48 protein-coding genes (1 of these 48 running past the window's edge) are annotated in these 57300 nt (G+C 66.5%); 25 read left to right on the plus strand and 23 right to left on the minus strand.

The genetic code is table 11. The features are described from left to right. The 3 genes in view from MNR01_RS01290 to MNR01_RS01300 are tightly spaced (at most 59 nt apart) and all read left to right on the plus strand, a layout consistent with a single transcriptional unit that may run on beyond the window. A protein-coding gene (locus MNR01_RS01290) for an MFS transporter (protein ID WP_241919193.1) crosses the window boundary here: on the plus strand, positions 1-543 show its 3' portion. Its footprint begins 783 nt before the window's first position; only the last 543 of its 1326 coding nucleotides appear in the window; its start codon lies off the left edge, out of view; the stop codon is at positions 541-543. Continuing rightward, positions 540-1205 (plus strand): DsbA family oxidoreductase, encoded by a 666-nt coding sequence (locus MNR01_RS01295; RefSeq protein WP_241919194.1) that lies wholly within the window; start codon positions 540-542, stop codon positions 1203-1205. The genes MNR01_RS01290 and MNR01_RS01295 overlap by 4 nt, the downstream gene beginning before the upstream one ends. A 59-nt stretch (positions 1206-1264) precedes the next feature. Then, positions 1265-1831: an alpha/beta hydrolase gene (locus MNR01_RS01300; RefSeq protein ID WP_241919195.1), complete on the plus strand. Its 567-nt coding sequence runs from the start codon at positions 1265-1267 to the stop codon at positions 1829-1831. A 90-nt stretch (positions 1832-1921) separates the two neighbouring features. Here MNR01_RS01300 and MNR01_RS01305 read toward each other — a convergent pair whose 3' ends face one another. From MNR01_RS01305 to MNR01_RS01335, 7 genes are all read right to left on the minus strand, one after another. Further along, entirely contained in the window at positions 1922-3562 is a 1641-nt protein-coding gene (locus MNR01_RS01305) for a 3-(methylthio)propionyl-CoA ligase (protein ID WP_241919196.1), read from the minus strand. Position 3563: 1 nt separating this feature from the next. Further along, positions 3564-5972 (minus strand): MMPL family transporter, encoded by a 2409-nt coding sequence (locus MNR01_RS01310; RefSeq protein ID WP_241919197.1) that lies wholly within the window; start codon positions 5970-5972, stop codon positions 3564-3566. A 26-nt stretch (positions 5973-5998) separates the two neighbouring features. Next, the gene (locus MNR01_RS01315) at positions 5999-7081 is read right to left on the minus strand and encodes a YCF48-related protein (RefSeq protein WP_241919198.1); all 1083 of its coding nucleotides are present in this window, start codon (positions 7079-7081) and stop codon (positions 5999-6001) included. An 85-nt stretch (positions 7082-7166) separates the two neighbouring features. After that, positions 7167-8525 carry a DUF1329 domain-containing protein gene (locus MNR01_RS01320; protein WP_241919199.1) on the minus strand — a complete coding sequence of 453 codons (1359 nt, stop codon included), beginning with the start codon at positions 8523-8525 and terminating at the stop codon, positions 7167-7169. 31 nt (positions 8526-8556) lie between these two features. After that, the gene (locus tag MNR01_RS01325) at positions 8557-10422 is read right to left on the minus strand and encodes a DUF1302 domain-containing protein (protein ID WP_241919200.1); all 1866 of its coding nucleotides are present in this window, start codon (positions 10420-10422) and stop codon (positions 8557-8559) included. 338 nt (positions 10423-10760) lie between these two features. Then, a complete protein-coding gene (locus tag MNR01_RS01330; protein WP_241919201.1) occupies positions 10761-11570 on the minus strand; it encodes an isocitrate lyase/phosphoenolpyruvate mutase family protein in 810 nt (269 codons plus the stop codon). Between the two features lie 62 nt (positions 11571-11632). Continuing rightward, positions 11633-12580: a M28 family metallopeptidase gene (locus MNR01_RS01335; RefSeq protein ID WP_241919202.1), complete on the minus strand. Its 948-nt coding sequence runs from the start codon at positions 12578-12580 to the stop codon at positions 11633-11635. Positions 12581-12720: 140 nt separating this feature from the next. Between MNR01_RS01335 and MNR01_RS01340 the strand changes: the two genes are divergently transcribed. Beyond that, positions 12721-13368 (plus strand): response regulator, encoded by a 648-nt coding sequence (locus MNR01_RS01340; RefSeq protein ID WP_241919203.1) that lies wholly within the window; start codon positions 12721-12723, stop codon positions 13366-13368. Between the two features lie 125 nt (positions 13369-13493). Here MNR01_RS01340 and MNR01_RS01345 read toward each other — a convergent pair whose 3' ends face one another. Then, on the minus strand, positions 13494-16658 hold the full coding sequence (locus tag MNR01_RS01345; RefSeq protein WP_241920688.1) for an Rne/Rng family ribonuclease: 3165 nt from the start codon (positions 16656-16658) through the stop codon (positions 13494-13496). Positions 16659-17096: 438 nt separating this feature from the next. On the opposite strand from MNR01_RS01345, the gene MNR01_RS01350 reads away from it, so the two are divergent. After that, positions 17097-18092, plus strand: coding sequence for an RluA family pseudouridine synthase (locus MNR01_RS01350; protein WP_241919204.1), 996 nt, complete (start codon positions 17097-17099; stop codon positions 18090-18092). Positions 18093-18146: 54 nt separating this feature from the next. Here MNR01_RS01350 and MNR01_RS01355 read toward each other — a convergent pair whose 3' ends face one another. After that, positions 18147-18587: an energy transducer TonB gene (locus tag MNR01_RS01355; protein ID WP_241919205.1), complete on the minus strand. Its 441-nt coding sequence runs from the start codon at positions 18585-18587 to the stop codon at positions 18147-18149. 48 nt (positions 18588-18635) lie between these two features. Beyond that, on the minus strand, positions 18636-18977 hold the full coding sequence (locus MNR01_RS01360) for a 4a-hydroxytetrahydrobiopterin dehydratase (RefSeq protein ID WP_241919206.1): 342 nt from the start codon (positions 18975-18977) through the stop codon (positions 18636-18638). Between the two features lie 108 nt (positions 18978-19085). Here MNR01_RS01360 and MNR01_RS01365 point away from each other — a divergent pair, with 108 nt between their 5' ends. Then, complete coding sequence (locus MNR01_RS01365; protein WP_241919207.1) at positions 19086-19682, plus strand: NfuA family Fe-S biogenesis protein; 597 nt, start codon at positions 19086-19088, stop codon at positions 19680-19682. A 19-nt stretch (positions 19683-19701) separates the two neighbouring features. After that, positions 19702-21507: a hypothetical protein gene (locus MNR01_RS01370; RefSeq protein ID WP_241920703.1), complete on the plus strand. Its 1806-nt coding sequence runs from the start codon at positions 19702-19704 to the stop codon at positions 21505-21507. A gap of 152 nt (positions 21508-21659) precedes the next feature. Here the strand turns inward: MNR01_RS01370 and MNR01_RS01375 are convergent, their stop codons facing one another. Beyond that, complete coding sequence (locus tag MNR01_RS01375; protein WP_241919208.1) at positions 21660-22109, minus strand: cytochrome c; 450 nt, start codon at positions 22107-22109, stop codon at positions 21660-21662. Positions 22110-22120: 11 nt separating this feature from the next. Beyond that, a complete protein-coding gene (locus MNR01_RS01380; RefSeq protein ID WP_241920689.1) occupies positions 22121-22489 on the minus strand; it encodes a cytochrome c in 369 nt (122 codons plus the stop codon). Between the two features lie 312 nt (positions 22490-22801). Here MNR01_RS01380 and MNR01_RS01385 point away from each other — a divergent pair, with 312 nt between their 5' ends. The 9 genes from MNR01_RS01385 to MNR01_RS01430 all read left to right on the plus strand — a co-directional run bounded on the left by MNR01_RS01385 (position 22802) and on the right by MNR01_RS01430 (position 37530). Further along, positions 22802-23938: an efflux RND transporter periplasmic adaptor subunit gene (locus MNR01_RS01385; RefSeq protein WP_241919209.1), complete on the plus strand. Its 1137-nt coding sequence runs from the start codon at positions 22802-22804 to the stop codon at positions 23936-23938. A gap of 18 nt (positions 23939-23956) precedes the next feature. Next, positions 23957-27427: an efflux RND transporter permease subunit gene (locus MNR01_RS01390; RefSeq protein ID WP_241919210.1), complete on the plus strand. Its 3471-nt coding sequence runs from the start codon at positions 23957-23959 to the stop codon at positions 27425-27427. Between the two features lie 13 nt (positions 27428-27440). Next, the gene (locus MNR01_RS01395; protein WP_241919211.1) at positions 27441-30548 is read left to right on the plus strand and encodes an efflux RND transporter permease subunit; all 3108 of its coding nucleotides are present in this window, start codon (positions 27441-27443) and stop codon (positions 30546-30548) included. A 192-nt stretch (positions 30549-30740) separates the two neighbouring features. Further along, positions 30741-31283 carry a GspH/FimT family pseudopilin gene (locus MNR01_RS01400; RefSeq protein ID WP_241919212.1) on the plus strand — a complete coding sequence of 181 codons (543 nt, stop codon included), beginning with the start codon at positions 30741-30743 and terminating at the stop codon, positions 31281-31283. Then, positions 31264-31779 carry a type IV pilus modification protein PilV gene (gene pilV / locus MNR01_RS01405; protein ID WP_256451855.1) on the plus strand — a complete coding sequence of 172 codons (516 nt, stop codon included), beginning with the start codon at positions 31264-31266 and terminating at the stop codon, positions 31777-31779. Before MNR01_RS01400 ends, pilV begins: the two co-directional genes overlap by 20 nt. After that, the gene (locus MNR01_RS01410; RefSeq protein ID WP_241919214.1) at positions 31776-32774 is read left to right on the plus strand and encodes a prepilin-type N-terminal cleavage/methylation domain-containing protein; all 999 of its coding nucleotides are present in this window, start codon (positions 31776-31778) and stop codon (positions 32772-32774) included. Before pilV ends, MNR01_RS01410 begins: the two co-directional genes overlap by 4 nt. A gap of 50 nt (positions 32775-32824) precedes the next feature. Next, the gene (locus MNR01_RS01415; RefSeq protein ID WP_256451856.1) at positions 32825-33370 is read left to right on the plus strand and encodes a PilX N-terminal domain-containing pilus assembly protein; all 546 of its coding nucleotides are present in this window, start codon (positions 32825-32827) and stop codon (positions 33368-33370) included. 48 nt (positions 33371-33418) lie between these two features. Beyond that, complete coding sequence (locus MNR01_RS01420; protein ID WP_241919215.1) at positions 33419-37063, plus strand: PilC/PilY family type IV pilus protein; 3645 nt, start codon at positions 33419-33421, stop codon at positions 37061-37063. 5 nt (positions 37064-37068) lie between these two features. Next, a complete protein-coding gene (locus MNR01_RS01430; RefSeq protein WP_305852246.1) occupies positions 37069-37530 on the plus strand; it encodes a type IV pilin protein in 462 nt (153 codons plus the stop codon). 72 nt (positions 37531-37602) lie between these two features. Here MNR01_RS01430 and MNR01_RS01435 read toward each other — a convergent pair whose 3' ends face one another. From MNR01_RS01435 to ykgO, 8 genes are all read right to left on the minus strand, one after another. Next, positions 37603-38823, minus strand: a complete 1221-nt coding sequence (locus tag MNR01_RS01435) for a TraB/GumN family protein (RefSeq protein ID WP_241919216.1) — start codon at positions 38821-38823, stop codon at positions 37603-37605. Between the two features lie 202 nt (positions 38824-39025). Further along, positions 39026-39907, minus strand: coding sequence for an alpha/beta hydrolase (locus tag MNR01_RS01440; RefSeq protein WP_241919217.1), 882 nt, complete (start codon positions 39905-39907; stop codon positions 39026-39028). 65 nt (positions 39908-39972) lie between these two features. After that, positions 39973-40584, minus strand: a complete 612-nt coding sequence (locus MNR01_RS01445; protein WP_241919218.1) for a TetR/AcrR family transcriptional regulator — start codon at positions 40582-40584, stop codon at positions 39973-39975. 75 nt (positions 40585-40659) lie between these two features. After that, entirely contained in the window at positions 40660-41184 is a 525-nt protein-coding gene (locus MNR01_RS01450) for a GNAT family N-acetyltransferase (protein ID WP_256451884.1), read from the minus strand. Positions 41185-41207: 23 nt separating this feature from the next. After that, positions 41208-42095, minus strand: coding sequence for a carbon-nitrogen hydrolase (locus MNR01_RS01455; protein WP_241919220.1), 888 nt, complete (start codon positions 42093-42095; stop codon positions 41208-41210). Between the two features lie 103 nt (positions 42096-42198). Then, entirely contained in the window at positions 42199-43233 is a 1035-nt protein-coding gene (locus MNR01_RS01460) for an agmatine deiminase family protein (RefSeq protein WP_241919221.1), read from the minus strand. Between the two features lie 4 nt (positions 43234-43237). Beyond that, positions 43238-43573, minus strand: coding sequence for a hypothetical protein (locus MNR01_RS01465; RefSeq protein WP_200605342.1), 336 nt, complete (start codon positions 43571-43573; stop codon positions 43238-43240). A gap of 193 nt (positions 43574-43766) precedes the next feature. Then, the gene (gene ykgO / locus MNR01_RS01470) at positions 43767-43892 is read right to left on the minus strand and encodes a type B 50S ribosomal protein L36 (protein ID WP_010342887.1); all 126 of its coding nucleotides are present in this window, start codon (positions 43890-43892) and stop codon (positions 43767-43769) included. A gap of 175 nt (positions 43893-44067) precedes the next feature. On the opposite strand from ykgO, the gene cmk reads away from it, so the two are divergent. The 9 genes from cmk to MNR01_RS01515 all read left to right on the plus strand — a co-directional run bounded on the left by cmk (position 44068) and on the right by MNR01_RS01515 (position 52823). Further along, positions 44068-44754, plus strand: a complete 687-nt coding sequence (cmk, locus tag MNR01_RS01475; RefSeq protein WP_241919222.1) for a (d)CMP kinase — start codon at positions 44068-44070, stop codon at positions 44752-44754. A gap of 213 nt (positions 44755-44967) precedes the next feature. Next, positions 44968-46656: a 30S ribosomal protein S1 gene (rpsA, locus tag MNR01_RS01480; RefSeq protein ID WP_241919223.1), complete on the plus strand. Its 1689-nt coding sequence runs from the start codon at positions 44968-44970 to the stop codon at positions 46654-46656. 116 nt (positions 46657-46772) lie between these two features. Then, on the plus strand, positions 46773-47075 hold the full coding sequence (locus MNR01_RS01485; RefSeq protein WP_158731172.1) for an integration host factor subunit beta: 303 nt from the start codon (positions 46773-46775) through the stop codon (positions 47073-47075). A 96-nt stretch (positions 47076-47171) separates the two neighbouring features. Further along, a complete protein-coding gene (locus MNR01_RS01490) occupies positions 47172-47444 on the plus strand; it encodes a LapA family protein (RefSeq protein WP_241919224.1) in 273 nt (90 codons plus the stop codon). 3 nt (positions 47445-47447) lie between these two features. After that, the gene (gene lapB, locus MNR01_RS01495) at positions 47448-48626 is read left to right on the plus strand and encodes a lipopolysaccharide assembly protein LapB (protein WP_241919225.1); all 1179 of its coding nucleotides are present in this window, start codon (positions 47448-47450) and stop codon (positions 48624-48626) included. A gap of 3 nt (positions 48627-48629) precedes the next feature. Further along, entirely contained in the window at positions 48630-49610 is a 981-nt protein-coding gene (locus MNR01_RS01500; RefSeq protein WP_241919226.1) for a glycosyltransferase family 4 protein, read from the plus strand. A 31-nt stretch (positions 49611-49641) separates the two neighbouring features. Next, a complete protein-coding gene (locus MNR01_RS01505; RefSeq protein WP_241919227.1) occupies positions 49642-51552 on the plus strand; it encodes a nucleoside-diphosphate sugar epimerase/dehydratase in 1911 nt (636 codons plus the stop codon). Then, positions 51552-52451 (plus strand): UTP--glucose-1-phosphate uridylyltransferase GalU, encoded by a 900-nt coding sequence (gene galU / locus MNR01_RS01510; RefSeq protein WP_241919228.1) that lies wholly within the window; start codon positions 51552-51554, stop codon positions 52449-52451. The genes MNR01_RS01505 and galU overlap by 1 nt, the downstream gene beginning before the upstream one ends. A gap of 30 nt (positions 52452-52481) precedes the next feature. Further along, entirely contained in the window at positions 52482-52823 is a 342-nt protein-coding gene (locus tag MNR01_RS01515; protein WP_241919229.1) for a tRNA-binding protein, read from the plus strand. Between the two features lie 70 nt (positions 52824-52893). Here MNR01_RS01515 and MNR01_RS01520 read toward each other — a convergent pair whose 3' ends face one another. The 3 genes from MNR01_RS01520 to MNR01_RS01530 are packed head-to-tail and all read right to left on the minus strand — an operon-like array spanning position 52894 to position 57180. Further along, positions 52894-54102, minus strand: a complete 1209-nt coding sequence (locus MNR01_RS01520; RefSeq protein WP_241919230.1) for an acetyl-CoA C-acyltransferase — start codon at positions 54100-54102, stop codon at positions 52894-52896. 26 nt (positions 54103-54128) lie between these two features. Next, positions 54129-56504, minus strand: coding sequence for a 3-hydroxyacyl-CoA dehydrogenase/enoyl-CoA hydratase family protein (locus MNR01_RS01525; RefSeq protein WP_241919231.1), 2376 nt, complete (start codon positions 56502-56504; stop codon positions 54129-54131). Between the two features lie 43 nt (positions 56505-56547). Then, complete coding sequence (locus MNR01_RS01530; RefSeq protein ID WP_241919232.1) at positions 56548-57180, minus strand: TetR family transcriptional regulator; 633 nt, start codon at positions 57178-57180, stop codon at positions 56548-56550. Positions 57181-57300: the final 120 nt, after the last annotated feature.

Below are 57300 nucleotides of genomic sequence, written 5' to 3' on the forward strand. Positions count from 1 at the left end.
CGCTACTACGCGATGGCGACCGACGTAGCCGGCGGCGTATCGGCCATCATCGTGCTGGTCAGCGGCATCGGCATGATCGCCTGCGGCATGCTCAGCGATCGCATGTGCCGCAACGCGCCGGAACACAAGTTCAACCTGGCCATTGCCTACAGCCTCGGCAGCTGCGTGCTGTTGTCGCTGGCATTCGCGCTGCCGCACGGTACGCCGCAACTGGTCATGATCGCCCTGGGCATGATGCTGGCGGCCGGCACCAGCGGACCGGCCGGAGCAATGGTCGCCAATCTCACGCCGCTGCCGATCCATGGCACCGCATTCGCGACGCTGACGCTGGCCAACAATCTGCTGGGCCTGGCCGCGGGGCCGCTGGTGACAGGTCTGCTCGCCGATGCACTGGGCCTGGCCAAGGCATTCCAGCTGGTGCCGCTGATCAGCGTGGCCGCTGCCGCCGTGTTCTATTTCGCCAAGCGCCACTACCTGACCGACGTCGAGCACGTGGGAATCCACGCGCGCAGCTACGCTGCCGGGATGCAGGCGCAGACGTGAGCACCGGCGACAAGCTGACGATCGACATCCACTTCGACCTGATCTGCCCCTGGTGCTTCATCGGCAAGCACCAGTTCACGATGGCGCGGGGCAAGTTCATCGGGTTGTTCCCCGCGACCGTTGTGGAAACGGTGTGGCATCCGGTGCAATTGCTGCCCGACGTTCCGGAGCCGGGGCTGCCGTTTGCCGGATTCTACGAACGGCGCCTGGGCTCGGCCGAGGCGGTCCGGCAACGGCAGAAGCAGGTTGCACAGGCGGCCAGTAGCGTGGGTCTCGACCTCGACCTGTCGGCCATCGAACGCATGCCCAACACCGCCCGGGCACACCATCTGCTGAGGCGCGTCGCCACGCTGGGCGAGCTGGCGCTGTACGAGGCATTGCTCGATCGATTGTTCGCCGCGTACTTCCAGCGTGGCGAGGATATCGGCGATGCGGCGACGTTGCGGATGCTGGCAGCGGAAGTCGGCGTGCCATCGCAGGTCGTCGACGTGGCGCAGGCCGACGCTGGCAGCGTTCCGGCCACCTCTGCCGTCGAGGGAGTGCCGAACTTCGTGTTCAACGGGCGCCTGTCCCTTTCCGGTGCGCGCGATGCCGCGATCCTGCTGATGGCCATGAGCAAGTCCGTGCAGGTGCTAGCCGGGAACAGCGGCGCGGGATCGTGACCGAAAGCAACAGGGCTACCACCATTCGCCGGGCGTGAGCGCGGCCCGAGGACTCTGCGATGACCATCCAATGCCCCGTGCTTATCGTTCCAGGCCTGCGCGAGCACGTGCCCGAACACTGGCAGACGCTGCTCGCTGCCGGATTGCCGAAAGTGAGTACGGTGCCGCCGCTGGAGCAGGACAAGCTCAGTTGCGCTGCGCGCGTGGAAGCATTGGATCGTGCGCTGGCTGCGATCGATGGCCCGGTGATCCTCGTCGCCCACAGTGCCGGGGTGATGATGGTGGCGCACTGGGCGCTGTCGTCGAAGTCGCATCGCCCGATCAAGGGCGCGTTGCTGGCCACGCCTGCTGACGTGGAGATCCCGTTCCCGGTCGGCTATCCGACGCTGGACACCCTGCGCGAGCACGCCTGGCTGCCGATTCCGCGAGATCGGCTAGGCTTCCCGAGCCTGCTCGCGGCCAGCCGGAACGATCCGCTGTGCGCCTACTCGCGTGCACAGTCGCTTGCCCGCGACTGGGGCAGCGAGCTGGTGGACCTCGGCCAGGTGGGCCACCTGAATCCCGCCGCGGGCTTCGGCAAGTGGCCGCAGGCATTGGAGCTGATAGCCCGGCTCGACGCCATGTAACGAGTAGCCCGGGTAAGCGAAGCGCACCCGGGTCTGGCGCGTGCCACCCCGGGTGCGCTTCACTTACCCGGGCTACGTGTCACGCGATGATCAGGCTTCTTCCGGAAAGCGGTAGTCGCGGAACTGCTCGCGCAGCGCCGCCTTGTGCAGTTTTCCGGTCGCGGTATGCGGCAGCTGCGGTACGAACAGCACGTCGTCGGGGAGCCACCATTTGGCGACCCGGTCCTCGAGGTAGCGCAGCACGGTCTCGCGCTCCATCGTCTGCCCAGGTTTGACGACGACCAGCATCAACGGGCGCTCCTGCCACTTCGGGTGGGCGATGCCGATCACAGCCGCCTCGGCGATGGTGAGATGCCCCATCGCGGCGTTCTCCAGCGCAATGGAAGAGATCCACTCGCCGCCGGATTTGATCACGTCCTTGGCGCGGTCGGTGATCTGCATGTAGCCATCGGCGTCGATGGTCGCAACGTCACCGGTGTCGAAGTAGCCTTCGTCGTCCAGGATCGATCCGCCTTCGTCGCGGTAGTAGGCGCCAGCGACCCACGGGCCGCGAATCTTCAGATGACCGGCTGCCTTGCCGTCATGCGGAAGGCGACGGCCCTCCTCGTCGGTCAGCTTGAGGCTGACGCCAAACACCGGGCGACCCTGCTTGGCCTGCACTTGCAGGCGCTCTTCCAGCGGCAGCGAAGCGTGCTTTGGCAAGAGATTGCAGACCGTGCCGACCGGCGAGGTCTCTGTCATGCCCCAGGCATGGACCACGAACGCGCCGAAGTCGCGTTCGAAGGCCTCGGCCATCGCCCGCGGCGCCGCGGCACCGCCGATCACGACACGGCGAAGGGCCAGCTCCGCGGACGGCTTCAGGCCTTCGGCCGCGGCATGCTGCAGCAGCATCATCCAGACCGTGGGAACGCCCAGTGCGAGTGTTACCCGCTCGTCGCGAAGCAACTGGTAAACGCTTGCACCGTCGAGGGCGGGGCCGGGCAGGACCAGCTTGGCGCCGCTCATGGCGCCGGCGTAGGGCATGCTCCAGGCGTTGACATGGAACATCGGCACGACCAGCAATGCTGTTTCGTCCCGCGAAACGGCCAGGCTGTCGACGGTGCAGGCGCCGTAGGCGTGCAGCACGGTGGAGCGGTGCGAGTACAGCACGCCCTTGGGCATGCCGGTCGTGCCCGAGGTGTAGCAAAGCGAAGCGGCGGCACCCTCATCCAGGTCCGGCCAGTCGTAGTCGCCGGTCTCGGCCGCGAGCAGTTCCTCGTAGCATCGCAGGCCGGGAATGGCGCATTCGGGCATGTGCGCGCGGTCGGTCATCACCACGAAGTGGCGAACGCTCGCCAGCTTCGGCAGCAGCTTCTCCACCAGTGGAACAAAGCTCAGATCGAAGAACAGGACCGTGTCTTCGGCGTGGTTGATGATGTATTCGAGCTGCTCGGGGAACAGGCGCGGGTTGGCGGTATGCAGCACCGCCCCCATGCCGGACACGCCGAAGTACAACTCCATGTGGCGGTAGCCGTTCCACGCCAGTGTGCCGACACGGTCGCCTCGTTGCACGCCCAGGGCGGTCAATGCGCTGGCCGCCTGTCGTGCGCGCCGATGGATGTCGCGGTAGGTGCAGCGGTGCACCGGGCCTTCGACCGTGCGAGAGACCACTTCGGCATCCGGGTGGCAGGCCACCGCGTGCTCGATCAGGGACGACACCAGCAGTTTGTGGTCCTGCATCAATCCCAACATGTCATGCCTCCACTTTGCGCAGCAGGAAGTGCGAGAGCGCGGGAATGAGGACCAGTGCGCCGATCATGTTCCACAGGAACATGAAGGTCAGCAGGATGCCCATGTCGGCCTGGAACTTGATCGGGGAGAACGCCCAGGTGATGACGCCTGCGGCCAGGGTGATGCCCACCAGGGCGACGACCTTGCCGGTGAACATCACCGCATGCCGGTAGGCAGCGGCGAGCGGCACGCCGGCCCGCTGCTGGCCCAGCTGCACGCTCAGCAGGTACAGCGCGTAGTCGACGCCGATGCCGGCACCGAGCGCAATCACCGGAAGCGTGGCGACCTTGACGCCGATGCCCAGTCCAACCATCAGCGCTTCGCACAGGATCGACGTCAGGATCAGAGGCAGGACCGCAACGACCACCGCGCGCCAGCTGCGGAAGGCCACGAAGCACAGCAGTGCGACCGCGCCATAGACGTACAGCAGCATCGAGCGGCTGGCGCTGCTGACCACTTCGTTGGTCGCGGCCTCGATGCCCGCCGAACCGGCGGCCAGCTTGAAGGTCACGTCGCGATCGTTGTGGCGCGCGGCGAAGTCCTCGGCGATGGCGGCCACGCGCTTGAGCGAGTCGGCCTTGTGGTCGGCCAGGTAGGCGATCACCGGCAGGACCGTGCACTCGGTGTTGAACAGGTCCGGATTGAGCACCGTGGCCTGCTGGCCGGAGTAGTTGATCACGTCCTGGTTGCGATTGAGGGTCAGCCACTTCGGGTTGCCTTCAAACGAACCGGCGGTGATGTTGCGCACCGCATCGGCCAGCGACACGGTGGTCTGCACCGCGGGGTCCTGCTGCAGCGCCCAGCCCAGGCGGTCGGCCTGGATCAGCGTCTTGTAGTTGAGGCAGGCGTCCTTGGGCGTCTTGACGATCACCGCGAACAGGTCGCTCGACAGCGCGTAGTTGGCGGTGATGAAGGCGTTGTCCTGGTTGTATCGCGAGTCCTTGCGCAGCTCGGGCGCGCCCGGGTCGAGGTCACCGACCTGCAGGCCGCGGCTGATCCACAGGCCGCCGGCGGCGAGCAGCACCGCACAGGTGATCGCACCGATGGCCCAGCGCCGCTCTGTGAACCGGTCGAGGACGTTCCAGAAGGCTCCGAAGCCACGACCGCGTGCTTCCTCGTCCTCTTCGCGCAGGCTGCGCTTGGCCGCTGCCGGGCTGACGCCGACATAGGACAGCAGCACCGGCAGCAGGATCAGGTTGGTGAACACCAGCACGCCGACGCCGATGCTGGCGGTCAGTGCCAGTTCCTTGATCACCGGAATGTCGATGGTCATGAGCACCGCAAAACCGACCACGTCGGCAAGCAGCGCGGTCAGACCGGCCAGGAACAGGCGGCGAAAGGTGTAGCGTGCGGCGATCAGGCGATGGGTGCCGCGGCCCACGTCCTGCATGATGCCGTTCATCTTCTGCGCACCATGGCTGACGCCGATGGCGAAGATCAGGAAGGGCACGAGCACGGAGAACGGGTCCAGCTCGAAGCCGAGCAGGCGCACCAGGCCCAGCTGCCAGATCACCGCGACCACCGAGCAGGAGACCACCAGCACGGTGCTGCGCACGCAGCGGGTGTACAGGAAGATGATCAGCGCGGCGATCAGGGCGGCGCCGAGGAAGAAGCTGGCGACCTTCACCAGGCCTTCGATCAGGTCGCCGGCCAGCTTGGCAAAGCCAATCACGTGGATCTTGACCTTTCCGTGCCCGGCGGCCTCGTACTTGGCGCGCACACGCTGCTCGAGCTGCTGCGAGAACGCGTGGTAGTCCAGGCGCTCGCCGGTCTCCGAGTTTCGCTCGAGCAGGGGCACGAACACCATGGTCGAACGGAAGTCGTTGGCGACCAGGTTGCCGACGATGTTGGCGCGGCGGATGTTGAGCTTGAGCGCATCCACCGATGCGGGCGTGCCGTCGTAGTTGTCGGGCATCACCGGCCCGCCGACGAATCCTTCCTCATTGACCTCGCTCCAGCGCACGGCCGGGGTCCAGATCGACTTCATCCAGGCCCGGTCGACGTCCTGCATCAGGAACACTTCGTCGTTGACCTGCTTGAGGACTTCCAGGTAGCCGGGATCGAAGATGTCACCGTGGGTGTTCTCGACCACCACGCGTACCGAGTTGCCCAGGCCGCGCAGGCTGCCGCGGCTCTCCAGGTAATTCTTGATGTAGGCGTGGCCGTGCGGAATCATCTTCTCGAAGCCGGCGTTGATCGCCAGCTTCGTTGCCTGGAAACCCAGCAGCACCGTCAGCAGTGCGCAGGCGACGACGATCAGGAGCCGATGGTTGAAGATGGCGCGCTCGAAGAATTGTCCCGAGCGATGGTCGAAGCCCTCGATCGAGTGGACGACCGGCATGTCGTCGGGCAGCGTGTCTAGCTTGTTCAAACGCATATCCTCACGGACAAATCGGTTTACAGTTCAGGGCGCACGACGCGCACGCCACGAAGTCCGGTCAGGACGACGGCATCGCCGGATACGGCCAGGCCGGTGCAGGGCATGGCACCCTTCAGTTCGAGACGGCGGAAGTGCGCGCCGTCGTCCCCACTCACCAGCACGTCACCGGCCATTGAGCACAGCAGCAGGCGTCCGTCGGGCATGACCTGGCCGGCGGTGATCGACGCGGTCGTGCCGGTTTCCACCGTTTCCCAGCTCTGGCCGCCGTCGAGTGAGCGATAGGCGGTGCCCTTCAGGCCGTAGGCGAGGACGAGCCCGGGCCGGGTGAGCAGGCCGAAATAGCTGCCTTCGTACGGGGTCTGCAACGCGTTGAAGCGGGACGTCGCCGGATCGAAGCGCAGCGCCAGTCCCAGTTCACCGACGATGTACAGGCCGTCGCTGCTGCCGCGGATGCCGTACAGGTGGTAGAAGCGGTCGTTCTGCGTGTGGTCGACCCAGGGCTCCCAGGTCTTGCCACCGTCGGTGGTATGGAAGATCAGGTTGTAGGCGCCGACGACGAAGCCTTCGTTGGCGTTGGCGAACCAGACATCCAGGAACGGACGGCTCGGGCCTTCCGTCGCTGCACGCTCGGACTCGGCCTTGAGTGCCTCGAGCAGGGTCACGTCGGTGGTCGCGGGCAGTTGCCGCACGTGCTCGAGCATCAGCGCATTGGCGCGACGGCCATCGAGCTGGACGGTCCAGGAAGCGCCGCCGTCGGCGGTGTGCAGTACCACGCCTTCGTGGCCGACGGCCCAGCCCTGCTTTGCATCGACGAAGTGCAGGGCGGTCAGGTCGGCGCTGACCGGGACCTTGGCCTGGTGCCAGGACGCGCCCAGGTTGTCGGAGTAGACGATGTGGCCGCGTGCACCTGCGGCGACCAGGCGCTTGCCGGCCACGGCGCTGGCTTGCAGCACGCGTTGCGTGGCCAGCGCGCTGGTCGTGGCGGGTTGATCGAGCACATCCGTGAATGTGGTGCGGCCGGGGGCCGATGAAGCAACGGATGCGACGAGCAGCGTCGCCAGTCCGGCCATGGCGGCGTGCCTGAGGCGAAGGTGATTCATGAAGTGATTTCGTTCAGCGACGGGGCTTGGAAGAGCAGACCTCCGGCGGCAGCAGGCCGCCGCCGGAGATCGTGTCCGTCATGACTCAGCGGACGCCGGCACCGGCCAGTGCGTCGGGCGACCACTGGTTGACCGGGAGCGGGTTGGTGTAGCGGATGCCGTCGTACGGACCCATCAGGAAGCTGATGTTGTAGACGCCCGAGGTCAGGTCGTAGAACACCTGGGTTTCGGCGTTGGGCGTCTTGGTGTCGTAACTGGGCGACATGTGCGCGAACGAAGCGCGGTACAAACGGCCATTGGCGTCGTACTGGTCGGCGGCCAGCGCGGTCCAGCTGTCCTCATCGAGGTAGAAGGTGCGCTTGGCGTAGATGTGGCGCTTGCCCTGCTTCAGCGTTGCTTCCACTACCCACACGCGATGCAGTTCCCAACGCACCAGGTCGGGATTGACGAACTGCGGCGTGGTCACCTCGGCAGCCTTCTTGTGGTAAGTCAGCCGGTAGTTGTTGTACGGAACCAGCATTTCCTTCTTGCCGACCAGCTTGAAATCGTAGCGGTCCATCGAACCGTTGAAGATCCAGGCATCGTCGTAGGTCGCCGAGCCGGCGGTGCCGGGGTTGGGGGTGTCATAGGAGATGTCCGGTGCGAGCTTCACGCGGCGCTGGCCGGGCAGGTACAGCCAGGCGCGGCGCGGACGCTTGAACGGATTGACCACGTCGACCGCCATCAGCGCTTCGCCAGCGCGGCGCGCCGGTGCGTTGTAGAAGATCTTGGTGCGGAAGTAGACATCGGTCTCTTCCGCCGGCTTCGCCGCCGCCGGGTCGTAGTAGGGATACTCGACGAACAGCCTGCCGCTGGTGGCCAGCGCCGGCGTGCCGGAAGCGTCGACGTTCCAGTTGTCGTACTTGAAGTTGCTGGCCACGCCGACGTAGCGCAGCAGGTGGTTCCACATCGCCTCGTAGCCGCTCTTGGGAATCGGGAACGGATAGCCGCCGATGGCGCCGGAGATGCCCAGTCCACCGTCCTTGGTGCTGGCGCGGGTGGCGTTCGCGGCGGTGTTGTCGAGCACGCGATCGGGCAGCGCCACGGTGCGGTGGGTCGGGTACACGTCGATGCGGTAGTTCGGGTACTTCTTCAGCAACGCGCGCGCACCGACGGTCAGCTGGCCTTCGTACTGCGCCATGTTCTTGGCGGTGATGGTCAGGCGCGGCTTTTCAGCGGCGAATGGATCGGTACGGATCGAAGTGCCGGCCTTGAAGCTGGCCGGTGCCGTGGTCAGTCCACCGGTGTAGGCCGGAATGGTGCCATCGGCATTGGCGCCAGTCTCGGCGCCGACGCGGGTCAGGCGCGTGCCGAGCTGCTTGGCCTCGTCCGCGGTCACAGCCGCCTGGGCGTTGCCGAGTACGGCCAGCAGTGCGCCGGCCAGGAGGGTTTGGGCGAATTTCATGGTGTGTTCCTCTGCAAATGTCTGGAGTGCTTCAGAGCGTGGTCTTGAAGGTGAAGACCACGAAGCCGCGATCCGTCAGCAGCGAGTTGGCGCCACCGTATGAGGTGATGGCGTTGGCGGAGTTGGTGGTGGCGCCACCGAGGAAGTCGACGTACTTCAGGTCGAAGCGGTACTTGGAATGAAGATCGACGGCCACGCCGACGGAATAGCTGCCGGCTCCTTCGTTGCCACCCAGCAGCACGGCGGAGTTGCCGCTGATGCCCTGCGAGTAGCTGATCGGCACCGACAGGTCGGCACCCGGGAAGACCTGGTACTTGGTCGGCGTGAAGTTGACCGCCAGGCCGTAGAAGTCCTTGGTCACCTTGTCTTCCGGCGTGACCGGCGTGCCGCCGGGACCGATGACGGTGTAGTTGCTGCGACCCTTGAAGACGGCAGCGCCTTCCTTGACGTCGCTCCAATGGTTCCAGGTCAGTTCGACGATCAGGTTCGCCGCATCCCAGATCGGCGTGTCGGCGAAGCTGGCGAAGCCGTTGAGCACGCCGTGCCAGGTGGAACCGCGCGCGCCGCCGGTTTCGCCTTCGGTGGGCGCGGCGAACAGGCTGCCCGGCGGCAGCGAGGCTGCCAGCGGTGCCAGCGATGCCGGCAGCACGCTGACGGTGTCGCTGAGCAACGGCATGTTCTCGCGGTAGTTCAGGTCGGCACCGACGCTGACGCCCCACAGGTTCTTCGACAGGCTCAGGCCGTAGATCTTGATGTCGTCGGCGTAGGCGGCGGCATAGCGGCCGATGGTGCCGCCGAGCACTTCCGGTACGGTTGCCGCCGACGGATTGATGTAGCAGGTGGTCGCGTTCAACGGCACCAGGCCCAGTGCGCGGCACAGCGCCGCCGGCGTGCCCGGACGTACCGCCGGGGTGGCGTTGCCCTGCGGCAGGACGTCGGCCGTTTCGCGGTAGTAGGCGCCGAGCGTGCCGTCGAGCCACTGCGGGCTCCAGCGCGCGGACAAACCGAAGTCGCCATGCTTGTCCGGCTCGCTGTCCTCGCCACGCACCAGGCGGTTAACGCCCAGCGGATTGGCGGCGGACACCGGTGCGGCACTGAAGATGAAGGACTCGCCGCCGCGCAGCAGGTGGTCGTTGAAGCCGAGGAAGGCGCCGGATTCGGGGATGCGCGCCTGCTCCCAGTCGAAGAAGTACTGACCGGCGAGGGACAGCTCGGGAGTGACCTGGATCTGCGCCGAGATCGCTTCGCGCGGCAGGAACAGCTCCTTGGCTTCGGTGCCCGGGACCGAGAACAGCTTGCCCAGGTCCAGTGCCGACTGGCCGTAGCTCAGGCTGTGCACCGGGCTGAGCATCGCCTCGCCCCAGAACACCGTGTGGCGGCCGAGCTTGACGTTGACCGGCATCGAGCCCAGGTCGAACTTGCCGAACACGAACGCGTCGAGGACTTCGCCCGACGGGCCGTGGAAGTAGCGGTCGGTTTCGTCGCTCAGGCCGATGGCGGCACGGCCGTCGCGCATGTGGTTGGACGAGGCGAGGTTGGTGTTGTCGATGTTCTCGTAGGCCAGGTCGTACCAGCCGGCGGCGCTGACGCGGAAGCCGAGGCGGTCCTGGTAGACGAAGTCCAGCTCGCTCAGCAGGTCGAAGCGCTCCGACACCATGCCGGTGTCGAAATTGCGGTCGCCGTCGTCGTAGTTGGGGCTGTTGAGGATCTTGGCATCCTGGTTCTCGACACGATTGGCCAGGTTGACGCGAATGGTGTTGTCCCAGCGCAGGACGATGTCCGGATTGCCGGTGTTGATCTCTACTGCGCCGGCGCTGCCGGCAGCCGCCAGCGTGGCCATGATCATGGCGCTGAGCAGGCGCCTGGGCGCCTTCGATACTGCCTTCGTTGCGTTCATTGACTTCACTGCACCCCGCCCCCGTGGTTGTGTTCGAAAGTCCTTCGGGCCGTCCGTTCTTTCGCGGCGGCAACCGAATGGAGCGATCGACTATAGGGAGGCAGTGGGGTGCAAATTTTTACAAACGGCGTCAGCGACTTGTCATTTCATGACAAGGCCGCCGGAGCGTTTTCATGAACAGCGACCGCGCGCAGCCGCGCATGCTGGCGCTCGCGCGAAGTGCAATTCCGGCTTGAATCCGGGGAGATATTCGACACTGACGGTCCGGGGCGGGGCCCCGGAAACACCCGGTTCAGTTGCGGAAATTGAACATCCGCGCGCGCCCGGCGCGGTGCCGGTCAGCGATCGGCAAACAGGCCGTTGATGGCCCCGTAACCCATCGCCTCGGGCGATGCCGGGCTGCGACCGCTGCGCAGGAACTCCTGCGCGCCCGCACGCGTATGCGCGAACGCCTCTTCGGAGAGGTTGGACCCGGCACTGAGCCGACGCACGCCCAGCGACTCCAGCCCGGCCGTGTCGGGCAGGTTGGGGCGCAGCATCACGTTCAACGGCACGCCGGCCCCGGTGGCGATCTCACCGATCTCGTCGGCTTGCGTCAGGCCCGGCACGAACAGGCCATCGGCACCAGCTGCCCGGTACTGCGCGGCGCGGGCCAGGGTGGGCGCGACGCGCTGGCCGGCGGGTGCCAGTCCCCGCAGGTAGACATCGGTGCGTGCGTTGACGTAGACATCCAGCCCGCGCTGAGCGCATTCGCGCTTGATCCGCTCGATCTTGGCGCAGAGCAGCTCCGGGGCGCCGGCGCCGTCCTCGAGGTTGATGCCGACCACGCCGATGCTCGCCAATTGCACGACATTGGCCGCCACGACCGCCGGATCATCGGAGTAACCACCCTCGACATCGACGCTGAGCGGAATCGCGATTACGCGCGCGATCGCGGTTGCAGTCGCGACCAGCTGCGCAATCGGCAACTGGTCGCCGTCGGCATACCCGTTTGCCCAGGCAACGCCGGCACTGGTGGTGGCGATCGCCTTGGCCCCGAGGCTCTCGATCAGCCGCGCACTGCCGGCATCCCAGGCATTGGGCAACAACAGCAGTCCGCCTGCATGAAGTTGACGGAACTGCGTTACGTACCGGGCGTTGCTCGACATGGAGGCCTCACGATGGGATGGGGGCGAAAGCGTTGGATCAGCGTGGCATGGACGGCTGGCGATTACTGGCCGTTTGCGGACATCCCGGTCGCTGCAGCCGGTGCTGCAGCATCCCAACCGCGCAACGCCTTCTCGACGGCATCCACGCCGCGCACGGCCGCGCTCGCATCGACCTGGTCGATCGTGTCCTTGTCGCTGTGGATGACCGCCATGACTTTCGCCGGCGCGGCGGGCTTCTTGCCGGCGTAGGCCTCCAGTACCAGCTTGATCTCATCGGCACCGACCAGCGAGTACGACACCGCCGGCCAGCCGGCGCGGATGAAGGGCAGGTGGTCGGTGGGCGGGTACTGCTCGCCAGGCGAGAAGCCGATGCCCACCGCACCGGTCGCGGTCCTGCTGTTGTCGACCAGTGCCTGCTGGCCCTGCGCAGGCGCCATCATCCACAGCGTGTCGCCCCAGCCGAACACATCGAAGTTCACGTACAGCGCAGGCTTGGTCTTGCCCGCTGCGACATAGGCCTTGGAACCGAGCAGCCCGGCTTCTTCCAGATCCCAGAATGCGATCGCGACGCGGTGATGCTGCAACGGCTGCGCGCGCAGGCGCTGCGCGAGCGCGAGCACGGTCGCGCTGCCGGAAGCGTTGTCGGTGGCGCCCTTGCCAAGCTCGACGCGGTCGGAGTGGGCGCCGATCAGCAGCAGCGGTGCACCGTCCGGGCCGCCGAGATCGGCGATCAGGTTCTCGCCCTGGCGCTTGCCGTCGACGAACGCTTCCTTGCGCCAGGTGATGCCCATCGCGTCCATCCGCTGCGTGATCGCGGCGCGACGCTGTGCATTGGCACCGGCGTCGGAGATCGCGCGCACATCGCCAAGCCACTGCGTAGCCGGCGTGCTTGCAGAGGGCGCGCCTGCAGCGGGCGCGACTACTGCGGCGGCGGTGGGGCGCGTTGCTTGCGTGGTCGGAGCGCACGCGGCAACCAGGAGCACGGCAAGAGCGGGGGCGAGCTGACGCATGTGGTCGGAACCTTGTCGGGAAAGTCCGCAGTGTGCCCAAGCTTGCGCCCAGTGCAATGGGCCATTGGGCCTGCCGTGTTGCGCCCCCGGGAGGTGGCGCGTAGCCTCGGGATCCGGCGAGAAACTGCCCGGGGAAAAGGATGAGCATCCGAGTTTTCATCGTAGACGACCATGCGCTGGTCAGGACGGGCATGCGCATGATCTTGTCGGCTGAGACCGACATCGAAGTGGTGGGGGACGTGGAGAACGGCGAGCTGGCATTGCCGATGATCCGCAAGCTGCAACCCGACGTCGTGCTGTGCGACCTGCACCTGCCCGGACTGAGCGGACTGGAAGTCACCGAGCGCGTGGTGCGTGGCGATCACGGCACGCGGGTGATCATCGTCTCCGTGCTCGAAGACGGGCCCATGCCCAAGCGCCTGCTCGAGGCCGGTGCGTCGGGATACGTCGGCAAGGGCGGCGATGCAAGCGAGCTGGTGCGGGCGGTACGCGATGTTTTCCGTGGCAAGCGTTATCTGGCCAGCAGCATTGCCCAGAACCTGGCGCTGTCCGGCATCGCCGGCGACTCCTCGCCGTTTGACGAGCTGTCACCGCGCGAGCTGGAAGTGGCACTGCTGCTGGTCCAGGGATTGCGCCAGGACGATATCGCCAAGCGCCTGAGCCTGAGTGCCAAGACCGTCAACACGCACAAGGCGCGGCTGTTCGAGAAGCTCGACATCCACGACAACATCGCGCTGGCGCGCATGGCCAGTCGTTACGGCCTGGTGGATCCGGTCAACGCGCTCTAACGCACTCTAACGCGCCTAGCGTGTCGCGCCTGTCTGTCAGGCGCTGATTCGTACTCCGGAAACAGAACTGGCCGCCAAATGGCGGCCAGTTCTGCTGGTGCGGAACGCGAAAAGGCGAACGCCGGTCAGGCGTGGCCTTCCTCGTGCTTGGGCTCACTGCCGCGCTTGTCGAGCTCGTGCGCGGCCAGCTCGGGTTGCTCGTCGGCAGGCGACTCGACGGCTGCCGGTTCCGCGGTGGCATCGGCGCCAGCGACGGCGGCATCGGCCGCTGCTGCGACCGGCTCGACCTCGACCGGTGCGATGCCTTCCTGCGGCAGCGCATCGAACAGGCCCGCGGTACGCGGAATGTCCGTCGCCGGCGCGACCGGTGCGACCGGGCGCGAGTCGGTGATCTGCACTTCGTCGATGCGCGACGACTTCAACGGCTCGTCCTGCGCGTCATCCTGCACAGACGGCGCCTCCGGCTGGATCTCCGCGACGGGGGCTTCGACTGCCGCCGGCACTTCGACCACGACCGGTTCCGGCACGGATTCGACCACCGGTTCGACGATCGTGTCTGCGACCACGACTGGCGCCTGGACAACCGCAGCCGGCGTGACCGGGGCAGCGGCAGCGTCGTCGAACTGCGGTGCAGCCGTCTCGATCGTCGCCACCGGTGCCTCAGGCTCGACGGCCGGGGCAGGGGTGGCAACGGCTTCGGCCTTCACTGCCTCGACAACCACCGGGGCAACGGCTGCCACTGCAGCCACTGCGACTGCAGCCGGAGCGACCGCAACAGGCTTGGCCGCTTGCATGCCCGAATCGGTTTCGTCATCGAAGTCGAATTCGGGCTGCGAACGGTTCGCCGCGACGGCCGGCGCCGGAGCGTGCTCGCTTCCAGTGTCGTCTTCGTCATCGAGCAGATGGTCATCCTGCATGCCGGCATCTTCGCCACCGCCTGCGCCTTCAGCACCACCGCCACGACGACGACGGCGACCACCACGACGACCGCGGCGGCGGCGACCACTGCCTTCACCGGCGGCTTCGCCAGCGGCTGCCGGGTTTTCGCCAGCGTTGGTTGCGGTGACAGCGCCCTCGACCTTGGCGGCTTCGACGGCTTCACCGGCAACTACGGCGGCGACGGTCGCCGGCGCGGCGGCTGCAACGATCGCGGCCTCCGTCACCGGTGCTGCTTCCGGCTTGGCTGCGGCGGGCCTGGGCTCGCGCGGCGGACGCGGTGCGGCTTCGCCCGGCGCCTGCTGCTGGGCCTGCGCCTGCTGGCGCTCTTCGGCCTGCGGCTTGGGCGGCCTGGGCTGTTGCGGCTGCTTGGGCTGCTGCGGCTGTTGCTGCTTGGCCTGCTGCGGTTGCTTGGGCTGGCTGCCCTGGGCCTGCTGCTTGTCGCGGCGCTGCTCGTCACGACGCGGCTCGTCACGACGTGCCTCGTCACGACGCGGCTGCTCGTCACGGCGGCCGTCGCGGCCACCCTGCTTGCCGCCGCGGCCGTCACGGCGCTGCGCGTTGCGGTCATTGCGATCGTTGCGACCGCGGCCATCCTGCGGACGCGCGGCCGGGGCCGGCTGCGCGGCAACGGGCTGGCTGCCACGGAAGAAGCGCAGGATGCGCTCGACCACTCCGATCGAATGGGTCGGCGTGGCCACCACGGGTGCCGGTGCCGGCATCTGGTCGACCGGCTGCTCACGCGGCTCGCGCAGCGGGGCAGGCTGGGCCGGCTTGACGTTGGTCACCGCCGGGGTCGGCGGGATGTTCAGGTGGGCCTTGGTCAGCGCATGCGTCGGCAGCTTGCGCGGCGTGCCGCGCTGGTAGCTCGGCTTGCTCGATTCCTCGCCCAGCTCGTTCTCGCGAATGCGCGTGACTTCGTAGTGCGGGGTGTGCAGCTGCTCGTCGGCGACGATCAGGATCGGCGCGTCGTGGCGCTTTTCGATCTCGCTCAGGGCGCGGCGCTTCTCGTTGAGCAGGTAGTTGGCGATCTCGGTCGGAGCCTGCACCAGCACCTGGCCGGTGTTCTCCTTCATCGCGTGCTCTTCGGCCAGGCGCAGGATCGACAGCGACAGCGACTCGACGCTGCGCATGCGGCCGTGGCCTTCGCAACGCGGGCAAACGATCTGGCTGGACTCGCCCAGCGACGGGCGCAGGCGCTGGCGGCTCAGTTCGAGCAGGCCGAAGCGCGAGATGCGGCCGATCTGCACGCGCGCACGGTCCTGCTTGAGCGCGTGGGCGAGGCGGTTCTCGACTTCGCGCTGGTGCTTGTTCGACGCCATGTCGATGAAGTCGATCACCACCAGGCCGCCGAGGTCGCGCAGGCGCATCTGGCGGGCGACTTCCTCAGCCGCTTCCAGGTTGGTGTTGAACGCGGTTTCCTCGATGTCGCCGCCCTTGGTGGCGCGCGCCGAGTTGACGTCGACCGCGGTCAGCGCTTCGGTCTGGTCGATCACCAGCGCGCCGCCCGAGGGCAGGCGCACTTCGCGCTCGTAGGCGTTCTCGATCTGCGATTCGATCTGGAAGCGGTTGAACAGCGGGGTGTCGTCGGTGTAGTGCTTGAGCTTGCGCAGGTTGTGCGGCATCACCTGCTCGACGAAGTCGCGCGCCTCGGCGTACATCTCCGGGGTGTCGACCAGGATCTCGCCGATGTCCGGGCGCATGTAGTCGCGCAGGGCGCGGATGATCAGGCGCGATTCCTGGTACAGCAGGAACGGGGCCGGCTTGGTCAGCGCAGCCTCGGCAATGGCCTTCCAGACCTGCAGCAGGTAGTCCAGGTCCCACTGCAGCTCTTCGGCATCGCGGCCGACGCCGGCGGTGCGGATGATGACGCCCATGTCGTCGGGGATGTCCAGGCTGTCCATCGCCTGCTTGAGCGCGGCGCGGTCGTCACCCTCGATCCGGCGCGAGACGCCGCCTGCGGTGGGCGAGTTGGGCATCAGCACCATGTAGCGGCCGGCCAGCGAGATGAACGTGGTCAGGGCAGCGCCCTTGTTGCCACGCTCTTCCTTGTCGACCTGGACTACGACTTCCTGGCCTTCGCGCAGCAGTTCACGCAGGCCGGCCTTGTTGTGGTCGACGCCAGCCTGGAAGTAATCGCGGGAAATCTCCTTCAGCGGCAGGAAGCCGTGACGCTCGCCGCCGTATTCGACGAAGGCCGCTTCGAGGGAGGGTTCGAGCCGGGTGATGCGGCCCTTGTAGATGTTGGACTTCTTCTGTTCTTTCGCCGGTTGCTCGATGTCGATGTCGTACAGCGTCTGTCCATCGACGGTGGCGACGCGCAGTTCTTCTGCCTGCGTCGCATTGATCAGCATTCGCTTCATTGTTGCGTTCCTCGCGCGCTCCTGCGCGTGGTCGGCGCAGGACGCATTCGTCCTGCAGCCGCGGAACGCCGTGGGCGTTTCGCCTCTGGATACCGCAAGCCTGCCTCTGCCAGGGAATGATCCGGGCGCGGCGGCTTCAAGTTTTCCAGCGCTACGACACCACGGCACGCCGCGGGAGCGCTTGTCTCTTTTTCCTGGTACTAGGGCCGGCGGCGCGAACGCCGCACGGGACGTGTTCATCACAGGTGGTTTGACCCACCGGGCGGGAACCGGTTCCGCCGGACCATCGCTGCTAACATGGCTACCCCGGGGGCAGTGGTTAGACGCGGACCGGAATCGCAGGACAGGGGCTTTCGGCCTTTGAGTGCAAGTTCCTGCGAAATCAAAACCTTATCTCGCGTCGCGAGTGTATCAGATAACCTCCCCCGGATGACCCATTCAGCCTCCTCCAACCCCGGCCCGGCGCCTCGCCAGGACGTAAGCCAGGTTCGTACCGTCCGCGTCCCCGACGATCGGGCCGGGCAGCGCCTGGACAATTTCCTGCTCGGCCAGCTCAAGGGCGCACCGAGATCCCTGGTCTACAAGCTGGTCCGCTCGGGCCAGGTCCGGGTCAACGGCGGCCGCGCCAAGGCCGAGCGCAAGCTCGAGGCCGGCGACGAAGTCCGGATCCCGCCGGTCCGTCTCAGCGAAGTCGGCGACAAGCCGACGCCGCCGAAGGGCCTGCTCGATGCGCTCGAGGCGGCGATCGTCTTCGAGGACGCGCGCTTGCTGGCCCTGAACAAGCCGGCCGGCCTGGCCAGCCACGGCGGCAGCGGCATCAGCCACGGCGCGATCGAATCGTTGCGGGCGCTGCGCCCGAACCAGAGCCTGGAACTGGTCCATCGCCTCGACCGCGACACCTCGGGGCTGCTGGTCGTGGCCAAGAAGCGTTCGGCCCTGACCGAGCTGCAGGCGCTGATGCGCGAGGACCGCGACTACGACGGCATCGGCATCCGCAAGCGTTACCTGGCGCTGCTGACCGGACGCATGCCCGATGGCGTGATGACGGTCGATGCACCGCTGCACGTCGGCCTGCGCCAGGGCGGAGAGCGCCACGTCCAGGTCAACCCGGCGGGCAAGGCCTCACTGAGTCACTTCAAGGTGCTCGAGCGCCGTGGCGGGCAGTCCTATTGCGAGGTGCGGATCGAGACCGGTCGCACCCATCAGATCCGCGTCCACGCCCAGCACATCGGCCACGCCATTGCCGGCGACGACAAATATGGCGATGCCGAGGTCAACAAGCGCCTGCGCGACCAGGTCGGGCTGAAGCGGATGTTCCTGCACGCCTCGACCCTGGAGTTCTCGCTCGACAACGGCAAGACGCCCTACCTGCTCAATGCGCCGCTGGCGCAGGAGCTGGTTGACGTGCTGGATCGTCTGGCCTGAGGCGGGTGATTTTCCCGGGTGCGCTTCGCTTACCCGGGCTACGGGCGGCGGGCGTTATTTGCCGCCGGCGCGGCGACGCTGCTCGTCGAGGACGAAGCACGCTTGCGGCCTCACCGCCGGCGGCCGGAACGTCACCGGCACCTGCACCTTCGACGAATGCGCGACGCCGCCGCGGGTGGCTGCCTTGAACGTCCAGCTGCGCACGCCTTCCTGCGCGGCCTTGTCCAGCGGTGCGATGCCGCTGCCGCGCAATACCTCGGCGGCAGTGACCTTGCCGTCCGCCCCCACCGACAGTGACAGCAGCACCTGGCCGCCGATGTTGTCGCAGGCCAGCTCCTCGGGATAGCCGGGCGGCGGCGTATCGACCGCCATCAATTCGGTCGGCGCGACCGCCGGCGGCGCTGCCTGGTCAGGCGCCTTGTGGCAGGCGGCCAGCAGCAAGGGCAGGGCGACCGAGGCCAGCGCGGCAAGGCGGTGGCGGCGAAGCGAACTCATCGTGTCCATGCTGGCGGCCTCGGGGTGATGGGGAGTGGGCAGGCGCGATCAGGCGCCCAGGGCGTCAGCCTTGGCCGCGCAGATGAAGTCGTTCTCGCTCAGGCCGCCGACGTCGTGGGTCGAATAGCGCACCACGCAACGGTTGTAATGCACGCCCAGGTCGGGGTGGTGGTCCTCGCGGTGGGCCATGAATGCCAAGGCGTTCACGAACGCCATGGTTTCGTGGTAATTCCCGAACTGGTAGGTCCTGGTGAGCGCATGCCCGTCTTCGACCAGTTCCCAGCCGGGAACCTGCGGCAGCAGTTCGCGGATACGCGCTTCGCTGAGCCGGTGCTCGCTGCCACGGCGGGCGAGACAATGGGCCTGGGCGAGGGGGACGAGGTCGTTCATCGGCAAGGATTCCTTTACGCGGCCCGCCGACTGAACAGATGCCATCGTCGGCGGTCATTCCAAGAGGGCGCACCATCGTGCTGCGCGGACCCCGGTAGAATAGCCCCCATGATCAACATTTCCGAATCCGCCCAGCGCCACTTCCTCAAGCTGATCGAGCGCGAGGCCCTTCCGGGCCTGGGCGTGCGTCTGTCGGCGGTCCACGCCGGCACGCCGCGCGCGGACGTGCGCCTGGAGTTCGCCGAGCCCGGCGACCTGCAGGGTGACGAGTGGGCGGTGGACTGCGAAGGCTTCACGGTGTGGCTCGACGCCGCCAGCGTGAAGTACCTCGACGGCGCCACGATCGACTACGAGACCCAGGCCACCGGCGGCCAGCTGCAGATCCGCGCGCCCAAGATCAAAGGCGAGGAGCCGGCCGAGTCGGCCTCGCTGGTCGAGCGCGTGCACTGGATCGTCGAGCACGAGATCAACCCGCAGCTGGCGTCCCATCGCGGCAACGTCGCGGTGCAGGAAGTCACCGCGCAGGGCGTGGTCGTGCTGCGCTTCGGTGGCGGCTGCCACGGTTGCGGCATGGCCGACGTGACCCTGAAGCAGGGCATCGAGAAGACACTGATGACCAAGGTGCCCGGAGTGACCGCCGTGCGCGACGCCACCGATCACGAGACCGGCGACGCACCTTACATCCGCCGCGATTCGGCGGCCTGAGCAGGGCGCGGCGACGTAGATGTTCTCCGCCGCCGAACTGATCCACGCCCTGCAGCGACGGCTGCAGCTGATTTCCCCGCACCTGCGGCGCGCACCAGGCGAGTTTCCGCCGGGCTGGCAGGCCTGGTTCGCGAGCATGCACGAACGCATCGGTGCGGTTCGCGGCGCGACTGCGGAAGCGTTCATCGCGGTGTTCCTGGCGCGGCCGCTGGCCGTTCCGCCGCCCAAAAGCAGCGGCGACCTTACCCGCTGGCAGTCCTTCGCCACGCTGTGGCGACAGGACTGGCACGGCGATGTGAAACCCGACCGCGTCGATCGACGCGTGCACTGGTTCGCCACTGCCTTCACCGTGCTCTGGCACGTGTTCTTCGCGGCGATGCTGCTGTATCTGATGTACCTGCGTTTCCTGGCCGCCAGCGCGATCCCGCCGCAAGGCGAGGAAGTCGTGATGATCGAATACGTCGGCAAAGGCACGCCGAAGGAGCCCGGCGGCGGTCCGGGTGAGCCGGGCCAACAGGTGCAGCAACAGGCCCAGCCAAGACCGCAGCAACAGGCTGCCGCCACGCCCGCCGAGCCGACCGCGGAGGCGGCTCCGACCGCGCAGCTCACTCCGCCCGATGTCGCGGCGCCGGCACCGGCCGTGGATGCGCCCGTTCCCGATGTCGCGCAGCGCGAGGTTCCCGAACCGCAGTTGCCCCCACCGGCACCGACGGTCGAGCAGCCGGTTGCGGTCAGCGAACCCACGCCCAGCGAACCAACCGTCTTCGTCCTGCCGCCGACGCGACGCCGGCCGCCGGAACCTGCAGTGGCGGCGCCCGAGCTGCGTACCGCGACGCCAACCGTCCGCACCGCGGAGGTGGCCGAGCCGGTGCAGCCGATCCGGCCGAACATCACCCCGCGCGATGTCGCTGCGCCTTCGATCGAACAACGCCAGCGCGAGGTTGCCGTGCGTGAAGTGCCGGTCCCGGTGCCGTCGCCAACGGCACCGGTGCGGACGCTGCCGACACCGGCGCTGCCCACGCCGGAGGTGCGCTCGACTGCGCCCGGCATCCGCACCGCCGAGATCCCAACCCCTCCGACGCCTGCTCCCGCATCGACGGCTCCTGCGGCTCCTGCCGCACCCGCTGCAACCGCGCCTTCGGCCACTGCAGCAACGGCGCCGCCGGCGACCGGCCCTGCAACTCCGGCGTCCTCGGCCGCGAGCACTGCGCCAGCCGCTGCCGCCGGCACACCCGGGTCCACCCAGGCACGTCCGGCTGCGCCTGCCGGCAGCGGCACGCAGCCGGTGGCCGGGGCAGATGCGGGCCCCAAACCGGCGCCCGCGCCAGGAACCTGGTCGACTCCGACCCGCGGCGACGATTGGGGCGAATCAACGCGCAACCGCCCCGGCGGCCAGCGTGGCGAGCAGCCGGGGATCTATAACAGTGATGGCAGCGTCCGGATCGCCGACGCGCCCGGCTCGGCCGCGCCAGGGCAACCGCCGGGCGCGATCACCGAGGAGATCAAGGATCTCGATCGCGCCGGCACATGGTTGCGGCGCAAGCCGAACGATTTCGAGCCGACCACCTTCGACAAGTACTGGGTGCCCAATGAGTCGCTCCTGGCCGAATGGGTGCGCAGGGGCGTGAGGAAGGTGGCGATACCGATCCCTGGCACCGGCAAGAGCATAGAGTGCGTGATCTCGATGCTGGCCCTGGGCGGAGGCTGCGGCATCAGCGATCCGGACCTCAACGATCAGCCCGCCGGCGCACGACCGCCGCCGCCGGTGCCGTTCAAGCCGGCGCTGCAGGAAGACAACGGCGCGGTGAAGCCGCCAGGCGGCTGACGTAGCCCGGGTAGTAGCCCGGGTAAGCGAAGCGCACCCGTGGACGTGCGCCGCCAACCCCGGGTGCGCTTCGCTTACCCGGGCTACGAGGGGGTTCTCGCGGCCACAAAAAAGCCCGCCGGAGCGGGCTTTTTGCCGACCGCCAGAGGCGATCAGTGGGCGTTGTGCAGGTCGCGCAGGTTGCTCTGGCGCGAACCGAAGTAGGCGGCCAGGTCGGCGATCTGCTGGTCGGACAGGTCCTTGGCCTGGCTCGACATCAGCGCGTGCTCGCGGTCGCCGCTGCGGTAAGCCTGCAGGGCGTGCGCGATGTAGTCGTAGTACTGGCCCGCGAGCTTCGGGTAGGTCCCGTCGATCGGGGCATTGCCTTCGGCGCCATGGCAGTCGACGCAGGACTGGCCGGTGGCCTTGCCCTTGGTGCTGGCCAACTGTTCGCCGGCAGCGACGTGACCGGACGGCAGGCCGGCGGACGAGGAGGTGTGGCCTTCGCCGCGGTCGGCGGCGGAGTGCTCGGCCGGCGTGTCGGAGCTGGAGCAGCCGGCAACGGCGAGCGAGGCAACAAGCACGATGAGGGCAGGGGCAATGGCGAGGATCTTGTTCGTCATGGTCTGCTCACTCACTTCAGGGACGAAAGGAAGGCGGCGATGTCGGCGATGTCCTGGTCGGAGAAGCTCTGCGACTGGGCCTGCATCGTCGGGTGCTTGCGCGCGCCCTTCTTGTATTCGGTCAACGCATTGACCAGGTATTCCGCCGACTGCCCGCCAATCTTGGGCACGTGGTAGTTCGGGTAGGCGTTCTTGTAGCCGGTGATGCCGTGGCAACCCTGGCAGGTGTAGGTCAGCTGGTGTCCCTTGGCGGCATCACCCTTCACAGCGGCGGGCGCCGTGGTTGCGGTGGCAGCGGCCGGGGCAGGGGCGGGGGCCTGGGTTTCCTGGGCCGATGCGACGGACGCAGCGGTGGTCAGCAGGAAGCAGGCGGCGATCATCAGCGGTCGCATCATGTCGTAGTCCGCAATCTCGAATGGCTAGCGAAAGGTTCTGAAGCTGGCTGCGCGTGGCCGTCCATCGGGAGGGCCGCGCATAAGTGCGCAAGTATAGCCTGCGATATCGATGCAACGAAGCGGTGCCTTTTTGCATCGATAGTTGTTGCGGCCGTCGGGAACAGTTCCTACGGTACCGGCCGCGACATGGCTCCAGTCACCATGACCTTCGGCGGATGTTGGTGAACGGGGCAGGTGATATACCTATCTACAACACCGGCATACGGTCCGGTAAACAGCCACCTTGGGGTTCAATTCATGCGTCATCTCTCCCGAAATCGCAGCCGTGGTTTTGCCCGCGCCGCTCGTGTCCTGCTCCCCTGCCTGGCCCTGTCGAGCGCCCTGCTGCTGACCTCCTGCAAGGGCGGCGGCGCTGGCGAGGCGCAGGCCAAGGACGGCGAGAAGGGCCCGGAGGCCGTTCCGGTCGAGGTCGCCAAGGCCTCCCGCCGTGCGGTCGCAGCCAGCTACACCGGCACCGCGGCCCTGGAGCCGGTGGCCGAGTCGCAGGTGGTCGCCAAGACCTCGGGTGTGGCACTGAATGTGCTTGTCGAGGAAGGCCAGCAGGTCCGCGCCGGCCAGACCCTGGTCCGCCTGGACGCCGCACGCTCGCAGCAGCAGGCGGCCCAGACCGACGCCCGCATGCGCAAGCTCGAGGCCAACTACGTCCGCGGCAAGCAGATGGCCGAGCAGAAGCTGCTCAGCGCCAACGACAACGACCAGCTTCGCTACGACCTCGAAGAGGCCCGCGCGGCCAACCGCATGGCCACCCTGGAACTGTCGTACGCCAACGTGGAAGCGCCGATCTCCGGCGTGATCGCCTCGCGTTCGATCAAGACCGGCAACTTCGTCCAGATCAATACCCCGATCTTCCGCATCGTCGACACCTCGCGCCTGGAAGCCACCCTCAACGTGCCCGAGCGCGAGCTGGCCACGCTGAAGGCCGGCCTGCCGGTGCAGATGCAGGTCGATGCGCTGCCGGGCAAGGTCTTCACCGGCACGGTCGACCGCGTTGCGCCGGTGGTGGACTCGGGCAGCGGCACCTTCCGTGTGGTCTGCGCATTCGGCGGCGGCGGCGTGCTGCAACCGGGCATGTTCGGCCGCATCAAGATCGACTACGACCAGCGCGCCGATGCCCTGGTGGTGCCGCGCGTGGCCCTGCTCGAGGACGACGGCGATCCGGCCGTGTTCGTCGTCACCGGCGACAAGACCAAGCGTGTGCCGGTCAAGCTGGGCTACACCGACGGTTCCTGGGCGGAGGTCCGCAGCGGCGTGAAGGTCGGCGACCAGGTCGTCGTTGCCGGCAAGACCGCGCTGCGCGACGGCACCCTCGTGCAGGTGCTGGGCCAGCCGGCGAAGAAGGTCGCGGCCGCAAAAACCGAAGCCAAGAAGCAGTAATCATCGCGGAGAGCGAACGTGACGCAACCTGCGAACGAATCATCCGGCTTCAATCTGGTCGAGTTCTCCACGCGTCGCCGGGTCACGGTGATGATGGTGACGCTGACCTTCGTCCTGTTCGGGTTCATCGCGCTGGGTGACCTCAAGGTCAACCTGCTGCCGGACCTGAGCTATCCGACACTGACGGTGCGCACCGAGTACACCGGTGCGGCGCCGTCGGAAATCGAGACCCTGATCAGCGAGCCGGTCGAAGAGGCCGTCGGCGTGGTCAAGGGGCTGCGCAAGCTCAAGTCGATCTCCCGCACCGGCCAGAGCGACGTGGTGCTCGAGTTTGCCTGGGGCACCGACATGGACCAGGCCAGCCTCGAAGTACGCGACAAGATGGAAGTCCTGCAATTGCCGCTGGAGGCCAAGGCCCCGGTGCTGCTGCGCTTCAATCCCTCGACCGAACCGATTCTCCGCATCGCGCTGTCGTCCAAGACCGCTGCGACCAATGAAACCGAGGCGATGCGCGAGCTCACCGGGCTGCGCCGCTATGCCGACGATGACCTGAAGAAGAAGCTCGAGCCGGTCGACGGCGTCGCCGCGGTGAAGGTTGGCGGTGGTCTCGAGGACGAAATCCAGGTCGACATCGACCAGCAGAAGCTGGCGCAGCTGAACCTGCCGATCGACAACGTCATCCAGCGCCTGCAGCAGGAGAACATCAACATCTCCGGCGGTCGCCTGGAAGAAGGTTCGCAGCGTTACCTGGTGCGCACGGTGAACCAGTTCGCCAGCGTCCCGGAGATCCGCGAGATGCTGGTCACCACGCGCAGTGGTGGCGACAACGCGGCCGCCAACGCGGCTGCGCAGATGGCCGCGATCGCGGCGCAGACCGGTTCTGCCGAAGCCATGGCCGCGGCTGCGTCGGTGCAAAGCGCCAATTCCGCCGGCGGTGGCGTCGTGGCCGGTGGCATGCCGGTGCGCCTGAAGGACATCGCCGATGTCCGCCAGGGCTACAAGGAACGCGAGGCGATCATCCGCCTGGCCGGCAAGGAAGCGGTCGAGCTGGCGATCTACAAGGAAGGCGACGCCAATACCGTCGCCACCGCCGACGCGATCACCAAGCGCCTGGAAGAGATCAAGGCGCAGATTCCGCCGGACGTGGAGCTGACCACGATCGACGACCAGTCGCTGTTCATCCGCCACGCCATCAGCGACGTCAAGAAGGACGCGGTGATCGGCGGCATGCTGGCCGTGCTGATCATCTTCCTGTTCCTGCGCGATGGCTGGAGCACGTTCGTCATCGGCCTGTCGCTGCCGGTGTCGATCATCGCCACGTTCTTCTTCATGGGCCAGCTGGGCCTGAGCCTCAACGTGATGTCGCTCGGCGGCCTGGCGCTGGCTACCGGCCTGGTCGTGGACGACTCGATCGTCGTGCTCGAAAGCATCGCCAAGGCGCGAGAGCGAGGGTTGGGCATCCTGGATGCCGCCATCGCCGGCACCCGCGAAGTGAGCATGGCCGTGGTTGCGTCGACCCTGACCACCATCGCGGTGTTCCTGCCGCTGGTGTTCGTGCAGGGCATTGCCGGCCAGCTGTTCCGTGACCAGGCATTGACCGTGGCGCTGGCGATCGGCATCTCGCTGATCGTGTCGATGACGCTGATCCCGATGCTCAGCGCGCTCAAGGGCCGGCCGCCGATGGCGTTCCCGGAAGAGGCGCCGCATCCGCGCTGGCAGCCGGCGTCGAAGCTGCAGAAGCCGATCGCTGCCGTCGAGCATGGCATCGGCGTCGGCACCCGCGGCGCGTTCTTCGGACTGACCTGGCTGATCGTGCGCGCCTGGCGTGGCCTGGTTGCGGTCGTCGGACCGGTGATGCGCAAGGCAAGCGATATCGCCATGGCGCCGTACGGCCGTGCCGAGCGCGGTTACATGAAGCTGTTGCCGACCGCGCTGGGCAAGCCGTGGCTGGTGCTTGGCTTTGCCGCGGCCGCCTTTGCGCTGACCTTGCTGGCGATCCCGATGCTGGGTGCGGACCTGATCCCGCAGCTGGCCCAGGACCGCTTCGAGATGACCGTGAAGCTGCCGCCCGGCACGCCGCTGCGCGATACCGACGCACTGGTGCGCGAGCTGCAGACCAAGCACGCCAAGGACGACGGCATCCGCACGCTGTATGGCGTCAGCGGCAGTGGCACGCGCCTGGACGCCAGTCCGACCGAAAGCGGCGAGAACATCGGCAAGCTGACCGTGGTCATGGCCGACGGCGGCAGCAAGGAAGTGGAGGCCCGCGAGACCGAGCGCCTGCGCACGACCATGCAGTCGCACCCGGGCGCACAGGTGGACTTCAGCCGTCCGGAGCTCTTCAGCTTCTCCACGCCGCTGGAAATCGAGCTGCGTGGCCAGGATCTGGAAAGCATCCAGGTCGCCGGCCAGCGCATGGCGGCGATGCTGCGTGCCAACCCGCACTATGCCGACGTCAAGTCGACGGTCGAGGAAGGCTTCCCGGAGATCCAGATCCGCTTCGACCAGGACCGCGCCGGTTCGCTCGGCCTGACCACGCGCCAGATCGCCGATGTCGTGGTTAAGAAGGTGCGCGGCGACGTCGCCACGCGCTACAGCTTCCGCGACCGCAAGATCGACGTGCTGGTGCGTGCCCGCGAAACCGATCGCGCCTCGGTCGACAACATCCGTCGCCTGATCGTCAACCCGGGCAGCAACCGCCCGGTGACGCTGGACGCGGTGGCCGATGTGGTGTCGACCACAGGCCCGAGCGAGATCCACCGCGCCGACCAGGTGCGCGTGGCAATCGTCTCGGCCAACCTGCGCGACATCGACCTGGGTACCGCCGTGCAGGAAGTGCAGGACATGATCGCCGAGCAGCCGCTCGGGGCCGGTGTCGGCATGCACATCGGCGGCCAGGGTGAAGAGCTGGCCGAGTCGGTGCGTTCGCTGCTGTTCGCATTCGGCCTGGCGATCTTCCTGGTCTACCTGGTGATGGCTTCGCAGTTCGAGTCGCTGCTGCACCCGTTCGTGATCCTGTTCACCATCCCCCTGGCCCTGGTCGGTGCGGTGCTGGCGCTGCTGCTGACCAATTCGCCGGTGTCGGTGGTGGTGTTCATTGGCCTGATCCTGCTGGTCGGCCTGGTGGTGAAGAACGCGATCATCCTGGTCGACAAGGTCAACCAGCTGCGCGAGAACGGCATGGCCAAGCGCGAAGCCCTGGTCGAAGGTGCCCGTTCGCGACTGCGCCCGATCATCATGACCACGATGTGCACGCTGTTCGGCTTCCTGCCGCTGGCGCTGGCGATGGGCGAGGGTGCCGAAGTGCGCTCGCCGATGGCCATCACCGTCATCGGCGGCCTGCTGGTGTCGACGCTGCTGACGCTGGTCGTGATCCCGGTGGTGTACGACCTGCTGGACCGTCGCGCCGACGACTACTACGTCGAGCGTGCCCGCCGCACCCGCGGCAAGGTCGCGTCGGACGACGACGGCCAGGTCGAGCCGGCTTGAGCGGAGCACTGACATGACAATTGCAGAGCTCAGCATCAAGCGGCCCGTCACGGCGATCATGTTCTTCGTGTCGCTGTTCGTGATCGGCCTGATCGCGGCGATCAGGCTGCCGCTGGAAGCCTTCCCGGAGGTGTCGCCGCCCTTCATCTTCGTGCAGATCCCTTACGAGGGATCCACGCCGGAGGAAGTGGAGCGCACGCTGCTGCGGCCGGTGGAAGAAGCGCTGTCGACGATGACTGACGTCAAGCGCATGGACGCCAACGCCCGTTCCGACGGTGCCGAGATATTCATGCAGTTCTCGGATTGGGACCGCGATGTCGCCATCGCGGCGTCGGAGGCGCGCGAGCGCATCGACGCCATCCGCGATGACCTGCCGGACGACCTGCAGCGCTACAACGTGTTCAAGTTCTCCACCACCGATGAACCGGTGTTGCGCGTGCGCCTGGCCAGTTCGACCGACCTGACCGGTGCGTACGACATGATCGACCGCGAGTTCAAGCGGCGCATCGAACGCATCCCGGGCGTGGCAAGGGTGGAGGTAACCGGCGCGGCGCCGAACGAGGTCGAGATCGCCATCGATCCCGACCGCCTGACCGCGCACAACCTGAGCATCAATGACCTCAACACGCGCCTGCAGGCGGTCAACTTCTCGGTGTCCGCCGGGCAGATCGACGACGGCGGACGACGCCTGCGCGTGCAGCCCGTGGGCGAGATCACCGACCTGCAGCAGTTGCGTGACCTGATCATCGACACCAAGGGTACGCGCCTGGGCGATATCGCCGACGTGCGCCTGAAGCCCGCGCGCATGAACTACGGCCGCCGCCTCGACGGCAAGCCGGCGATCGGCCTGGACATCTTCAAGGAGCGAAGCGCCAACCTGGTCGAGGTATCCGGCAACGCGCTCAAGGAAGTCGAAGCGATCCGCGATCAGCCCGAGATGGCCGGGATCCAGATCAAGATCATCGACAACCAGGGCGACAACGTCACCAGTTCGCTGCTCGAGCTGGCCGAGGCCGGCGGTATCGGCCTGTTGCTGTCGATCGCGGTGCTGTTCTTCTTCCTGCGCCACTGGCCGTCGACGCTGATGGTGACCCTGGCAATTCCGATCTGTTTCGTGATGACCCTGGGTTTCATGTACTTCACCGGCGTCACGCTCAACATCCTGACGATGATGGGCCTGCTGCTGGCGGTGGGCATGCTGGTCGACAACGCCGTGGTCGTGGTGGAGAGCATCTACCAGGAACGCGAGCGCATGCCGGACCAGCCGACGCTGGCCTCGATCGTCGGCACCAGGCACGTGGCCATCGCGCTGTCGGCCGGCACGCTGTGCCACTGCATCGTGTTCCTGCCCAACCTGTTCGGCGACCGCAACTTCCTCAGCATCTACCTGTCGCAGATCGCGATCACGATCTCGGTGTCGCTGCTGGCCTCATGGCTGGTCGCGGTCAGCCTGATCCCGATGATATCGGCGCGGCTGAAGACGCCGCCGGCGGTGCGCTCGGACCGCGGGCTGATCCCGCGCCTGCAGAGCGGCTATGCACGGTTCCTGCGCTGGACGCTGGAGCACCGCGGCAAGAGCGTGCTCGGCATCCTGATGATCATCGCCATCAGCATCGTGCCGATGAACCTGACCAAGAAGAACATGTTCGGTGGCGACGACGGCACCGAGACCAACATCTTCTACCAGTGGAAGGGCGCCTATACCAAGGAGCAGATGTCGGCGGAGATCCTCAAGGTCGAGAAGTTCCTGGAGGCCAACCGCAAGCGCTACAACATCACCCAGATCTACTCGTACTTCAGCGAGCAGGGCTGGGGCGGTACGCGCCTGACCTTCGACCTCGACAAGGTCAAGGAAACCAAGGCGACCATCGAGAAGCTGCGTGAGGAGCTGCCCAAGTCGGCGCGCGCCAACATCGGCATCGGCAACCAGGGTGGCGGTGGCGGCGGTGGCGGACCTGGTCAGAACGTCCAGGTGCAGCTGGTCGGCGACTCGACCGAAACACTGGTGGAGCTGGCCAACGACATCGTGCCGATCCTGGCCAAGCGCAAGGAGCTTCGTGACGTCCGCGTCGATATCGGTGACCAGAACAGCGAGCTGTCGGTGCACGTCGATCGTGACCGTGCCGCTGCCTTCGGCTTCAGCGCGAAGGAAGTGGCCAGCTTCGTCGGCCTGGCACTGCGTGGCGCTCCGTTGCGCGAGTTCCGCCGTGGCGAGACCGAGGTGCCGGTCTGGGTCCGTTTCGCCGGCGCCGAGGATTTCGGCGTGGAAGACATCGACAGCTTCACCGTCCGTGCCCCGGACGGCCGTACCGTGCCGCTGCTGGCGATGGTCGACGTCGCCGTGAAGCCGTCGGCTACGCAGATCCAGCGCGCCAACCGCCAGACCACGGTGGCCATCCAGGCCAACCTGGCCGTCAAGGCCACTGTGCCCGAAGCGCGCAAGGCGATGGAAGAGACGCTCAAGTCGGTGGCGTTCCCAGCCGGCTACAGCTTCACCTTCGAAAGCGGCGCCTTCGAGGACGAGGCCGAGGCCAACAGCCAGATGATGTTCAATCTGCTGATCGCCCTGGTGATGATCTACGTGGTGATGGCCGCGGTGTTCGAGTCACTGCTGTTCCCGTCGGCGATCATGAGCGGTGTGCTGTTCTCGGTGTTCGGCGTGTTCTGGCTGTTCTGGCTCACCGGCACGGAGTTCAACATCATGGCCTTCATTGGCATCCTGGTGCTGATGGGCGTGGTGGTGAACAACGGCATCGTGATGATCGAGCACATCAACAACCTGCGACGCCGCGGCCTGTCGCGGACCGATGCGCTGGTCGAGGGCAGTCGCGAGCGACTGCGTCCGATCCTGATGACGATGGGCACGGCGATCCTGGCGATGGTGCCGATCTCGCTGACCAATACCCAGATGGGTGGCGATGGCCCGGCGTACTACCCGATGGCGCGTGCCATTGCCGGTGGCCTGGCGTTCTCGACGGTGGTCAGCCTGCTGTTCCTGCCGACCATCTACGCGATGCTCGACGACCTGCGCAACGGCACCACCCGCATGGTGCGGCGTGCGCGTGGCAAGGGTGACGGAACGGTGCCGGCCGCAGCAGTGGCCGCACTGAGAGCGGAGTAACCGCTACGTCGGAAAGGAGAAAACGGGAAGGCTTGCCTTCCCGTTTTTCTTACCTGGCTGCTTCCAGTTTCCTGATGGCACGCCCGTCACGGGATGCCTAACGTGACGACGTCTGTCACAGGGGAAGCAGCGATGTCCGTCCTTCCGGCCGCCTCATCGAGGTCGGCGCCAGCTTGCGCGCGCCTCGGGCACGTGCCCGGCTTCACCCTGCTGGAACTGATGGTCGTCGTCGCGCTGGTGGCCATCCTCGCAGCGGTCGGCTACCCGGGCATGAGCGCCATCATCAACGGCAACCGCCTTGGCGGATCGGCGAACGAGATGGTCGCCACGCTGCAGTTTGCGCGGATGGAAGCGGTTCGGCTGAACCGGACGGTCACCGTGTGCCGGAGCGGCAATGGCAGCGGCTGCACGAGCGGTGAGGTCTGGAACACCTGGATAGCAATCGCCGACTCGGACCGCGATGGAGCGGTGGATGATGTCCTTCGCGTGGGGACTGTCGCGGCGCCGGTCCAGCTGAGGGTCAGTCCGTCCGTTCGCGACAGCCGTATCGCCTTCCGCTCCGATGGCCTGGCGCGAGCCGGCGACAGCGCCTTGTTGAATGCGACCTTCGCGGTGTGCCTGCCGACGAGTTCGCCTGCCGACAACGTGCGACGGATCAGCATCGTTTCTGGCAGCCGAATCTCCACGCACGCGGAGAACGCAGGAGGGCGGTGCGATGCGCCGGGCAACCTCTAGTCGCACCGGCCGTGGGCGCATCCGTCCCTGCGGCAGCCAGCAACGTGGCGTGGGCCTGATCGAAGTGCTGATCGCCGTGCTGGTCATGGCCATCGGCCTTCTCGGTGTTGCCGCCCTGCAAGCGGTGGCATTGCGCAACAGCCAGAGTTCGCTGGAGCGCAGCCAGGCGGTCGTGCTGACCTACGCGATCCTGGATGCCATGCGCGCAAATGCCGCCGAGGCGAGGGCGGGGGTCTACGACATGGGAATGACCTGCAGCGCCCCGGCGCAGCCGGGGACCCGCACGGCCGGCGCGGCGAATCTTGGAGCGGATGACCGCTCAGCCTGGATCGTCGCCATCAGGGCCGAGCTGGGTGCGAATGGTTGTGGACAGATCACCTGCGCTGCCGTGGCGGGTACCGAGGTCAGGGACTGCGCCGTGATCGTTCGCTGGAATGATTCGCGAGGCACGGCCGGCAGCCATGCGCATCAGATCAGAACGGTGGTGAGGGTATGAGCGCGCGGCGACGGACGCTCTGCTGCAGCGGCGCCGAAGGCGGCTTCAGCCTCATCGAGCTGATGATCTCGCTGGTGCTCGGCCTGCTGGTGTCGGCCGCGGCGGTCGGAATCTTCCTTTCCAACCAGCGGACCTATCGAGCGACCGAAAGCCTGGCCAGGATCCAGGAGAACGCGAGGGTGGCGTTCGAACTGATGGCGCGCGAGGTTCGCCAGGCTGCAGGGAATCCCTGCGGAATGAACCTGCCGGTGGCCAATGTCCTCAATGGCGCGTCGGCGGCAACGATCCCGTGGTGGATGAACTGGGACAGGGGAATTGTCGGCTACGACAACGGTGCACTTGCCGGCGCTGCCGCAGGAACCGATGCAATCGAGTTCCTTTCGTCCGGAGAGGGAACGGTTACCGTGACCCGTCATGACCAGCAGCCGCGCAATCCCGGATCACCGGCGAGCTTCAAGGTCGACGCCCCCATCCAGGGCCTGCGCGCCGGCGACATCGTCCTGGTCTGTGACTACACCCAGGCCAGCATCGTCCAGGTCGGCGCAGTCCGTGACGGCAACACCACGATCGAGTTCGGCAGGGGCAATGGCCAGCCTGGCAACTGCACGAAGGACCTCGGCGTTCCGGTGGTGTGTGCCGCAAACGGCAGCGGCAAGTCCTACAGTGCCAACTCGCTGCTGGCCAGGCTTCATGCCGTGCGCTGGTTTGTCGCCGACAACGGCCGGGGCGGCCGATCGCTGTATCGCGTGCCGGTGGAACGGGGCAGCGTGCAACCACGCGAGGAAGTCGCCGAGCGCATACGGGACATGCAGGTGACCTACCTTGTGGCCGGAGCGGGCAGGTACACCGGCGCCGGTGCCGGCGTCGACTGGAAGAACGTCATCGCCGTGCATATCTCGTTGACGCTCCAGGGCGTCGAGCGTGGTGGCGCGGAACGTTCGCAACTCGTACGGACGCTCGTTCATACCGTCTCGTTGCGGAACCGGACATCGTGATTCTCGCGTCCCGTCACACCTCTCATCTATCCGCGCAAGGGCAGCGTGGCGTGGCACTGATGATGGTTCTGCTCCTGCTGATCGTTGCGACCCTGCTAGGCCTGGCGAGCCTGCGGGGTGCGCTGCTGGAGGAGCGGATGAGCGCCGGCATGTTCGATCGCAGCCTGGCCTTCCAGTCCGCGGAAACCGCGCTTCGCGTCGCCGAGCAGAAGGTGCGCGAGGCGGCCTTGTCAGGACGATCCATCGGCGTGGATTGCGCGGCCTCTGGAGTCATTTGTCCGGGCACGCCGCCCAGTATCGATACTGTCGGAGCAGCCGGCTGCACGCACAACGCGCCGGGCTGCTGGACGAGCGTCGCGGAGAGGTCGTCCAACTCCGATGCAGCCGCCGGCGCGCCCCAGTACTACATCGAGTACATGGGGGACTTTGCGGTGAACGCCGAGGAAGCCGGTGCCGGGCGCAGCGCATCGGGCCATCAATACGGCGCGCCGCCAGCGACCTACGGCAAGTCCATCTACCGCATAACTGCACGAAGCCACGATCCCCGTGGCAATCGTGCCGTCGTTGCGCTGCAGGCGACGATCGAATTGCGTTGACCCCGGCTGACCGCCGGCTATCAGTGGTGCTGGTTTGGAGTCGGGGCAATGGATGCTCAATGCGGCAGCGGCATGGACAGAAGAAAGTTCGCCTTTCCTTTTCTGAGAGCGCTTGCACTGGCGATCACCCTGGCGACCGAACCGGTCATCGCCCAGGTACAGATAGCGCAGACACCCTTGTATGTCGGCCCGCGAGTGCCGGGCAATCTCGCGCTGGTGCCTTCTGTCGAGTTTCCGACGATCAACAGTCCAGCCAACCTCGGACGGTATGAGGTGAAACGAACGTACGCGGGCTATTTCGATGCGGACAAGTGCTACAACTACCGCTACTCGCCCATCGAGTCCGAGCGGCACTTCTACCCGGTCCGCTTCACCCGTGGACACGTCTGCAGCTACTCCCGGAAGGAATGGAGTGGCAACTTCATGAACTGGGCGGTGACCCAGACCGTCGACCCTTTCCGCCTGGCCCTGACCGGTGGCTACCGGTTCCGCGATACGCCCACTGAAACCTGGCTCGAAAAAGCACGCCACGACCGGGGCTATGGATTCTCCGACCGTCGTCTGCCCGACGGTCGACCGGCTGACATCGACGAAGTGAGCGCGGCAACGCCGGCCTCCTGGAACTGGATGTGGGTGCAGGTCGCGGGCCAGGGCAACAGAATGCGTTTCACTGGACGCAATTACTGGAGGGCAGTGGTTGCGTATGACCCGGCAGTGCACGACCTGGTCCTGGACCGCCGCGGGGATGCCATTCCCGGGAATGGGTTCGAGGTGAGCGTTCGCGTCAGGGTCTGCGTGCCAAACCTGCTGGAAGCCAACTGCAGGCAGTACGGCCGGGGCTGGAAGCCGGAGGGCCTGATCCAGGAGTACTCCGACCGCGTCCGATACAGCATCTTCGGCTACCTCAATGATTCAAGCGTGTGGCGCGACGGCGGCGTGCTGCGGGCCAACCAGAAGTTCGTCGGGCCGCTGAGCCACGATCCGGCGACTGGTCCCGCCGCGAACGCGGCAAGGGAGTGGGATCCCGAAACCGGCGTGATCGTCCGCAATCCGGACCCAGCCGCCGCCGCAGCGACACCGGGCGGAATCCGCGACAGCGGCGTCATCAACTACCTCAACAAGGTCGGCCAGCTGACCTCGCGACCGCACAAGGCCTTCGATCCGGTCGGGGAGCTCTACTACGCCGCGATTCGCTACTTCAAACACCAGGGCAACGTCGCCGCTTACTCGGCCATCACCGGCAACGCGTACGACCAGGCCGATGGCTTCCCGGTCATCACCCGATGGGATGACCCGATCCAGTATCGATGCCAGGCCAACGTCATCCTCGGCATCGGTGATGTGAACACACACCGCGACAAGAATCTCCCTGGCAATACCAACCTGTCGGAAGAGCCCGCCACGCCGCCCGAGGTGAGAGCGGACAGGACCATCAACGTGGTGACGTCCACCCGGAAGGTGGCCGAGCTGGAGTCGCTGCGAATCGGAACCCCATTCTCCGGCCGCAACAACTCGGCGTACATGGCCGGCCTGGCCTACGACTCGCATACGCGCGACATTCGTCCGGAACTGGATGGCAGGCAGACGATCGCCACGCACTGGGTGGATGTCCGCGAGAACGGCGTGCTGGCGCCCAGGGCATTCAACCAGTACTGGCTGGCGGCCAAGTACGGTGGCTTCCGCGTACCGGACGATTTCCGTCCCTACGAGCGGACCACGGCACTGCCCGAAGCGTGGTGGAACGATTCCGGCGACATCCTCGCCACCGGCGACAAGCGACCCGACAACTTCTATGTCGCCAGCGAAGCCGACAAGATGGTCGAGAGCCTGACCCGGGCATTCAGGCGCATCATCCAGGAAGTCACCGGCTCCGCTGCCTCGATTGCATCGAATTCCACGCGACTGGAAGCCGGCGCGATGATCTTCCAGGCGCGTTTCCAGAGCCCGTCCTGGCGCGGTGAACTCAGCGCATATCCGCTCGATCCGGCTACTGGCCGGTTCGCCGACGATCCGCGCTGGAATGCCAGCGACCGGCTCGCGGCAATGCCCTGGTCGCGACGGAAGATCCACGTCCACAATCGCCAGGCACCTGCGAACCGCCGTTACGGGCGGCTCACCTGGGATGCGCTGGGGCCGACGCAGCGGTCGGCGGTGGGCGACGAAGCGACGCTGGACTTTCTGCGCGGCGATCGCAGCAACGAGGGACGCTTGCGCACGCGCCAGGGCGTACTTGGCGATATCGTTCACTCCCAGCCTGTTTTCGTCGGCCGGCCGGATGCGCGTCTTTACTCCGGTGCGACGTTTGCCGGTGCTTCGTCGTATGCCGACTTCGCCGAGCATCGATCGGGCAGGCGCGGTGTCGTCTATGTCGGCGCCAATGACGGCATGCTGCACGGGTTCGACTCCGCCACCGGCGATGAGGTCTATGCATTCATGCCGGCGGCGGCCTTCAACGCCCGGTTGAAGACGCTGGCGTCGCCCGACTACGAGCATCGCTTCTTCGTCGACGGCGAGCTGTCAGTGGCGGACGTGTACTCCATTGCAGACCGCCGATGGAAGACGATCCTGGTGGGCAGCATGGGGCGGGGCGGAAAGGCGGTATTCGCGCTGGACGTCACCGATCCGGCCGACGTGAAGTTCCTCTGGGAGAAGGATGACTCCGACGTCCCGTCGTTGGGCAACGTGCTGGGCAAGCCCATCCTTGCCCAGGTCGCCAATGGCGATTGGCGTGTGTTGCTCGGCAATGGACCCAACAGCGCGGCTGGCACTGCCCAGCTGGTGACGATCGGCATCGAGTCCGGTGTCGCGCAGGTGGCAACCACCGGCATTTCGGGCAACAACGCACTGTCAGGCGTGGATGCCTGGGACACCAATCGCGATGGCTTCTTCGAGACCGTCTACGGCGGCGACCTCGCGGGCAACCTGTGGCGATTTGAAGGTATCGGAAGCGCTGCGATGTCGGCTGGCAAGCTGTACGCCGCCAGGGGTAGCGATGGCAGGCCGCAACCCATCACCGCCGCTCCGCTGGTGATCAGGAACCCGCAAACACGCGCAGCCTGGGTGTTCTTCGGTACCGGTCGCTATCTCGGTGATGCCGATGTCGCCGACAAGAGCGTGCAGAGCTGGTACGGCCTTGTCGACGACGGTGACGAAGTGCAGGGACGAGCGGCGCTTGTGCGCCACCGGATCCTGGCAGAGCGGGCCGGCGGCCAGAATCTGACGTTGCGAGTGACCAGCAAGGCGACCCCGGCCGACTTTGTCGGCAAGGATGGCTGGATGCTCGATCTGGTGTCACCGCTCAACGGCAGGGAAGGCGAGCGAATGGTGGTGCCCAACCGTTTCGATCGCGGAATGCTGATTGGCACTACGCGCATTCCGGATTCCAGTGACCTCTGCAGTCCGGGTGGCCGGGGTTTCATCATGGCGCTGGACCCGTTCACCGGGTCACGGCCTTCGTCGAGCTTCTTCGACGGCAATGGCGACGGACAAGTCAACGAGCTGGACACGGTCAAGGTGGATGGCGAGAGCGTTGCTTCAAGCGGTGTGGGCTTCGGCAGTAGCCCGAATGGCCCGATCGTACTCGGCGCCGAAATCCAGGTGAACCTGGAAGACGGCACCAGGCAAAAGCTGATCACGCGAAGTACCGGCACCAAGGCCAGCCGCATCTCGTGGCGAGAGCTCCTGATGGATTGAAAGGAATGAAGATGCCCAGGTTGTCCTCACCCACCATGGCCGCACACAGGCTGGCGCCCGGCTTCACGCTGATCGAACTGATGATCGTCGTGGCCGTCGTGGCGATCCTGGCTGCGATCGCATACCCGAGCTACCAGAGCCATGTCATCAAGACCCGACGCTCGGCCGCTGCGGTGTGTTCGCTGGAAGTGGCGCAGTTCATGGAGCGCTACTACACGACGCATCTGCGCTATCTGGACGACGCCGGGGACGCGCCCGCCATCCCCGCGATGCAATGCCGGATAGATCTGTCCGCCCACTACTCCATCGACCTGGCCAAAGGAGCCACGGCCTCGACCTATGCGGTACAGGCGGTGCCCAAGGGCGTGCAGGCAGCCAGGGACAAAAGATGCGCGACGCTGGCGATCAATCAGCAGGGCGCGAAAAGCGAATCGGGGACCGCCGCCACGGCGAACGAATGCTGGTAGCGCGGCCCCTGCCCCCGAGCGGAAGGGAAGGGCCGCGAGCCCCAGGGACCATCGTCGTTGCAGTGGGGAACGTCAGCCGACCAGTTTGCCCAGCATGCGCAGACCGCCGGTCCAGACGCCGATCGCGGTGCCCAGGCTGGTCAGGAAGAAGTTGAGAAGCACGCGTGCAACGCGATTGCGCCACCAGCCGCGCCAGCTCTGCACGTCGTCGCGCAGCGCCATGAAATCGGCATAGGTCGGCTTGCGCACCCATGCTTCGGTCAAGGCGCTGAGCGTGCCTGACGCAAGCGCAGGATGGAGAGGTGTGATCGGCGATGCCACGAAGGCGACGAGGATGCTGAGCGGGTGACCGCCTGCCAGGGCGCAACCAATCGCGCCCAGCACGCCGGTGGCCAGCACCCATTGCAGCAGCAGGTCGGAGCCCACGTCGATGCCGCCGCGCCAGAAGCCCCAGGCGAAGCCGCCGAGCACGAACGCCGAGAGGATGATGGTGAACCACGGCACATCGCTCTTCTTCGGCAGGGCTTCAAGTTCCTCGCGGATGGTGTCGGGCGCGCGCACTTCGTCTCTGAGGTGGCGTGCCAGGCCCTGCAGGTGGCCTGCGCCGACCACGGCCAGCACTTCGCGCGCGTCGCCATGGGTTTCGCGCAGGCGCGCGGCCATGTAGCGGTCGCGTTCGGCGATGACGGTTTCGTACAGTTCCGGGCTGTCGCTGGCGAACTCGCCGAAGCTCGACTCGAGCATGTCACCCTGTTTGAGCTTTTCGATTTCGTCGGCGCCGACTTCCTCGTCGACGAACAGCGCTGCCATCAGGCCGCCGCCAAGCTTCGCCCGCGACCACCAGCCCAGCCGGTTGCTGGCGCGCCTGAAGGTCAGGCCGACATCCCGGTCGATCAGATGCACCGGCAACTCACGCTGGCGAGCCTCGAGCACGGCGCGCTTGAGCTCGGCGCCGGGTTCGATGCCCAGCTGTTCGGCGAGGCGGCGCTGATAGGCGGCCAGCGCCAGGTTGGCGGCGAACAGCGCCGTCTTGCCCGTGCGGATGACCTGGACCAGGTCCAGTCGCGCCAGGGCGTCAGGGTCGGTCAGGGCTTGCAGGCGCTGCGGATCGAGTTCGACCGCGACCGCGTCGAAGGCGCCGCTGTCGATCGCATCGCGAACGGCTTCGACGCTTGCCTGCGAGACATGCGCCGTGCCCAGCAGCGTGTAGCGCACGCCGTCGCGCTCGACGATCGCATGGGGCTGCGCTGCCAGGACGGCATCGAGTGCCGCCTGCGCGGAGGACTCGATCATGGCTGCACCCGGCGGTTGGGCTGGACGGGGTGCGAAACAGATAGCGGTGTTGCTGGCATGCGGCGTTGCCTTTCGGAGTTTGCGCAGCAAGACGGCGCCAAGCAGGCGCCGTCTTGCTGGTATGTAGGATGGCAGCAGCAGAGCTTAGGGCCTGACCACCACCGGGGCAACGCGAGGCAGGTTCAGCCGCTTGCCCGCGTGCTCATGCCACACCGAACGGGAGGTTGGAGCTCGACACGATCCGGTCGCCGACGCTTTCACCGTGCAGGAAGCGCAGGCCGGCAGCGATTACCTCGTCGTTGTCGAGGACGCGGCGGTGACCAAGCCCGCGCGTGGTCAGCAGGCGGGAGTCCGGCCAGTAGCGTGCGTAGCGCTCGCCTTCCTCCCACGGCACGTCACGGTCTTCCAGGTCGTGCACGATCAGTGCCGGGCGACCGATCGCCGGCGCGTTCAGGTGCGCTTGCTGTTCGGCGAACGTGATGCCGATCCGGCCTTCGAAGTAGGCGAACATCCGCTGGAACAGCCGGCGACCGATCCACATCACACTGGCGAACCGTTCCGCCGCCGCAACCGGGTCGGCGGCTGGCGCGATCAGTACGGCACGCGACGCCTGCAGCCCATGTGCCATCGCCAGCAGCGTGGCGGCACCGCCGAGCGAATGGCCGATCACGGCCGCGGCCGGGCCGTAGTGGTCGCCGACTGCCAGCAGGTGCCGGGTGAAATCGGGCAGCGTCGCCTGCGTGCCGGGGCTGCGGCCGTGCGCGGGCTGGTCGAAGGCGACCACTGCATAGCCCTCGGCGAGCAGGCCGGGCAGCCAGGGCGCAATGCGTGTGCCGTGGCTGGACCAGCCGTGTGCGAACAGGACATAGGGCTGCTTCGCCGGATCTCCCCAGACATAGGCCGCGATGGCATGCCCATCGACATTGACCTGCTCCTGGCGTGCGCCCTGGGTGGACGCGGCGAGTGCCCGGCTGCGGGTCGAGGACATCGGCGTGGAGAACAGACGCGCGGCGCGTTGCACTGCTGCATTCGGGGCAAGTGGGGCGCCCAGTGCGAAGCCCAGGCGAAGGCCGTACAGTCGCATGATGTTACGAACGGTCGTGCTAATTGTGGCGATGAGCGGATACACGGGTGGCCTCCGGTAGGGTGTCAGAGGGTGGGGGAGTACGAGCGGAACAGGCGCTCGAGTGCGCTGCGGCCGCGGGCCAATGCCAGCTCAAAACCGAACAGGCCGGCATCGTGGTGGACGATCAGCGCCAGGCTGTAGACCTCGAATGCCATCTGCTCGGGGTCGGTGTCGGCGGCGAGGTCGCCGGTCTCTACGGCCAGGGCGATCGCCCGGGCCAGTTCACGGCGCCAGCGCAGTTCATGGGCGACGACGCGGTCGCGGATCTCGCCGGGGCGGTCGTCGTACTCGCTGGCGGCACTGAGCAGCAGGCAGCCGCCTTCCGATGACTGCCGGGCCCAATCGAACCAGGCTTCGACGATGGCGCGCAGCCTTGGCAGGCCGCGTTGCAGCTTCAGCGCCGGCAGCAGGACGTGTGCGACGAAACGCTGCCCGGCGGCGTCCAGAACCGCCAGCTGCAGGTCTTCGCGCGATCCGAAATGGGCGAAAACACCGCTCTTGGACATGTTGACGGCCTGCGCGAGCGGACCGATCGAAAGGCCTTCCAGGCCGGCCGAGCAGGCGATGTCGTAGGCGCGATCGATGATCGCTTCGCGGGTGGCGGCGCCCTTGCTGGTGGCGGTGAGTGCGGACATGGGACGGAAAATAGCACGTCCGTTCGTTTTAATTTCGACCGTCCGTCGGCTCAATCGTCTCGCAATGCGGTGAGATCAGTCCGCATCCGGCCCGGGTGAAGTCGTCCGCCCGGGCCCCAGGTCAAGTTGCATCTGCACGGTATCCAGCCAGCGTCCGTGCTTGCGCCCAAGGCCGGCAAACACGCCGACGGTGCGGAATCCCAGTCGCTCGTGCAGGACGATCGAGGCGGCATTGCTGACATCGCCGACGACCGCGACCATCTGCCGGAAGCCCAGCGTCGTGCAGTCGTCGATCAGTCGTTGCAGCAATGCACGGCCAACGCCGCGGCGCTGCAGCTCCGGAACGATGTAGACCGTGTCCTCGACCGTCCAGCGATAGCCTTCGCGTGTGCGGTAACTGCTCGCATAGGCGTAGCCGGCGAAGCGTCCATCGAGTTCGGCGACGATGTAGGGATAGCCCTGCGCGACGATTGCCTGCCAGCGCCGCGCCATCTCGGCCTGGTCCGGAGCGTCGTATTCGTAGGTGGCAACGTGCTCGTCGACTTCGCGCGCGTACAGCGCGGTGATCGCCGGCATGTCGCCGGCGACTGCAGTGCGGATGGACGGCGCGCTGCCCAAGCGGCTCAGTCGCGGTAGCGCTTGAGCAGGTCGCCGTAGGCGTCGATGCGGCGATCGCGCAGGAACGGCCAGATCCGTCGCACATGCTCGCTGCGCTGCATGTCGACTTCGGCCATCAGGATCTCCGGCTCGGCCACGGTCGATTGCGCGATGAACTCGCCCTGCGGGCCAAGCACATGGCTGGTGCCCCAGAAGTCGATGCCTGCCGCGTCCAGCGGCGACTGCTCGTGGCCGACGCGATTGCAGCTCAGCACCGGCAAGCCGTTGGCCACGGCGTGGCCGCGATGGCTCAGCACCCAGGCATCTCGCTGGCGGTCCTTCTCGGCCTGGTCGTCCGTCGGGTCCCAGCCAATCGCTGTCGGGTACAGCAGCAGTTCGGCGCCGGCCAGCGCCATCAGGCGTGCGCCTTCCGGATACCACTGGTCCCAGCACACGAGCACGCCGAGGCGACCGACCGACGTCTGGATCGGCTCGAAGCCGATGTCGCCCGGAGTGAAGTAGAACTTCTCGTAGAAGCCCGGGTCGTCCGGGATGTGCATCTTGCGGTACTTGCCGGCGGTGGATCCGTCGGCTTCGAAGACGACCGCGGTGTTGTGGTACAGGCCGGCGGCGCGCTTCTCGAACAGCGAGCTGACCAGCACGATGCCATGCTGCCTGGCCAGCGCGCCCAGCCGCTCCGTGCTCGGGCCGGGAATGGTTTCGGCCAGGTCGAACTCGTCGACCGACTCGTGCTGGCAGAAGTAGGCGCCGTTATGCAGTTCCTGCAGCAGCGCCAGCCTCGCTCCGCGCTTGGCGGCCTCGGCCACGCGCGCCTCGATGTTGGCCAGGTTGGCCTCGCGGCTGCCGTGGTCGCGGTCCTGGATCAGGGCGACGGGGAGGGTGCTCTTCTTCATGGCAAGGCAGATCCAGACGCAGGGGACGACGGATATTGTAGGGCGCGGCCCATGGCGCCAGGCATTGCGGTCGCAGGAGCGAGCTGGCTCGCTCCAACGGGCTTTACGCGACGACGCCCTGGGGAAGCTGCATCGTGATGCAATGCAGGCTGCCGTTTTGCCAGATCAGCGACCGGCAAGGCACGGGGACGATCTCGCGGTCCGGGAACGCCTGGGCCAGCACGGCCTGGGCACGGCCGTCGGCTTCGTCGCCGTAGGCCGGCATCAGCACCGCGCCGTTGACGATGAGGAAGTTGGCGTAACTGGCGGCCAGTCGACGGCCTTCGTCGACGATGGGCTTGGCCCACGGCAGCGGGAACAGGCGGTATGGCCGGCCATCGCGCGTACGCAGCGCAGCCAGTTCGGTGCCCATCGACTGCAACTCGGCGAAATGCGAATCGGCCGGGTCGTCGCAGTCCTGGTAGACGATCGCGTCGCGCGCGGCGAAGCGGGCGAGGGTGTCGACGTGGGCGTCGGTGTCGTCGCCTTCCAGGTAGCCGTGGTCGAGCCACAGCACGCGTTCCTGCTGCAGCCAGCTGGACAGCTTGCCGGTCAGGTCTTCGCGAGAGGTCTCCGGATGGCGCTCGTGCAGGCACTGCCAGGTGGTCAGCAGCGTGCCTTCGCCATCGCTGTCGATCGCGCCGCCTTCCAGTGCAAAATCAACCGGATAGCGTGAACTGTTAACAAACGTCCCAGCATCGTGCAGGCGCTCGACCAGCAGGTCGTCCTGGCTTGCGTCGAACTTGCCGCCCCATCCGGTGAAGCGGAAATCGAGCAGGCGGAAACCGCCTTCGCGGCGCAGCGTGATCGGGCCGGAGTCGCGCAGCCAGGTGTCGTCGTAGGGAACTTCGACGAAGCGGACCTGGGTCATGTCGACGCGCGCCGACGACAGGCGGGCGCGCGCATACGCTTCCACATCCTCGTCGGCCACGCAGATGACGGCCGGCTCGAAGCGGGTGATGGCCGCGACCAGCGCGATGTAGGTCTCCTCGACCTCGCCCAGGCGATCAGCCCAGTCGGTATCGGCGTTCGGCCACGCAATCAGCACCGCAGACTGGGGTTCCCACTCCGCGGGGAAGCGCAATACAGGTTCGTTCATAGCCTCAGCGAATGGGGGGCTTCGGGCCGACTTCCTCGGCACTGGCCTTGTTGGCAACCACGTCGATCACCTTGCTCTTCTCGAAGTACACGGTGAAAGCGGGGTACACCCAACGGTTGATGGCAGGCCACTGGCGCTTCTGGCCGCCCTGGGATTCAAGCTTTTCGGTCGGTGCGCCGTAGCTGGCTTCGACCTGGGCCATGGTCTGGCCACGGGCCGGCATCGCGGCGCGGTTCTCTTCCTGCACGCGTTCCACCAGCAGGGTGTCGGCAGCAGCGGTACCGGCCAGGGCCAGCAGTGCGAACAGCGGTACAGCAACGAAACGCTTGTTGACGTTCACGGCGAGCCCCCTCGGTGGATGAACACGGTCTGGTAAGGCCACGATTGTACGCACAAGCCGTGAACCGGCGGCAGCGCGCCCCCGTCACGTTTTGGCGAATCGACCCGGGCGGTCGCGGCGGAAAACAGGTAGCCGGCCACAGAAAAGGCCGCCTTGCGGCGGCCTTTTGACTTGCACGGCGTTGCCGGGCTTCTTAGCGCTGACGCGCCTTGAAACGCGGGTTCGACTTGCAGATCACGAAGACCTTGCCACGGCGGCGGACGACCTTGCAGTCGCGGTGACGGGCCTTCGCCGACTTCAGAGAGGACAGGACCTTCATGACAGACTCCGGCAAACGGTGATTAAAGAACGAAGCCCGCGATTGTAACGGCTAATTCCTTCCCCGATCAAGCGCTTGCAGCAAAAAAGTTCAACAGGGGGCGAACACGCGGGCGAGACGGGGCGAAATGGGCGGACAAGAGCCAGGTTCGGCCGGCTCACCTCATAATGTTCGCATGAATAGCCCAGACCCCCATACCAGCATTCCCGTCCTGACCATCGACGGGCCTTCGGGCTCCGGAAAGGGCACCATCAGCCGCCTCGTCTCCCAGCAACTGGGCTGGCATTACCTCGATTCGGGCGCCCTGTACCGGGCGGTCGGCGTGGCCGCCGGCTGGGCCGACCTGGACCTGGCTGACCCCGCCGCCCTGGTCCGCTGCACCTTCGATACCCGCATCGGCTTCCGCGACGACCCCTCGGGCGAGCTGCGGGTGCTGGTCAACGATATCGACGCCACCGACGAGCTGCGCACCGAAACCGCCGGGGCGGCCGCTTCGGCCATTGCCGCGATCCCCGAGGTGCGGGCCGCCCTGAAGGACCGCCAGCGCGCCTTCCGCCAGGCCCCGGGGCTGGTCGCGGACGGCCGTGACATGGGTACGGTCATCTTCCCGGACGCCCCCTTCAAGGTGTTCCTGACCGCCAGCGCCGAAGAAAGAGCGGAAAGGCGCTATAAGCAGTTGAAAGACAAGGGGGTTTCGGTTAGTTTAGATGGTCTGCTGCGGGAGATCCTTGCCCGCGACGCCCGCGATGCCAGTCGCGCGGTGGCTCCGTTGCGCCCGGCCGATGACGCCGTTCGCATCGATACCACCGGCCTTGGCATCGAGGCGGTCGTCGAGCGTGTGCTGCAACTGGTGACGCCATAAAGCGTCGTTGATTGCAGTCGCGTTGAACGAACGTGGCAGGACGATGTTGCAAACCAAACGCCATCGCAATCCCGCGATGGTCAATCAACCAACACATGGCGTGGCTCCATCGCGCCACATAACGGGTGGGTCGACCACGTGCTGCTTGAAGTCATCCGACGTGGATGGCCATGACAGCCGGTGCGGCCCGTGTGTTCAACAGAGTATTTTTCAATGACCGAATCATTTGCCGAGCTGTTCGAACAAAGCCAGACCAATCTGGCCAAGCTGAAGCCGGGCGCAATCGTCACCGGTGTTGTCGTGGAAGTCCGCGGCGACGTCGTGGTGATCAACGCCGGCCTGAAGTCCGAAGGCATCGTGCCGATCGAACAGTTCCGTAACGACGCGGGCGAGATCGACGTGGCCGTGGGCGACGAAGTCAAGGTCGCACTCGACTCGATCGAGAACGGCTTCGGCGAGACCGTCCTGTCGCGCGAGAAGGCCAAGCGCGCCATGGTGTGGGACGAACTCGAGCAGGCGCTCGAGAAGAACGAGACCATCACCGGCCGCATCAGCGGCAAGGTCAAGGGCGGCTTCACCGTCGACATCAAGGACGTGCGCGGCTTCCTGCCGGGCTCCCTGGTCGACGTGCGTCCGGTGCGCGACTCCGCGTATCTCGAAGGCAAGGAGCTTGAGTTCAAGCTCATCAAGCTCGATCGCAAGCGCAACAACATCGTCGTCTCCCGCCGTGCGGTGGTCGAGAGCGAGTACAGCGTCGAGCGCGAGCAGCTGCTCGAGAAGCTGCAGGAAGGCGCGATCCTCAAGGGCGTCGTCAAGAACCTCACCGATTACGGTGCGTTCGTCGACCTGGGCGGCATCGATGGCCTGCTGCACATCACCGACATGGCGTGGAAGCGCGTGCGTCACCCGTCGGAAGTCGTGGAAGTCGGCCAGGAGCTGGACGTCCGCGTGCTCAAGTACGACCGCGAGCGCAACCGCGTCAGCCTCGGCCTGAAGCAGCTGGGCGAGGATCCGTGGGACAACATCGCACGTCGCTACCCGGCCAACACCCGCGTGTTCGGCAAGGTCTCCAACGTCACCGATTACGGCGCGTTCGTCGAGATCGAGCCGGGCGTGGAAGGCCTGGTGCACGTGTCCGAGATGGATTGGACCAACAAGAACGTCAACCCGTCCAAGATCGTGCAGGTCGGTGACGAGGTTCAGGTCATGGTCCTGGACGTCGACGAGGAGCGTCGCCGCATCTCGCTGGGCATGAAGCAGGTCACCAGCAACCCGTGGGAAACCTTCGCCGCCATCCACAAGAAGGGCGACAAGGTTTCGGGCCAGATCAAGTCGATCACCGACTTCGGCATCTTCATCGGCCTGGACGGCGGTATCGATGGCCTGGTCCACCTGTCCGACCTGAGCTGGGCAACCACCGGTGAAGACGTGGTCCGCAACTTCAAGAAGGGCGACAACCTGGAAGCCGTCGTGCTTGCCGTCGATCCGGAGCGCGAGCGCATCAGCCTGGGCGTCAAGCAGCTTGAGCAGGACCCGATGGGCCAGTACGTGGCGACCAACGCCAAGGGCTCGATCGTCAAGGGCAAGGTCAAGGAAGTCGACGCCAAGGGTGCGACCATCGAGCTCGACAATGGCGTGGAAGGCTATGTGGCCGCCCGCGACATCGCCAAGGAGCGCGTCGAGGATGCTTCGCAGTACCTCAAGGTTGGCCAGGAAGTCGAAGCCAAGATCATCGGCACGGACCGCAAGGGCCGTTCGATGCAGCTGTCGATCAAGGCCAAGGACGAAGCCGAGCAGCAGGAGGCGCTGGCGGACTACAACCGCTCGTCGTCCGATGCTTCCAGCGGCACGACCAAGCTGGGCGCGCTGCTGCGCGAGCAGCTGGGCAACAAGTCCGAGTAATCGAGCTGTATAGAGCCCGGTGGTATTGAGCTCTAAGTGGTAACCGCGAAGGCGGTCCGGCTCGTTCGGACCGCCTTCCTTCTAAGCCCGAGCCGTAGCGAGTACCCGTTCCAGCCATGACCAAATCCGAGCTCATCGAGATCCTTTCGCAACGTCAGGCCCACCTGAAGGGCGAAGACGTGGATCTGGCGGTGAAAGCACTGCTCGAGATGATGGGCGGATCGCTGTCTGGCGGAGAGCGGATCGAAATCCGCGGATTCGGGAGCTTCTCGCTGCATTACCGTCCGCCTCGCCTGGGTCGCAATCCCAAGACCGGCGAATCGGTTGCGCTTCCCGGCAAGCATGTGCCGCACTTCAAACCCGGCAAGGAACTGCGCGAGCGCGTCAGCGGCGTGGTGCCGCTCGACGAAGCCGACTGAGACCGTCCCGGGTCGGCGCGCATCCCGCGTGGCCTACTCAATAACGATGACAGGCCCTAAGCTACCGTTGGTCACCGCGGTCGTCTGGAGGGCTGCATGCGTCTGCTCCGTTTGCTCATCGCCATCGCCTGTCTGGCCGTCGGTGCCACCATCGGTGCGCTGAACCGTGCGCCCGTGCTGATCGACCTTGGTTTCGCGCGACTGCCCAGCAACCTGGGCGTGGCGCTGATCGTTGCCGTGCTGCTGGGCGTGCTGATCGGCGGACTGGCCATCAGCGCCAGCGTGGTCCTGCCTTTGCGCCGCCGCCTGGCCCGTGCCGAACGCCAGATTCCTTCGACCGCTTCACCGACCGCTTCCCCCGGGGCATGACCAATGGCGTTCATCAGTGAGTGGTTCTGGTTCTTCCTGCTGTTGCCCATTGCGGCAGTCAGCGGCTGGATCATTGGTCGTCGCGGTGGCGAGCGCCACAGCGACACCCAGGTCAGTCGCCTGTCGACCACCTATTTCCGCGGCCTGAACTACCTGCTCAACGAGCAGCCAGACAAGGCCATCGAGCTCTTCCTGCACATTGCCGAGCTCGACAAGGACACCTTCGAAACCCAGGTCGCGCTCGGCCACCTGTTCCGCCGCCGTGGCGAGGTCGACCGTGCCATCCGCCTGCACCAGGCCCTGGTGCAGCGACCCGGCCTGAGCGACCAGCAACGCGTCCAGGCGCTGCTTGCGCTGGGCGAGGACTACATGCGTTCGGGCCTGCTCGATCGCGCCGAGACGGTGTTCAGTGATCTGGTCTCGCTGGACATGCGCGCTCCGTTGGCGCTGCGTCACCTGATCGGCATCTACCAGTCCGAGCGTGACTGGGACAAGGCCATCGAGAACGCCCGCCGCTACGAGGAAGCGACCGGCGAGCCGATGGGCAAGCTGATCGCGCAGTTCGAATGCGAACTCGCCGAGCGCCACCGCGCAGCGGGCGACACCGCCGCGGCACAGGCAGCGGTGAAGCGCGCCTACGAGGCCGATGCCAACTCGGTGCGCGCCGGCATGATCGAGGGCAGGCTCGAGGTCGAGGCCGGAAACGATGCCGGTGCGATCCGCGCATTCGAGCGCGTCGCCCGGGTCGATCCCGATTACCTGCCCGAGATCCTGCCGCCGCTGCTGGCCAGCTACGAGCGCGTCGGTGATGCGCCGGGCGCACGCGCCTTCCTGGCCGAGATGACCGAACACTACCGCGGCATCTCGCCGGTGCTCGCCCTGACGCGCATGGTCGAGCACGAGGAAGGCGTTCCGGCCGCGCGTGCCTACCTGGCCAGGCAGCTGAAGGATCGTCCGTCGGTCCGCGGCGAAGCGGCCCTGATCGACCTGACCCTGGCCGAAGGCGCGGACCCCGCAGCGACGCTGCACGACCTCAAGCACATCACCGACCAGTTGCTGGTTCGCAACCCCAGCTATCGCTGCAACCGGTGCGGGTTCGGCGCCCGCAGCCACCACTGGCAATGCCCGAGCTGCAAGGAATGGGGAACGATCAAGCCACTGCTGAACTACGCGGTGGTCTGACGCATGCTGCAGTGGTTGTTGATCTATTTCTGCATTGGCGCAGCCGGCACCTGGCTGGCGCGCCATTACGCCATCAGGCAGTCGCTGATCGACCAGCCCGGCGAGCGACGCAGCCACGACGTCGCCACGCCGCGCGGCGGCGGCATTGCGATCGTGATCGCGGTGCTGGTGGCGGCATGTGCCCTGGCGCTGCACCGTCCGGCGGATGCGCCGTTGCTTGCCGCCTTCGGCGTTGGCCTGGTGCTGGTCGCCGGTGTTGGCTGGCTGGACGACCATCGTCCGCTTTCACCGTGGTGGCGCCTGTTGGTGCACGCCGTTGCTGCAACGTTGTTCGCGCTTGCGGTGGCCGACGTATACCAGTCGCCATGGCTGGGGCTGGCTGCGTTCGTGGCGGCGATGACGCTGACCAACGTCTGGAACTTCATGGACGGCATCAATGGCCTGGCTGCCAGCCAGGCGGCGATGGCGGCGGCGGGGCTCGCGGCGATTGCCGGAGGTACCTGGGGCCTGCTGGGTCTGGCGGTGGCCGCGGCCTGCGCCGGCTTCCTGCCCTTCAATTTTCCGCGCGCGAGAATTTTTCTCGGAGACGTGGGTAGCGGGGCCATAGGATTCTGTCTGTCGGCGCTTGCCGTGGTGGCGGGCGCCCGTCTCGGAGAGCGTTCCTGGGTGGTGTTGTTGCCGTTGTCGGTGTTCCTGGTCGACGCCAGCCTGACACTGTCGCGGCGCCTGCTGCGTGGCGAGCGCTGGTGGACTCCGCATACCCAGCACGCCTACCAGGTCTGGGCTCGCCGGGTCGGTCATGTCCGGGTCACCCTCGCTTGTACGGGGGGCACGGCAGCAGCCCTGGTGGCGACTTTCTGGCTTGCGTCACAGGCTGGTGCGGCCTTCATCACCGGTATCACACTCGCGTGGTATACCTGCTGCGCTTTTTTATGGGTCGGGCTGCAAAAGGCCGGGACTTCCCGGGCTCCGACTTCAAATTGATTCAGGTTTGCATCCAGAAGAGGGGCATGGAATGAGCTCATGGCGTGATCGTTTGAAGAGTGGCCTGCCGCGCCTTGCGGTGGTCGCCCACGATCTCGCAATGGTGTGGGTCGTCTGGCAAGCCCTGCATCGACTGCGCTGGGGCATTGAAGCCAATGCGCCGGCCATTCCGCTCTGGTCGGCAGAAATCATGCTCGTGCTGGCGGCCCAGGGCCTGGTGTTCTGGCAGGTCGGTCTGTATCGCGGCCTGTGGCGGTTCGCAGGCGTCCCCGATCTGTGGAACATCCTGAAGGCATCGATCCTGGGCCTGTTCGCGATCGTGCTGGGCCTGTTCCTGTACAACCGGCTCGACAGCGTGCCGCGTACGGTGCTGGTCCTCTATCCGCTGGTTCTGATGGGCATGCTCGGTGCGCCCCGCCTGATGTACCGGGCCTGGAAGGACAGCCGCGTGGATTCGTTCGGGGGCAACTCGGTCCGGATCCTCATCCTCGGCGCCGGCCATGCCGGCGAAGCGCTGGTCCGCGACCTGCGTCGCTCGGGCACCTACCAGCCGGTGGGATTCCTCGACGATGCTGCGCGCCTGCGTGGCAGCAAGGTCCAGGGCGTGCCGGTGCTCGGCCGCGTCCAGGACGTGGCAGAAATTGCCCGTGAAACGGCAGCCAAGCTGCTGGTCATCGCAATGCCGGCGGCCGATGCCAATGCGCTGCAGCGCGTGGTGGTGTCGTGCGAACGCACCGGCCTGCCGTTCCGGATGGTGCCCAAGCTGCAGGACGTGCTGGAAGGCCGTTCGCTGCCCGGCGAGCTCAAGGAGGTCGCGATCGAGGACCTGCTTGGCCGCAAGCCGGTCATGCCCGACTGGAAGGCGATCCGTGCCTGGCTGGGGTCGCGTTCGGTGCTGGTCACCGGTGCCGGCGGCTCCATCGGTTCGGAGCTTTGCCGGCAGTGCGCGCGTCATGGCGCCCGCCGCATCACCCTGATCGAGATCGACGAACTCGCGCTGACCACGACCGAAGCTGCGTTGCGTCGTGACTTCCCGGACCTGGAATACGTCGCCATCCTCGGCGACTGCGGCGACCCGGCCGTTATCGCGTACGCCCTGTCGCGTGCCGAACCCGATGCGGTGTTCCATGCCGCGGCCTACAAGCAGGTCCCGCTGCTGGAGCTGCAGTTGCGCGAAGCGGTGCGCAACAACGTGCTGTCGACCGAGACGGTCGCGCGCGCGTGCCGCGGCGCCGGCGTCGGCACGTTCGTGCTGATCTCCACCGACAAGGCGGTCGATCCGGTCAATGTGCTCGGCGCGACCAAGCGCCTGGCCGAGATGTCCTGCCAGGCCTTGGCCGACCAGCGTTCGACGCGCTTTGTCACAGTGCGCTTCGGCAACGTGCTCGATTCGGCCGGCAGCGTGGTGCCGCTGTTCCGCGAGCAGATCCGCGCCGGTGGTCCGGTCACGGTCACCGACCCTGAAGTCACGCGCTTCTTCATGACCATCCCCGAGGCCTGCCAGCTGATCCTGCAGGCGTCGGCGATCGGCACGCACGAGGCGATCTACACGCTCGACATGGGCGAGCCGGTGCCGATCAGGCTGCTCGCCGAGCAGATGATCCGTCTGGCCGGCAAGCATCCCGGTCGCGATATCGCCGTCGTCTATACCGGCCTGCGCCCCGGCGAGAAACTGCACGAAACGCTGTTCCATGCAGACGAACGCTATCGCCAGACCGCGCACCCGAAGATCCTGCAGGCAGAGCCGCGCGACGTTTCGCCCACGCATATCGAGAACGCAGTGGCGCAACTGCGCGAGGCCTCGGTTCGCTATGATCTCGACGCGCTCAGCCACCTGTTGCGAAGTGCGGTTCCCGAGTTCCAGCCGGTAGGCGCACATCCGGATTACCAGGAATCGGCCACGGTGGTCGCGTTTCCCGCTCGTAATGCAAGGAAGATTTGATGTCGGTTCGGATTCGCAAAGCTGTTTTTCCGGTGGCCGGTCTGGGCACCCGCTTTCTCCCCGCGACCAAGACGGTTCCCAAGGAAATGCTGCCGATCATCGATCGGCCGTTGATCCAGTACGCCGTTGACGAAGCCGTGGAAGCCGGCTGTGACACGCTGGTGTTCGTCACCAACCGTTACAAGCATGCCGTTGCCGACTACTTCGACAAGGCCTACGAGCTCGAACAGAAGCTCGAGCAGAGCGGCAAGACCGAACAGCTGGAACTGATCCGCAACGTGCTGCCCAAGGGCGTGCGCGCCGTGTTCGTGACCCAGACCGAAGCGCTGGGCCTGGGGCACGCCGTGCTCTGTGCCAAGCCGGTGATCGGCGATGAGCCGTTTGCGGTGCTGCTGCCGGATGACCTGATCTGGAATCGTGGCCCCGGCGCGCTGACGCAGATGGCCGACGCCGCACAGGCGTCCGGTGCCAGCGTCATTGCCGTGCAGGACGTGCCGCGGGACCAGACCGGCAGTTACGGCATCGTCGCCACCGACGCATTCCAGGGTCGCCAGGGTCGCATCAATGCGATCGTCGAGAAGCCCAAGCCCGAAGTGGCGCCGAGCACGCTGGCCGTCGTCGGCCGTTATGTGCTCAATCCGCGCATCTTCACCCTGCTGGAAACCACCACGCCGGGGGCCGGCGGCGAGATCCAGCTGACCGACGCGATTGCCGCGCTGCTCAAGGAGGAGGCGGTCAACGCCTACCGTTTCCAGGGCACCCGTTTCGACTGCGGTACCCACATCGGCCTGATCGAAGCGACCATCCGGTATGCGCTCGATCACGAGAAGCTCAGCGACTCGGCGCGCCAGCTGATGCAGAACGCACTGGCCGAACTGGGCGTCGAAGAACTCGGCTGAGTCTGCGTTGCGTTCGGAGCGAAGCCGGTCATGAGCGAGCAGGGCACCATCACCTGGGGCGATTTCGAGAAGGTGATGATCTGTGCCGGTACGGTGCAGCGCGTCGAGCCCTTTCCGGAAGCACGCAAGCCCGCGTGGAAACTGTGGGTCGACTTCGGTCCGCACGGCGTGCGCAAGACCAGCGCGCAGATCAAGGACCTCTACGCGGCGGAAGACCTGGTCGGCCGGCAGATTGTCGGCGTGATCAATTTTCCGCCGAAGCAGGTCGGCCCGTTCGTGTCGGAATTCCTGCTGACCGGATTTCCCACCGAGGATGGCGTGGTGGTGACCGCGATCGAGCGTCCGGTTCCCGACGGGACGCGCCTGGCCTGAAGCAGGCGGCAACGGGAAACGAAAACGGGCAGCCCTTGGGCTGCCCGTTCTGCTTGCAGGCCTTGCAGCCTCAGAGCGCTTCGAAGATGCCCGCCGCGCCCATGCCCGTGCCGATGCACATGGTCACCATGCCGTACTTGAGCTGGCGACGACGCAGGCCGTGCACGATGGTCGCGGTGCGGATCGCACCGGTGGCGCCGAGCGGATGGCCGAGCGCGATCGCACCGCCGAGCGGGTTGACCTTGGACGGGTCCAGGCCGGAGTCGCGGATCACCGCCAGCGCCTGTGCTGCAAACGCTTCGTTGAGCTCGATCCAGTCCAGCTGGTCCTTGCTCAGCCCGGCCTGCTTGAGAGCCTTGGGGATCGCGGCAATCGGGCCGATTCCCATCACTTCCGGACGCACGCCGGCGACCGAGAAGCTGACGAAGCGTGCGAGCGGGGTCAGGCCGTAGTCCTTGATCGCCTGTTCGGAAGCCAGCAGCACCGCGCCGGCGCCGTCGCTCATCTGCGAGCTGTTGCCGGCGGTGACGCTGCCGCCGAACTGGGCGTTGCGGAACACCGGGCGCAGCTTGGCAAGGCCTTCAATCGACGAATCCGGGCGCGGACCTTCGTCGATCTCGATGATCGACTTCTTGACGCGGATGGCATTGCCACCGAGATCGGGGATGCGCGAGATCACTTCATACGGGCTGATCTCCGACTTGAACTCGCCAGCCTGGATAGCGGCCATCGCCTTCTGGTGCGAGGCCAGTGCGAAGGCATCCTGGTCCTCGCGCGAGACCTTCCATTCCTCGGCGACCTTCTCGGCGGTGATGCCCATGCCGTAGGCGATCGCGACGTTCTCGTCCTTGGCGAACACCTGCGGGCTCAGAGCGACCTTGTTCCCCATCATCGGCACCATCGACATCGACTCGGTGCCGCCGGCGAGCATCAGGTCCGAGTTGCCCAGGCGGATCTGGTCGGCCGCCATCGCCACGGCCTGCAGGCCCGACGAGCAGAAGCGGTTGATGGTCTGCGCAGCGATGGTATTGGGCAGGCCCGCGAGCAGCGCGCCGATGCGCGCCACGTTCATGCCTTGCTCGCCCTCGGGCATGGCGCAGCCGATGATCGCGTCGTCGATGCGGCCCAGGTCGATGCCCGGGGCCTGGGCGACGACCGAGCGCAGCACGTGCGCGAGCATTTCGTCGGGACGGGTGTTGCGGAAGACGCCGCGCGGTGCCTTGCCGACCGGAGTGCGGGTGGCGGCGACGATGTAGGCGTCCTGGATCTGCTTGGTCATTTCGATATGTCCTGTGTCGTCGTCGCTTAGTTACGCAGCGGCTTGCCGGTCTTGAGCATGTGCGCGATGCGCTCCTGCGTCTTGGGCATCTGCGCCAGTGCGACGAAATGCTCACGCTCGAGCTTGAGCAGCCATTCCTCGTCGACCAGTGCACCGCGGTCGACTTCGCCGCCGCACATGACGGTGGCGATGCGCGTGGCGATCTCGTAGTCGTGCGGCGAGATGAAGCGGCCTTCCAGCATGTTCACCAGCATCATCTTGAAGGTGGCGATGCCGACGTCGCCGGCAACCTGGATGCGGCGGGCGGGCAGGGGCGGGCGGTAGCCGGACTCGGCCAGCGCGCGTGCCTGCTGGCGCGCCACGTGCAACAGTTCGAAGGCGTTGAAGACGACGCTGTCGCTGTCGCGGGCGAGCTTGAGTTCGCGCGCTTCGAAGGCCGAGGTCGAGACCTTGCCCATCGCAACGCTCTCGAATGCGGTCTTGAGCTGGGCGAACACGTCGCCGCCCGGGCCCGCCGCTTCGGAAGCGCGCACGGCGAACTCCTTCAGGCCGCCACCGGCCGGCAGCAGTCCGACGCCGGCCTCGACCAGGCCGATGTAGCTCTCAAGCGAGAACACGGATCGCGCAGCGTGCATCTGGAACTCGCAGCCGCCACCCAGTGCCAGGCCGCGCACGGCGGCAACCACCGGCACCAGCGCGTACTTGATGCGCTGGCTGGTGGCCTGGAAGTTGGCGACCATCGCCTCGAAACCGTTGACGTCGCCGGCCTGCAGCAGGCCCAGCGCGCCGGCGAGGTCGGCACCGGCGGAGAAGGGTTCCTTCGGCTGCCAGATCACCAGGCCGGCGAAGTCGCGCTCGGCGATGCCGACCGCTTCCTGCAGGCCGTTGAGCACGTGGTCGTTGACCGTGTGCATCTTGGTCTTGAAGCTGACCACGGCGATGTCGTCGCCCTCGTCGGCCCACATGCGGATGCCTTCGTTCTCGAAGACCGTGCGGCCCTGCGAGAACTTCTCACCCAGCAGCGGATCCGGGAAGCGCTGGCGCGCATAGACGGGATTGGACGAGCGCGGCACGTTGGCATTGCGGGCCGGGCTGAAGCTGCCGTCGGCCGAATGCACGCCGGCGCGGCCGTCGAACACCCAGTTCGGCAGCGGCGCGCTGCTCATCGCCTTGCCGGCGACGATGTCCTCGGCGATCCAGTCGGCGACCTGCTTCCAGCCGGCGGCCTGCCAGGTCTCGAACGGGCCGAGCGACCAGCCGTAGCCCCAGCGCATGGCGAAGTCGATGTCACGCGCGGTGTCGGCGATCGACTCCAGGTGGAAGGCGCTGTAGTGGAAGGTGTCGCGGAAGATCGCCCACAGGAACTGCGCCTGCGGGTGCGCGCTGGCGCGCAACGCGGCGAACTTCCTGGCCGGGTCCTTCTCCTTGAGCAGGCCGGCCACTTCCGGATCGAGCTCGCCGGCCGAGGCGCGATAGTCCTGCGCCTTCAGGTCCAGCACGAGGATGTCCTTGCCGCGCTTGGTGTAGACGCCGGCGCCGGTCTTCTGGCCCAGCGCGCCCTTCTCGATCAGCGCCGACAGCCACTTGGGCGCCTTGAAGTAGCTGTGCCACGGGTCTTCCGGCAGCGTGTCGGCCATGGTCTTGATGACGTGCGCCATCGTGTCCAGGCCGACCACGTCGGCGGTGCGGAACGTCGCCGACTTCGGGCGCCCGATGGCCGGGCCGGTCAGCGCGTCGACGGTGTCGAAGCCCAGGCCGAACTGCTCGGTGTGGTGCATGCCCGCCAGCATCGAGAACACGCCGATTCGGTTGCCGATGAAGTTCGGGGTGTCCTTGGCGATCACCACGCCCTTGCCCAGGGTGGTGGTCAGGAAGGTTTCCAGCGACTCGAGCACGTCGTCGTCGGTGGTTTTGGCCGGAATCAGCTCGGCCAGGTGCATGTAGCGCGGCGGGTTGAAGAAGTGCACGCCGCAGAAGCGGTGGCGCAGCTGCTCGGGCAGCACTTCGGCCAGCTTGTTGATGCCCAGGCCCGAGGTGTTGCTGGCCAGCACGGTGTGCCCGGCCACGAACGGGGCGATCTTCTTGTACAGGTCCTGCTTCCAGTCCATCCGTTCGGCGATGGCCTCGATGATCAGGTCGCAGCCGCGCAGCTGCTCCAGCCCGGTCTCGTAGTTGGCCGCGGTGAGGCGCTCTGCCAGGGTCTTGCTGGCGAGCGGGGCGGGGCTGAGCTTGCCGAGGTTGGCGATGGCCTTGGCGACGACGCCGTTGGGGTCGCCTTCCTTCGCGGGAAGGTCGAACAGCACGGTGTCGACACCGGCGTTGGTCAGGTGCGCAGCGATCTGCGCGCCCATCACGCCGGCACCGAGGACGGCGACGCGGCGCACAAGCAGTTTCTTAGACATGTTATGCAAATCCTTGTTTGTACAAGACTTTAAGGCTTTGAAGTTAACGCTTGGGTTCGACCTTGAAGCCGGCAGCGGCGAAGTGGATCAGCTCGCGGGCCGCACGCTCACGATGCGCCGCTTCGGTGACACCGGCGGGACGCTTGATCAGACCGAAGTCGGCCATGGCATAGGTCAGGGCGCCGGCGAGGAAATCCAGTCGCCAGTACAGTTCTTCCTTGCTCAGGCCCGGCACGCAGGCGGCAATGGCCTTGCCGAAATCGCGCAGGACGTGGCCGTAATGGTCGGACAGGAACTTGCGCAGACCGTCGTTTTTTTCCGCATAGGCACGGGCAACCACACGGACGAAGGCACCGCCGCCGTGGCGGTCCTGGGCCATCGCCAGGGCCGGCTGCACGAAGGCGGCGAGGATCGGCTCGAGTTCGCCCGGATGCTGTTCCATGGCGGTTTTCAGGGCGCCCAGTCGCTGCGCGCTCATCTCGTCCATGCGTCGGCGGAAGACCTCGTTGACGAGGTTCTCCTTGCTGCCGAAGTGGTAGTTGACCGCGGCGATGTTCACGTCGGCGCGGCTGGTGACCTGGCGCAGCGAGGTCCCGGTGAAGCCGAACTGTGCGAACAGTTCCTCGGCGGCACCAAGGATGCGGTCCTTGGTGGAGAAGTGGGCGGTGGCAGCCATGTACGGTCCTGGGTCGGCGGTCTGAATCAAACGCTTGTTTGATCCTAGTCGGGGGCGGCTGAACCGTCAACGGCGGAGTTCGCCGGCGCGACTGTCCGGGCGTGCAAAAGGGGCCGTCTT

This window comes from Lysobacter sp. S4-A87, assembly GCF_022637455.1.
In the GTDB taxonomy this organism is placed as follows: domain Bacteria; phylum Pseudomonadota; class Gammaproteobacteria; order Xanthomonadales; family Xanthomonadaceae; genus Lysobacter_J.

Excerpts from the sequence above, each read along its gene's own strand:
- MNR01_RS01300 (WP_241919195.1), top strand. The coding sequence starts at position 1,265 with ATGACCATCCAATGCCCCGTGCTTATCGTTCCAGGCCTGCGCGAGCAC.
- MNR01_RS01305 (WP_241919196.1), bottom strand. The coding sequence starts at position 3,562 with ATGTTGGGATTGATGCAGGACCACAAACTGCTGGTGTCGTCCCTGATC.
- MNR01_RS01315 (WP_241919198.1), bottom strand. The coding sequence starts at position 7,081 with ATGAATCACCTTCGCCTCAGGCACGCCGCCATGGCCGGACTGGCGACG.
- MNR01_RS01320 (WP_241919199.1), bottom strand. The coding sequence starts at position 8,525 with ATGAAATTCGCCCAAACCCTCCTGGCCGGCGCACTGCTGGCCGTACTC.
- MNR01_RS01325 (WP_241919200.1), bottom strand. The coding sequence starts at position 10,422 with ATGAACGCAACGAAGGCAGTATCGAAGGCGCCCAGGCGCCTGCTCAGC.
- MNR01_RS01330 (WP_241919201.1), bottom strand. The coding sequence starts at position 11,570 with ATGTCGAGCAACGCCCGGTACGTAACGCAGTTCCGTCAACTTCATGCA.
- MNR01_RS01335 (WP_241919202.1), bottom strand. The coding sequence starts at position 12,580 with ATGCGTCAGCTCGCCCCCGCTCTTGCCGTGCTCCTGGTTGCCGCGTGC.
- MNR01_RS01340 (WP_241919203.1), top strand. The coding sequence starts at position 12,721 with ATGAGCATCCGAGTTTTCATCGTAGACGACCATGCGCTGGTCAGGACG.
- MNR01_RS01345 (WP_241920688.1), bottom strand. The coding sequence starts at position 16,658 with ATGCTGATCAATGCGACGCAGGCAGAAGAACTGCGCGTCGCCACCGTC.
- MNR01_RS01350 (WP_241919204.1), top strand. The coding sequence starts at position 17,097 with ATGACCCATTCAGCCTCCTCCAACCCCGGCCCGGCGCCTCGCCAGGAC.
- MNR01_RS01355 (WP_241919205.1), bottom strand. The coding sequence starts at position 18,587 with ATGAGTTCGCTTCGCCGCCACCGCCTTGCCGCGCTGGCCTCGGTCGCC.
- MNR01_RS01360 (WP_241919206.1), bottom strand. The coding sequence starts at position 18,977 with ATGAACGACCTCGTCCCCCTCGCCCAGGCCCATTGTCTCGCCCGCCGT.
- MNR01_RS01365 (WP_241919207.1), top strand. The coding sequence starts at position 19,086 with ATGATCAACATTTCCGAATCCGCCCAGCGCCACTTCCTCAAGCTGATC.
- MNR01_RS01370 (WP_241920703.1), top strand. The coding sequence starts at position 19,702 with ATGTTCTCCGCCGCCGAACTGATCCACGCCCTGCAGCGACGGCTGCAG.
- MNR01_RS01375 (WP_241919208.1), bottom strand. The coding sequence starts at position 22,109 with ATGACGAACAAGATCCTCGCCATTGCCCCTGCCCTCATCGTGCTTGTT.
- MNR01_RS01380 (WP_241920689.1), bottom strand. The coding sequence starts at position 22,489 with ATGATCGCCGCCTGCTTCCTGCTGACCACCGCTGCGTCCGTCGCATCG.
- MNR01_RS01385 (WP_241919209.1), top strand. The coding sequence starts at position 22,802 with ATGCGTCATCTCTCCCGAAATCGCAGCCGTGGTTTTGCCCGCGCCGCT.
- MNR01_RS01395 (WP_241919211.1), top strand. The coding sequence starts at position 27,441 with ATGACAATTGCAGAGCTCAGCATCAAGCGGCCCGTCACGGCGATCATG.
- pilV (WP_256451855.1), top strand. The coding sequence starts at position 31,264 with ATGCGCCGGGCAACCTCTAGTCGCACCGGCCGTGGGCGCATCCGTCCC.
- MNR01_RS01410 (WP_241919214.1), top strand. The coding sequence starts at position 31,776 with ATGAGCGCGCGGCGACGGACGCTCTGCTGCAGCGGCGCCGAAGGCGGC.
- MNR01_RS01420 (WP_241919215.1), top strand. The coding sequence starts at position 33,419 with ATGGATGCTCAATGCGGCAGCGGCATGGACAGAAGAAAGTTCGCCTTT.
- MNR01_RS01430 (WP_305852246.1), top strand. The coding sequence starts at position 37,069 with ATGAAGATGCCCAGGTTGTCCTCACCCACCATGGCCGCACACAGGCTG.
- MNR01_RS01435 (WP_241919216.1), bottom strand. The coding sequence starts at position 38,823 with ATGATCGAGTCCTCCGCGCAGGCGGCACTCGATGCCGTCCTGGCAGCG.
- MNR01_RS01440 (WP_241919217.1), bottom strand. The coding sequence starts at position 39,907 with ATGCGACTGTACGGCCTTCGCCTGGGCTTCGCACTGGGCGCCCCACTT.
- MNR01_RS01445 (WP_241919218.1), bottom strand. The coding sequence starts at position 40,584 with ATGTCCGCACTCACCGCCACCAGCAAGGGCGCCGCCACCCGCGAAGCG.
- MNR01_RS01455 (WP_241919220.1), bottom strand. The coding sequence starts at position 42,095 with ATGAAGAAGAGCACCCTCCCCGTCGCCCTGATCCAGGACCGCGACCAC.
- MNR01_RS01460 (WP_241919221.1), bottom strand. The coding sequence starts at position 43,233 with ATGAACGAACCTGTATTGCGCTTCCCCGCGGAGTGGGAACCCCAGTCT.
- ykgO (WP_010342887.1), bottom strand. The coding sequence starts at position 43,892 with ATGAAGGTCCTGTCCTCTCTGAAGTCGGCGAAGGCCCGTCACCGCGAC.
- cmk (WP_241919222.1), top strand. The coding sequence starts at position 44,068 with ATGAATAGCCCAGACCCCCATACCAGCATTCCCGTCCTGACCATCGAC.
- rpsA (WP_241919223.1), top strand. The coding sequence starts at position 44,968 with ATGACCGAATCATTTGCCGAGCTGTTCGAACAAAGCCAGACCAATCTG.
- MNR01_RS01485 (WP_158731172.1), top strand. The coding sequence starts at position 46,773 with ATGACCAAATCCGAGCTCATCGAGATCCTTTCGCAACGTCAGGCCCAC.
- MNR01_RS01490 (WP_241919224.1), top strand. The coding sequence starts at position 47,172 with ATGCGTCTGCTCCGTTTGCTCATCGCCATCGCCTGTCTGGCCGTCGGT.
- lapB (WP_241919225.1), top strand. The coding sequence starts at position 47,448 with ATGGCGTTCATCAGTGAGTGGTTCTGGTTCTTCCTGCTGTTGCCCATT.
- MNR01_RS01500 (WP_241919226.1), top strand. The coding sequence starts at position 48,630 with ATGCTGCAGTGGTTGTTGATCTATTTCTGCATTGGCGCAGCCGGCACC.
- MNR01_RS01505 (WP_241919227.1), top strand. The coding sequence starts at position 49,642 with ATGAGCTCATGGCGTGATCGTTTGAAGAGTGGCCTGCCGCGCCTTGCG.
- galU (WP_241919228.1), top strand. The coding sequence starts at position 51,552 with ATGTCGGTTCGGATTCGCAAAGCTGTTTTTCCGGTGGCCGGTCTGGGC.
- MNR01_RS01515 (WP_241919229.1), top strand. The coding sequence starts at position 52,482 with ATGAGCGAGCAGGGCACCATCACCTGGGGCGATTTCGAGAAGGTGATG.
- MNR01_RS01520 (WP_241919230.1), bottom strand. The coding sequence starts at position 54,102 with ATGACCAAGCAGATCCAGGACGCCTACATCGTCGCCGCCACCCGCACT.
- MNR01_RS01525 (WP_241919231.1), bottom strand. The coding sequence starts at position 56,504 with ATGTCTAAGAAACTGCTTGTGCGCCGCGTCGCCGTCCTCGGTGCCGGC.
- MNR01_RS01530 (WP_241919232.1), bottom strand. The coding sequence starts at position 57,180 with ATGGCTGCCACCGCCCACTTCTCCACCAAGGACCGCATCCTTGGTGCC.